This window comes from Pseudomonas fluorescens NCIMB 11764, assembly GCF_000293885.2.
GTDB classification, from domain to species: domain Bacteria; phylum Pseudomonadota; class Gammaproteobacteria; order Pseudomonadales; family Pseudomonadaceae; genus Aquipseudomonas; species Aquipseudomonas fluorescens_B.
The window spans coordinates 5,728,869-5,785,156 of the sequence record NZ_CP010945.1; the positions used below are offsets into that span (position 1 = coordinate 5,728,869).

General features: G+C 59.4%; 57 protein-coding genes (2 of these 57 cut by a window edge). 33 read left to right on the forward strand and 24 right to left on the reverse strand.

From position 1 onward, the window contains the following. The 5 genes from B723_RS26140 to B723_RS26155 form a co-directional block, all read left to right on the forward strand. Positions 1-362, forward strand: the final stretch of a protein-coding gene (locus B723_RS26140) for a urate hydroxylase PuuD (RefSeq protein WP_017339776.1). The gene continues 931 nt to the left of window position 1, outside the view; 362 of the gene's 1,293 nt are visible here — the last part of the coding sequence; its start codon lies off the left edge, out of view; it ends in the stop codon at positions 360-362. Between the two features lie 171 nt (positions 363-533). After that, the gene (locus B723_RS26145; RefSeq protein WP_017339777.1) at positions 534-1,892 is read left to right on the forward strand and encodes a nucleobase:cation symporter-2 family protein; all 1,359 of its coding nucleotides are present in this window, start codon (positions 534-536) and stop codon (positions 1,890-1,892) included. A gap of 156 nt (positions 1,893-2,048) precedes the next feature. After that, positions 2,049-2,834 carry an outer membrane protein OmpK gene (locus B723_RS26150; protein WP_017339778.1) on the forward strand — a complete coding sequence of 262 codons (786 nt, stop codon included), beginning with the start codon at positions 2,049-2,051 and terminating at the stop codon, positions 2,832-2,834. Position 2,835: 1 nt separating this feature from the next. Beyond that, positions 2,836-3,213, forward strand: a complete 378-nt coding sequence (locus B723_RS33190; RefSeq protein WP_144425277.1) for a hypothetical protein — start codon at positions 2,836-2,838, stop codon at positions 3,211-3,213. Beyond that, the gene (locus tag B723_RS26155) at positions 3,210-3,995 is read left to right on the forward strand and encodes an outer membrane protein OmpK (RefSeq protein ID WP_017339779.1); all 786 of its coding nucleotides are present in this window, start codon (positions 3,210-3,212) and stop codon (positions 3,993-3,995) included. Before B723_RS33190 ends, B723_RS26155 begins: the two co-directional genes overlap by 4 nt. 44 nt (positions 3,996-4,039) lie before the next feature. On the opposite strand, the gene B723_RS26160 is transcribed toward B723_RS26155, so the two are convergent. From B723_RS26160 to B723_RS26175, 3 genes are all read right to left on the reverse strand, one after another. Next, a complete protein-coding gene (locus B723_RS26160) occupies positions 4,040-6,883 on the reverse strand; it encodes an RHS repeat-associated core domain-containing protein (protein WP_080995160.1) in 2,844 nt (947 codons plus the stop codon). A gap of 73 nt (positions 6,884-6,956) precedes the next feature. Next, positions 6,957-8,126, reverse strand: a complete 1,170-nt coding sequence (locus B723_RS26170; protein ID WP_017339782.1) for a patatin-like phospholipase family protein — start codon at positions 8,124-8,126, stop codon at positions 6,957-6,959. A 34-nt stretch (positions 8,127-8,160) separates the two neighbouring features. Beyond that, entirely contained in the window at positions 8,161-9,093 is a 933-nt protein-coding gene (locus B723_RS26175) for a lipid A biosynthesis lauroyl acyltransferase (protein WP_017339783.1), read from the reverse strand. A 118-nt stretch (positions 9,094-9,211) separates the two neighbouring features. Here B723_RS26175 and minC point away from each other — a divergent pair, with 118 nt between their 5' ends. From minC to B723_RS26210, 8 genes are all read left to right on the forward strand, one after another. Further along, complete coding sequence (minC, locus tag B723_RS26180) at positions 9,212-9,949, forward strand: septum site-determining protein MinC (protein ID WP_031319033.1); 738 nt, start codon at positions 9,212-9,214, stop codon at positions 9,947-9,949. Positions 9,950-10,150: 201 nt separating this feature from the next. Beyond that, positions 10,151-10,963, forward strand: coding sequence for a septum site-determining protein MinD (minD, locus tag B723_RS26185; RefSeq protein ID WP_017339785.1), 813 nt, complete (start codon positions 10,151-10,153; stop codon positions 10,961-10,963). Then, the gene (minE, locus tag B723_RS26190) at positions 10,963-11,217 is read left to right on the forward strand and encodes a cell division topological specificity factor MinE (protein ID WP_007944431.1); all 255 of its coding nucleotides are present in this window, start codon (positions 10,963-10,965) and stop codon (positions 11,215-11,217) included. Before minD ends, minE begins: the two co-directional genes overlap by 1 nt. Positions 11,218-11,308: 91 nt before the next feature. Next, on the forward strand, positions 11,309-11,944 hold the full coding sequence (locus tag B723_RS26195) for an RluA family pseudouridine synthase (RefSeq protein WP_017339786.1): 636 nt from the start codon (positions 11,309-11,311) through the stop codon (positions 11,942-11,944). Positions 11,945-11,993: 49 nt separating this feature from the next. Next, positions 11,994-13,100: a hypothetical protein gene (locus tag B723_RS26200; protein WP_017339787.1), complete on the forward strand. Its 1,107-nt coding sequence runs from the start codon at positions 11,994-11,996 to the stop codon at positions 13,098-13,100. Positions 13,101-13,175: 75 nt separating this feature from the next. Further along, positions 13,176-14,465, forward strand: a complete 1,290-nt coding sequence (locus tag B723_RS26205; RefSeq protein ID WP_017339788.1) for a M18 family aminopeptidase — start codon at positions 13,176-13,178, stop codon at positions 14,463-14,465. Between the two features lie 266 nt (positions 14,466-14,731). After that, on the forward strand, positions 14,732-14,908 hold the full coding sequence (locus B723_RS33520; protein ID WP_017339789.1) for a hypothetical protein: 177 nt from the start codon (positions 14,732-14,734) through the stop codon (positions 14,906-14,908). A gap of 78 nt (positions 14,909-14,986) precedes the next feature. Beyond that, complete coding sequence (locus B723_RS26210) at positions 14,987-17,143, forward strand: mechanosensitive ion channel family protein (protein ID WP_031319034.1); 2,157 nt, start codon at positions 14,987-14,989, stop codon at positions 17,141-17,143. A gap of 156 nt (positions 17,144-17,299) precedes the next feature. On the opposite strand, the gene B723_RS26215 is transcribed toward B723_RS26210, so the two are convergent. Further along, positions 17,300-18,973, reverse strand: a complete 1,674-nt coding sequence (locus B723_RS26215) for a DEAD/DEAH box helicase (protein ID WP_017339791.1) — start codon at positions 18,971-18,973, stop codon at positions 17,300-17,302. A 420-nt stretch (positions 18,974-19,393) separates the two neighbouring features. Between B723_RS26215 and B723_RS26220 the strand changes: the two genes are divergently transcribed. After that, a complete protein-coding gene (locus B723_RS26220) occupies positions 19,394-20,185 on the forward strand; it encodes a crotonase/enoyl-CoA hydratase family protein (protein ID WP_017339792.1) in 792 nt (263 codons plus the stop codon). Between the two features lie 177 nt (positions 20,186-20,362). Here the strand turns inward: B723_RS26220 and B723_RS26225 are convergent, their stop codons facing one another. Beyond that, positions 20,363-21,118: a spermidine synthase gene (locus B723_RS26225; protein WP_017339793.1), complete on the reverse strand. Its 756-nt coding sequence runs from the start codon at positions 21,116-21,118 to the stop codon at positions 20,363-20,365. Between the two features lie 149 nt (positions 21,119-21,267). On the opposite strand from B723_RS26225, the gene B723_RS26230 reads away from it, so the two are divergent. After that, positions 21,268-22,614 (forward strand): class II 3-deoxy-7-phosphoheptulonate synthase, encoded by a 1,347-nt coding sequence (locus tag B723_RS26230; protein ID WP_017339794.1) that lies wholly within the window; start codon positions 21,268-21,270, stop codon positions 22,612-22,614. 111 nt (positions 22,615-22,725) lie between these two features. Here B723_RS26230 and B723_RS26235 read toward each other — a convergent pair whose 3' ends face one another. Both B723_RS26235 and B723_RS26240 read right to left on the reverse strand, forming a co-directional pair. Then, the gene (locus tag B723_RS26235) at positions 22,726-23,952 is read right to left on the reverse strand and encodes a winged helix-turn-helix domain-containing protein (RefSeq protein ID WP_017339795.1); all 1,227 of its coding nucleotides are present in this window, start codon (positions 23,950-23,952) and stop codon (positions 22,726-22,728) included. A 64-nt stretch (positions 23,953-24,016) separates the two neighbouring features. After that, entirely contained in the window at positions 24,017-24,232 is a 216-nt protein-coding gene (locus B723_RS26240) for a DUF1127 domain-containing protein (RefSeq protein ID WP_017339796.1), read from the reverse strand. Between the two features lie 96 nt (positions 24,233-24,328). Here B723_RS26240 and B723_RS26245 point away from each other — a divergent pair, with 96 nt between their 5' ends. After that, complete coding sequence (locus B723_RS26245) at positions 24,329-25,183, forward strand: LysR substrate-binding domain-containing protein (RefSeq protein ID WP_017339797.1); 855 nt, start codon at positions 24,329-24,331, stop codon at positions 25,181-25,183. On the opposite strand, the gene B723_RS26250 is transcribed toward B723_RS26245, so the two are convergent. Then, on the reverse strand, positions 25,173-25,922 hold the full coding sequence (locus B723_RS26250; protein WP_031319035.1) for a sulfite exporter TauE/SafE family protein: 750 nt from the start codon (positions 25,920-25,922) through the stop codon (positions 25,173-25,175). The genes B723_RS26245 and B723_RS26250 overlap by 11 nt on opposite strands. Positions 25,923-26,033: 111 nt before the next feature. Between B723_RS26250 and B723_RS26255 the strand changes: the two genes are divergently transcribed. From B723_RS26255 to B723_RS26270, 4 genes are all read left to right on the forward strand, one after another. After that, positions 26,034-26,990 (forward strand): LysR family transcriptional regulator, encoded by a 957-nt coding sequence (locus tag B723_RS26255; protein ID WP_017339799.1) that lies wholly within the window; start codon positions 26,034-26,036, stop codon positions 26,988-26,990. 69 nt (positions 26,991-27,059) lie between these two features. After that, a complete protein-coding gene (locus tag B723_RS26260; protein ID WP_031319036.1) occupies positions 27,060-27,521 on the forward strand; it encodes a MarR family winged helix-turn-helix transcriptional regulator in 462 nt (153 codons plus the stop codon). A gap of 365 nt (positions 27,522-27,886) precedes the next feature. Then, positions 27,887-28,306, forward strand: coding sequence for an organic hydroperoxide resistance protein (locus tag B723_RS26265; protein ID WP_017339801.1), 420 nt, complete (start codon positions 27,887-27,889; stop codon positions 28,304-28,306). Between the two features lie 32 nt (positions 28,307-28,338). Beyond that, entirely contained in the window at positions 28,339-29,352 is a 1,014-nt protein-coding gene (locus B723_RS26270) for an alpha/beta hydrolase (protein ID WP_017339802.1), read from the forward strand. Positions 29,353-29,514: 162 nt separating this feature from the next. On the opposite strand, the gene B723_RS26275 is transcribed toward B723_RS26270, so the two are convergent. After that, positions 29,515-30,084 (reverse strand): elongation factor P, encoded by a 570-nt coding sequence (locus B723_RS26275; protein ID WP_007943632.1) that lies wholly within the window; start codon positions 30,082-30,084, stop codon positions 29,515-29,517. 48 nt (positions 30,085-30,132) lie between these two features. Further along, the gene (gene earP, locus B723_RS26280) at positions 30,133-31,275 is read right to left on the reverse strand and encodes an elongation factor P maturation arginine rhamnosyltransferase EarP (RefSeq protein WP_017339803.1); all 1,143 of its coding nucleotides are present in this window, start codon (positions 31,273-31,275) and stop codon (positions 30,133-30,135) included. 124 nt (positions 31,276-31,399) lie between these two features. Between earP and B723_RS26285 the strand changes: the two genes are divergently transcribed. Together B723_RS26285 and B723_RS26290 are read left to right on the forward strand one after the other, a co-directional pair. Beyond that, positions 31,400-31,810 (forward strand): hypothetical protein, encoded by a 411-nt coding sequence (locus B723_RS26285; RefSeq protein WP_017339804.1) that lies wholly within the window; start codon positions 31,400-31,402, stop codon positions 31,808-31,810. A gap of 2 nt (positions 31,811-31,812) precedes the next feature. Beyond that, entirely contained in the window at positions 31,813-32,295 is a 483-nt protein-coding gene (locus tag B723_RS26290; RefSeq protein WP_017339805.1) for a GreA/GreB family elongation factor, read from the forward strand. A gap of 8 nt (positions 32,296-32,303) precedes the next feature. On the opposite strand, the gene cysB is transcribed toward B723_RS26290, so the two are convergent. The 5 genes from cysB to B723_RS26315 form a co-directional block, all read right to left on the reverse strand. Beyond that, positions 32,304-33,278 carry an HTH-type transcriptional regulator CysB gene (cysB, locus tag B723_RS26295; protein ID WP_008148549.1) on the reverse strand — a complete coding sequence of 325 codons (975 nt, stop codon included), beginning with the start codon at positions 33,276-33,278 and terminating at the stop codon, positions 32,304-32,306. Positions 33,279-33,551: 273 nt separating this feature from the next. Next, positions 33,552-34,055, reverse strand: coding sequence for a universal stress protein (locus B723_RS26300; RefSeq protein WP_017339806.1), 504 nt, complete (start codon positions 34,053-34,055; stop codon positions 33,552-33,554). 94 nt (positions 34,056-34,149) lie between these two features. Beyond that, entirely contained in the window at positions 34,150-35,055 is a 906-nt protein-coding gene (locus B723_RS26305; protein ID WP_017339807.1) for a 5'-nucleotidase, read from the reverse strand. Positions 35,056-35,080: 25 nt separating this feature from the next. Continuing rightward, a complete protein-coding gene (locus B723_RS26310) occupies positions 35,081-36,037 on the reverse strand; it encodes a putative 2-dehydropantoate 2-reductase (RefSeq protein WP_017339808.1) in 957 nt (318 codons plus the stop codon). Continuing rightward, positions 36,034-36,420, reverse strand: a complete 387-nt coding sequence (locus B723_RS26315) for a thioredoxin family protein (protein ID WP_031319037.1) — start codon at positions 36,418-36,420, stop codon at positions 36,034-36,036. Before B723_RS26315 ends, B723_RS26310 begins: the two co-directional genes overlap by 4 nt. Between B723_RS26315 and B723_RS26320 the strand changes: the two genes are divergently transcribed. Continuing rightward, positions 36,419-36,862, forward strand: a complete 444-nt coding sequence (locus tag B723_RS26320) for a PilZ domain-containing protein (protein WP_017339810.1) — start codon at positions 36,419-36,421, stop codon at positions 36,860-36,862. The genes B723_RS26315 and B723_RS26320 overlap by 2 nt on opposite strands. Before the next feature lie 161 nt (positions 36,863-37,023). Next, positions 37,024-38,100, forward strand: a complete 1,077-nt coding sequence (locus tag B723_RS26325) for a 3-deoxy-7-phosphoheptulonate synthase (protein WP_017339811.1) — start codon at positions 37,024-37,026, stop codon at positions 38,098-38,100. Between the two features lie 62 nt (positions 38,101-38,162). Here the strand turns inward: B723_RS26325 and B723_RS26330 are convergent, their stop codons facing one another. Then, positions 38,163-38,450, reverse strand: coding sequence for a GNAT family N-acetyltransferase (locus B723_RS26330; RefSeq protein ID WP_008057026.1), 288 nt, complete (start codon positions 38,448-38,450; stop codon positions 38,163-38,165). Between the two features lie 644 nt (positions 38,451-39,094). Here B723_RS26330 and oprI point away from each other — a divergent pair. Next, positions 39,095-39,346, forward strand: a complete 252-nt coding sequence (oprI, locus tag B723_RS26335; RefSeq protein WP_002553018.1) for an outer membrane lipoprotei OprI — start codon at positions 39,095-39,097, stop codon at positions 39,344-39,346. 123 nt (positions 39,347-39,469) lie between these two features. On the opposite strand, the gene B723_RS26340 is transcribed toward oprI, so the two are convergent. The 3 genes from B723_RS26340 to B723_RS26350 all read right to left on the reverse strand — a co-directional run bounded on the left by B723_RS26340 (position 39,470) and on the right by B723_RS26350 (position 41,495). Continuing rightward, positions 39,470-40,441, reverse strand: a complete 972-nt coding sequence (locus B723_RS26340; RefSeq protein ID WP_017339812.1) for a L,D-transpeptidase family protein — start codon at positions 40,439-40,441, stop codon at positions 39,470-39,472. 98 nt (positions 40,442-40,539) lie between these two features. After that, the gene (locus tag B723_RS26345) at positions 40,540-40,833 is read right to left on the reverse strand and encodes a hypothetical protein (protein WP_003226812.1); all 294 of its coding nucleotides are present in this window, start codon (positions 40,831-40,833) and stop codon (positions 40,540-40,542) included. Between the two features lie 56 nt (positions 40,834-40,889). Then, positions 40,890-41,495 carry an arylesterase gene (locus B723_RS26350; RefSeq protein WP_017339813.1) on the reverse strand — a complete coding sequence of 202 codons (606 nt, stop codon included), beginning with the start codon at positions 41,493-41,495 and terminating at the stop codon, positions 40,890-40,892. 10 nt (positions 41,496-41,505) lie between these two features. Here B723_RS26350 and B723_RS26355 point away from each other — a divergent pair, with 10 nt between their 5' ends. The 3 genes from B723_RS26355 to greB are packed head-to-tail and all read left to right on the forward strand — an operon-like array spanning position 41,506 to position 45,225. Further along, on the forward strand, positions 41,506-42,189 hold the full coding sequence (locus B723_RS26355; protein WP_017339814.1) for an ABC transporter ATP-binding protein: 684 nt from the start codon (positions 41,506-41,508) through the stop codon (positions 42,187-42,189). Further along, positions 42,189-44,693, forward strand: a complete 2,505-nt coding sequence (locus B723_RS26360; protein ID WP_017339815.1) for an ABC transporter permease — start codon at positions 42,189-42,191, stop codon at positions 44,691-44,693. Before B723_RS26355 ends, B723_RS26360 begins: the two co-directional genes overlap by 1 nt. A gap of 34 nt (positions 44,694-44,727) precedes the next feature. Further along, the gene (gene greB, locus B723_RS26365; RefSeq protein ID WP_017339816.1) at positions 44,728-45,225 is read left to right on the forward strand and encodes a transcription elongation factor GreB; all 498 of its coding nucleotides are present in this window, start codon (positions 44,728-44,730) and stop codon (positions 45,223-45,225) included. 3 nt (positions 45,226-45,228) lie between these two features. Here the strand turns inward: greB and B723_RS26370 are convergent, their stop codons facing one another. From B723_RS26370 to B723_RS26380, 3 genes are all read right to left on the reverse strand, one after another. After that, a complete protein-coding gene (locus tag B723_RS26370) occupies positions 45,229-45,537 on the reverse strand; it encodes a hypothetical protein (RefSeq protein ID WP_017339817.1) in 309 nt (102 codons plus the stop codon). A 247-nt stretch (positions 45,538-45,784) separates the two neighbouring features. After that, on the reverse strand, positions 45,785-46,219 hold the full coding sequence (locus tag B723_RS26375) for a DoxX family protein (RefSeq protein ID WP_017339818.1): 435 nt from the start codon (positions 46,217-46,219) through the stop codon (positions 45,785-45,787). Between the two features lie 105 nt (positions 46,220-46,324). Then, positions 46,325-47,746: a transglycosylase SLT domain-containing protein gene (locus tag B723_RS26380; RefSeq protein WP_017339819.1), complete on the reverse strand. Its 1,422-nt coding sequence runs from the start codon at positions 47,744-47,746 to the stop codon at positions 46,325-46,327. 234 nt (positions 47,747-47,980) lie between these two features. On the opposite strand from B723_RS26380, the gene B723_RS26385 reads away from it, so the two are divergent. Beyond that, positions 47,981-48,790: a TatD family hydrolase gene (locus B723_RS26385; protein ID WP_017339820.1), complete on the forward strand. Its 810-nt coding sequence runs from the start codon at positions 47,981-47,983 to the stop codon at positions 48,788-48,790. 39 nt (positions 48,791-48,829) lie between these two features. Here B723_RS26385 and B723_RS26390 read toward each other — a convergent pair whose 3' ends face one another. Further along, a complete protein-coding gene (locus tag B723_RS26390) occupies positions 48,830-50,059 on the reverse strand; it encodes an acyl-CoA dehydrogenase (RefSeq protein WP_017339821.1) in 1,230 nt (409 codons plus the stop codon). Between the two features lie 176 nt (positions 50,060-50,235). Between B723_RS26390 and B723_RS26395 the strand changes: the two genes are divergently transcribed. The 3 genes from B723_RS26395 (at position 50,236) to B723_RS26405 (ending at position 52,804) form a co-directional block, all read left to right on the forward strand. Next, positions 50,236-51,165 (forward strand): LysR family transcriptional regulator, encoded by a 930-nt coding sequence (locus tag B723_RS26395; RefSeq protein ID WP_008148497.1) that lies wholly within the window; start codon positions 50,236-50,238, stop codon positions 51,163-51,165. 132 nt (positions 51,166-51,297) lie between these two features. Continuing rightward, complete coding sequence (locus B723_RS26400; protein ID WP_017339822.1) at positions 51,298-51,699, forward strand: MerR family transcriptional regulator; 402 nt, start codon at positions 51,298-51,300, stop codon at positions 51,697-51,699. A 205-nt stretch (positions 51,700-51,904) separates the two neighbouring features. Beyond that, entirely contained in the window at positions 51,905-52,804 is a 900-nt protein-coding gene (locus B723_RS26405; protein WP_017339823.1) for a hydroxymethylglutaryl-CoA lyase, read from the forward strand. 683 nt (positions 52,805-53,487) lie between these two features. Here the strand turns inward: B723_RS26405 and B723_RS26410 are convergent. Then, positions 53,488-55,179: an AMP-binding protein gene (locus B723_RS26410; protein ID WP_017339824.1), complete on the reverse strand. Its 1,692-nt coding sequence runs from the start codon at positions 55,177-55,179 to the stop codon at positions 53,488-53,490. Positions 55,180-55,510: 331 nt separating this feature from the next. Between B723_RS26410 and B723_RS26415 the strand changes: the two genes are divergently transcribed. After that, a protein-coding gene (locus B723_RS26415) for an isovaleryl-CoA dehydrogenase (RefSeq protein ID WP_017339825.1) crosses the window boundary here: on the forward strand, positions 55,511-56,288 show its 5' portion. It continues 386 nt past the right edge of the window; 778 of the gene's 1,164 nt are visible here — the first part of the coding sequence; it begins with the start codon at positions 55,511-55,513; its stop codon lies off the right edge, out of view.

A 56,288-nucleotide genomic window follows, 5' to 3' on the forward strand; every position in this document is an offset into this window, starting at 1 on the left:
CCATCGAGTACCAGCCGTTGCCGGAAACCGCCGTCGGCGCGGGGGCCAAACCCGCAGTCGCGAAACCTGCTGAAGCACCGGTCCAGGCGTCAAACGCCGGCCCGAGTTTCGACAAGGTGCACAGCGTGATCCAGGAACGTTGCTCGGTCTGCCACTCGGCCAAACCGACCAGCCCGCTGTTCAGTGCAGCACCGGCCGGCGTGATGTTCGACACCCCCGAGCAGATCCGCCAGAACGCGGCGCGCATCCAGGCACAAGCCGTCACCAGCCAGATCATGCCACTGGGCAACATCACCCAGATGACCCAGCAGGAACGTGACCTGATCGGCGCGTGGATTGTTCAGGGAGCTCCGACCAACTAAGCGTTGAAAAGCTTCGCGGGCAAGTCGGATCGCCGCTCCGCTCGCTCCTACGGATATGCAGTGTCCCTGTAGGAGCGAGCGGTGCGGCGATCCGACTTGCCCGCGAATGACCGCGCCGCGGTCAACCCTGATGCACAAAATCACAAGAATAAAAAAGATCCGAGGTGTTGCATGTCCGAGCTATCCGAAGCGCGCATCCCCGACGCACCCGCCATTCAGCGTTTGCCCCTTTTGCAACTGATCCTGGTCGGTCTGCAACATGTTTTGCTGATGTACGGCGGCGCCATCGCGGTGCCGCTGATCATCGGGCAGGCCGCAGGCCTGAGTCGTGAAGAAATAGCCTTCCTGATCAATGCCGACCTGCTGGTGGCCGGCATCGCCACCATCGTGCAATCGCTGGGCATCGGCCCGATGGGCATTCGCATGCCGGTGATGATGGGCGCCAGTTTCGCCGCGGTCGGCAGCATGGTCGCCATGGCCGGCATGCCCGGCATCGGTCTGCAGGGGATCTTCGGCGCGACCATTGCCGCCGGCTTCTTCGGCATGATAATCGCGCCGTTCATGTCCAAAGTAGTGCGTTTCTTCCCGCCTCTGGTAACGGGCACCGTCATCACCTCGATCGGTTTGTCGCTGTTCCCCGTGGCCGTCAACTGGGCGGGCGGCGGTGCGAGTGCCGCGCAATTCGGCTCACCGATTTACCTGGCCATCGCCGCACTGGTGCTGGCCACCATCCTGTTGGTGCATCGTTTCATGCGCGGTTTCTGGGTCAATATTTCGGTGTTGATCGGCATGTGCCTCGGCTATGCGATCTGTGGTGTGATCGGCATGGTCGACCTCAGCGGCATGGCACAGGCGCCATGGGTGCAGATCGTCACACCGCTGCATTTCGGTATGCCGAAGTTTGAACTCGCACCGATCCTGTCGATGTGCCTGGTGGTGGTGATCATCTTCGTCGAGTCCACCGGGATGTTCCTCGCACTGGGCAAAATCACCGGCCAGGACGTCTGCCCACGGATGCTGCGTCGCGGCTTGTTGTGTGATGCCGGCGCGTCGTTTTTCGCCGGGTTCTTCAACACCTTCACCCACTCCTCGTTCGCGCAGAACATCGGCCTGGTGCAGATGACCGGCGTGCGCTGCCGCTCGGTGACCATCGTTGCCGGCGGCTTGCTGATCGTGCTGAGCCTGCTGCCCAAGGCAGCGTTCCTCGTGGCCTCGATTCCGCCAGCGGTATTGGGCGGTGCAGCCATTGCGATGTTCGGCATGGTCGCCGCCACCGGAATCAAGATTCTTCAGGAAGCCGACATCGGTGACCGTCGAAACCAGTTGCTGGTGGCGGTGAGCATCGGCATGGGATTGATTCCGGTGGTGCGTCCGGAGTTTTTTGCGCACCTGCCACTGTGGATGAGTCCGATCACTCACAGCGGCATCGCCATGGCGACGTTGAGCGCGCTGGCGCTGAACCTGCTGTTCAACATCCTCGGCGGCCGCGAACGCGCGGCGATCAACGACTGCCACGCGCACCCGCACTGATCGAACTCTGTGGCGAGGGGATTTATCCCCGCTGGGTCGCGAAGCGGCCCCAGCATTCTCTCAAGCAAACCGCATTCGCCTGTTTTACGGCTGCTTCGCAGCCGAACGGGGATAAATCCCCTCGCCACGAACAATAAAAACAAGAGGGAGCAACAGATGATTCGGACACAAAAAAACATGCTGTTGGCCGGCGGCCTGTTGGCCGCGAGCCAAGCCATGGCCGGCGATCTGCTGCTGTGGCAGACCAACAGCCTGAGCTATCTGTATGGCAAGGATTTCGCGGTCAACCCGTCGATCCAGCAGACGATAACTTTCGAACACGCCGACCGCTGGAAGTACGGCGACAACTTCCTGTTCGTCGACAGCACTTACTACAACGGCGAGAAAGACCGGAATAAAGGGGTGCACGCTTATTACGGCGAGTTCAGTCCACGCCTGTCTTTGGGCAAAATCCTCGACCGCCGTTTCGAATTCGGCCCGATCAAGGACGTGTTGCTGGCCATGACCTACGAGAATGGCGAAGACGACACCGAGGCCTATCTGATCGGCCCCGGTTTCGACCTCGCGGTACCGGGTTTCAACTATTTCACCTTAAACTTCTATAACCGCCAGACCGAAGGCTCGCGCCCCGGCGACGATGTCTGGCAGATCACGCCGGCCTGGTCCTACACCCTGCCAGTGGGCAATTCGAGCCTGTTGATCGACGGCTATATCGACTGGGTCGTGGATAACGACCAGAACCCACATGGCACCTACCACGCCAACCTGCACTTGAACCCACAGATCAAATATGACCTGGGGAAGTCCTTGGGCTGGCGGGAGAAACAAGTGTACGTCGGCGTCGAATACAGCTACTGGAAAGACAAATACGGCATCGAAAACAACGCCAACTTCGACACGAATGAGAACACCACCAGCCTGCTGGTGAAGGTGCACTTTTAAGATGACCCGCAACCGTGCTCAAAACCTGTCGTCGGTGCGCTGTTGCGGGGCACTTGAGACCTGGCCAAGGAGTCAGTATTCTCCGCGGCCGCCCGAATCCGCTTTAAAAAAAAGCCCGGATTTAATTCCTGACCAGAAAGCCAACTTATCCCGGCCCTGGACGGTAACAAGGCATTCCAACCCCCCTCTCAATCGACGGCTCTTGAGCCGCCGAACGGGAGTTTTTTTGCTTTTCGAAAGCCTTGGCGCAGCGCTTGCCAACAGCACTGAAGCTAACCGATTGGATGATTTTTTACCGCTACAGAAAAAGGCGCCACACCAGAGCGTCGATCTTAAAAAAACAACGTGGAACACCTACTTTTTGGGAGCAACCGAATGAAACGTACGTGCACTAGCCTGATGCTGGCCGGATCCTTGCTGGCCGGGGGCCAGGCCATGGCCGGCGACTTGCTGCAATGGCAGAACAACAGCCTGACCTACCTGTATGGCAAGGACTTCCAGGTCAACCCGCGCATTCAGCAGACCGTGACTTTCGAACACGCCGATGGATGGAAATACGGGGATAACTTCTTCTTCGTCGACAAGATCTTCTACAACGGCGAAAAGGATTTCAACGTCGGCCCGAACACCTATTACGGTGAGTTCAGCCCGCGTATTTCCCTGGGCAAGGTCCTGGACCAGAAGATAGGGTTCGGTCCGGTCAAAGACGTGCTGCTGGCCATGACCTACGAGTTCGGTGAAGGCGATACCGAGTCCTACCTGATCGGTCCGGGTTTCGACCTGGCCATCCCGGGCTTCGATTACTTCCAGCTGAACTTCTACAACCGTCAGACCGAAGGCCCACGCGCCGGGGATAACGTCTGGCAGATCACTCCAGTGTGGTCCTACACCATTCCTGTTGGCGATTCGAACATCCTGATCGACGGTTTCATGGACTGGGTCGTCGACAACGACTCCAACTCCAAAGGCGATTACCACGCCAACCTGCACTTTAATCCGCAGGTTAAGTACGACTTGGGTAAAGCACTGAACATTGGCGAGAAGCAGTTGTATGTGGGGGTGGAATACGACTACTGGAAAAACAAGTACGGAATTGAAGACAGCCAGTACTTCAAGACTGATCAGAGCACGACGAGTTTTTTGGTGAAGTTTCACTTCTGACATTTACCAGAAACCAACCTGCGCAAATGGGCAGGTTGGTTCATTTATGCGACTGATGCTCTACGGCCCGGCGTCACCTTTACCCAAGCGCCGCCTTCGTCGATATTTCGGCGATAACCACCAAAAAACATGCTGGACATATCACGTTCCTCCAACTGCTGACCTTCTGGCCGAGCAGCATTACCAAAGAACATGCCATTGGAAACCGCGTATTGGCTAGTATCAATCGCGGGGCCGTTTATCCGACCCTGGACAAATTCGGCAATCATCGCGGGCCCTGACATAAACAGCGTCAACTTGAGGCGATTGAACATTCCTTCTTCTGCTGAACTTCGTTTCTGACTCCATCCGAAATTTTCCCTTCCAAACCGAGCCGCAGACTCGTCAGAGTACTCGTAGAGAACCCTATCCAATAGCTGTGCTCCAATTGACGATTCCGGGGTGGCCGCAATAACCGCATTTGAAGTCATCGGCCCCTCTATATGCGCTAAAAAGCCATTTGCAGCATTCAGTGTCCCAATCGGTCCCGCAACAGCAATGTCTACATCCATGTAAACGCCACCTTTTACGTAGGTCGCCGCCAACTCCACAACGTCACTGGCTGCTGCGAGATTTTTGTAGGGGCCATTACTTTCACGCGAGTAAATCCCTTCGATATAGGCAGCGCTCGCATAAACTTCCGCCAAGTCTCTGAACAACTCCTGGGGTGAGGCTATATTTAGGGTATGCCCTTCGCGATAAGCCAATTCACGATCAACTGGATCCACACCCTCTTTCATATCAGCTAACGTATCAAAAATGTACGAGCTCTTATGCGCCCACACGTGCACCTGATATTCCGAGTTCAGATTTTTGAACATTAGTATATTACGTAGAAACAGGGACGGAATATTTCCGCCATCCCAATAGAAATGAGCGATCGTGGGGACTGCATTTTTGCCTAGCGAATCCATCCAATTAATCGGATTATTGAAGGTCATCATAAATACATTAAGACCATCAATAACTCCCGCAGGGTCTGGGCTTACCCACCGCTGCAACCACGGCGCATAATACCGATACCCATAATAATAAAGCCCCGTGGCATCCCGCTCTTTCCCCGAATAACGAATCGTCTTGCACTTGCCTTCAGTCTCGCTGGCACCCGCCCACAACGCCGTCCCGCCAAACGCGTAATAAACCTCCCGACTCAGTACACCGCCCTGGCCATCCAACTCCAGCGTGCTGGAATTCAGATGATTGCTCAGGCAAAAACGCAGTTGATCGTTGCGAACGTCACGAGGCAATTTCGTGACCCAGTGCAAGGCGCGCACCCGACTGCGCCCGGCCCCGACACTGATGACATGCAGCTCTTCGCCCGTCGCCGAATCACGATGAATTTCCAGCCCCGGCAAGTAGCGAACTTCCGCCCGCAACGTACGACTCGCAGCCTGGGTCAGTCGGACCTTTCGCAGTCGATGCCCGGGACTGTCGTAGCAATAACATTCTGTATCGTCAGGGCCGTCGCCACGCCTGACCAGCGTGACCCGGCTTAACTGATTGCGAATGTCCCAACCCATCTTTTGGCCGCGCAACAACGCCAGTTGATTGCCATTGGCGTCGAAGCCGTCGACCAGATTGGCTTTTTCCGCAACACTGCGATTGCTGTCTGGCGAGGTAAACATCTCGAAGGTTTCTGCACCGCTGTGATGGCGGGTTTGCAGATTACCTGCTGCGTCGTAGTTGAAGGTCTGGATGTAATTGCGCAACTGGCTGGGATCCAGCGGCGTGGTTTGCCACGACGGCAACGCTGGGCCGTAGCTCGGCTGACTGACTTCGCTGCCGGTGGCTTCGATCAGTTGGTGAAGGCTGTCGTAGGTGTAGCTACAGACCGGATCGATTCGCTGATTGTTGAAATGACGCGTCAGTTGAGCCTTGTCTTCGATGCTGGTGATGTTGCCCATCGGATCATATGCATAATTAAAATCCTGAAGCGGCTTGCCCTCGACATTGCAAGATTGCAATTGCAGGAGGCGCCCGTCTTCACCTGCGTAACGGGCGGTGGTGGTGACGCCATTTCCAGCGCATTCGCTGACGACCCCGCCCAAGGCGTCGTAGCGGATCTCACTGACCAGCAAACGCGGCTCTTCCAAGGGCCCTGCCAGCTTCAGTCGGGCCTCACGTAATTGCCCTGCCCGGTCGTAAGTGAACGATCTGACGTTATCCATGGCATCAGTCTGACTGCGCATCTCCCCCAAAGGACCGTACAGCTGCGTCGTCTCGAACACCTCGTCTTCCAGTCCGGCATCGGCGAACGCGGACGACCAATCCGGCGGCTCCAGATCGCGCAGGAAACGCATTCGCTCCGACAGCAGCAAACCACCCACACCGTATTCGCAGAGGCGCCGACTGCCGGCCGGGTGGTCATGGCAGATCAGTTGTCCGCATTGGTTATGAACGGCGAACTCGTCATCGGCAGCACCATAGGTGAACCGATCAGATACCCGCGGCAGCTCGTCTGCCATCTGCTCAGTAACAGTTATTGCACGCTGAAGCTGATCGAATTCAGTGTGACGTTGACCGCCGCGACCATCCCAGGACGAGCAAACCGCATCCGCCTGATTAAACAAACTCAGTCGCCAACCGGCATCGACGCTGTCCACCAACAATGGCCGGCCCTGCAAATCGAATCCGGATTGAAGATTGGGTTTGGGTGCTGTTAACCACAGCCGTGGGTCCCAGGCAGCGAATTGCCGCCCGGCAGGATCGAAGTGGTTACGGGTAATGCGCGTATCAATCGATGTGTTCAGCGGATGACGACAATAAGCGACATTTCGCACAGCCAACACGCGCGGGTCCGTCACCGTCACTGTTGGCGTGTGAGCATCGATCCATTGCGCAGCAGCCATCTTGCAACCCTCTGCCGGAGGGCTTCAATCTGATCGTAGAGGCAAGTAAATGTCTACTGTCACAACTGACAGCTCAAGCGACTTCAGGCACCGTTAGCCCAAGAAACCGACTCAACTCATCCCGCTTGGCCAATGCATCCCGCCGCCCCAGATCAATCAACTCGCTGCAATACCCCGCCTCGAACAGCAAGTAACTCAACACCCCCGCCCCGCTGGTCTTGGTCGCCCCCGGCCCGCGCAGGAACAGACGCAACGCCGCCGGTAACTCCTGACGGTGACGCGCAGCAATTTCATCAATCGGCTGGCTCGGCGAAATCACCAACACCTCCACCGGCGCTACGCCGAGCGCACGGGTCGGCGTGCCATCGGGCATCAGGTGACTGAACTGGTTCAGGCGCTGCAGCAACTCGATGTCGCTTTCCAGGCTGTCAATGAACGTACTGTTGAGCATGTGCCCGCCGATCTGCGCGAGCGTCGGTTGCTGGCCGGTGTAGGCGCGTTGCAGCGGTTGCTCGGGGTCAACGCCGCGTGGGTTGCCGCTGACGCCCACCACCAGCACGCGATTGGCGCCCAGGTGCAGGGCCGGGCTGATCGGCGCGGATTGGCGTACCGCGCCGTCGCCGAAATATTCTTCGCCGATTTTCACCGGGGCAAACAGTAATGGGATGGCGGAGCTGGCGAGCAAATGGTCGACGGTCAATTGCGTCGGCACGCCGATTCGCCGATGACGCAACCAGGCGTCGATGGTGCCCCCGCCCTCATAGAACGTCACGGCTTGTCCGGATTCATAGCCAAACGCGGTGACCGCGACGGCCTGCAACTGCTTGTGCGCGATGGCGTCGGCGATGCCGGTCATTTGCAGTTTGTCGTTGAGCAACCCGCGCAGCGGCGAGCTGTTGAGCAAGGCCACCGGCACCTGAGCGCCGATGCCGAGCAAACTGTGGCTGACAAACCGACTGGCCTGATGAATCACCCCCGGCCAATCGCTGCGCAACACCAGGTGACTGCGGAAACCCTGCCAGAAGGCTGTCAGACGCTCAATCGCGCCCCGGAAATCCATCGCGCCGCTGGCCAGACTGACGGCGTTGATCGCCCCGGCCGAGGTGCCGACGATTACCGGGAACGGATTGTCTGCCCCCAGCGGCAGCAGTTCGGCAATCGCCGCCAATACGCCGACCTGATAAGCCGCCCGAGCCCCGCCGCCGGAAAGAATCAACCCTGTAACCGGTTCAGCAGGACTCATCGCAACGCTCCATGGTGCTTGATGGGATAGGGGTTCAACCGCGTTTTGCGTACAGCTTGGGCTCGCCCGGCGGACGGCTCTTGAAGCGGCGATGGGCCCAGAGGTATTGCTCCGGGCAGTCGCGCAGCACGCCTTCGATCCATTGGTTGATCCGCAGGCAATCGGCTTCTTCGGTCTCGCCGGGGAAACCCTCGAGCGGCGCATGGATCACCAGTCGATAACCGCTGCCGTCCGCCAGACGCTCCTGGGTGAACGGCACCACCAGCGCCTTGCCCAGCCGCGCAAATTTGCTGGTGGCGGTGACGGTCGCCGCCTGAATGCCGAACAGTGGCACGAAGATGCTTTGCTTGGCGCCGTAGTCCTGATCCGGTGCGTACCAGATCGCACGGCCGGCCCGCAGCAACTTGAGCATGCCGCGCACGTCTTCGCGCTCCACGGCCAGCGAATCGAGGTTATGCCGTTCGCGGCCACAGCGCTGGATGTAATCGAACAACGGATTCTTGTGCTCGCGGTACATGCCATCGATGGTGTGCTGCTGACCGAGCAACGCCGCGCCGATTTCCAGCGTGGTGAAATGCACCGCCATCAGAATCACGCCCTTGCCGTCGCGCTGGGCTTTCTTCAGATGTTCCAGCCCTTCGACGTGGGCCAGCTTCGCCAGGCGCTCCCGGGACCACCACCAGCTCATGGCCATTTCAAAGAAAGCGATGCCGGTGGAGGCAAAGTTTTCCTTGAGCAGGCGTTTGCGCTCGGCAGCAGACTTTTCCGGGAAGCAAAGTTCCAGATTGCGCCTGGCAATGCGCCGTCGGTCGCCCGCCGCGCGATACATCAATGCGCCGAGGGCGCGGCCGATTGACAGCAACGCCGGATACGGCAATTGAACAATCAGCCACAACAGCCCCAGCCCACACCACAGCGGCCAGAAACGCGGCATAAGAAATGTTTTTCGAAAACGCGGGCGATCCATTAAAGCTTCCGGAAAGACGATGGCCGCGCATTCTACATCGTTCGACCCGGCTTGCGGCTGGCGAGCGTTCTCGTTATAAGTCTCGGCACTTTTAGTGACAAGCCGTTGTATGCCGACCATGAGCCAAACCGACCTGCTAGACCAAGATCCCGTGTTCCAGTTGAAGGGCAGCATGCTCGCCATTACGGTGCTGGAGCTGGCCCGCAACGACCTCGAGAGCCTCGATCGGCAACTGGCCGCCAAGGTCGCCCAGGCGCCTGGCTTCTTCAGCAACGCACCGTTGGTACTGGCGCTGGACAAGCTTCCGGCCAGCGAAGGCGCGGTCGATCTGCCAGGCCTGATGCGCGTCTGTCGCCAGCATGGTCTGCGTACGTTGGCGATCCGCGCCAGCCGCATCGAAGACATCGCTGCCGCCATCGCGGTCGACCTGCCGGTGCTGCCACCGTCCGGCGCCCGCGAGCGGCCGCTGGACCCGCTTGAAGGGGCCGTTGCGAAAAAACCGGAAAAACCGCCGGAACCGACGATCAAACCGACGAAAATCATCACTTCGCCCGTACGCGGCGGCCAGCAGATTTATGCACAGGGTTGCGACCTCGTCGTAATCTCGTCGGTCAGCCCGGGGGCGGAACTTCTCGCCGACGGGAACATCCATGTATACGGCCCGATGCGCGGTCGCGTACTGGCCGGGGTCAAAGGCGACACGAAAGCCAGGATTTTCTGTCAGCAAATGAGCGCTGAACTGGTCTCCATCGCAGGCCACTACAAGGTTTCGGAGGATCTGCGGCGCGACCCTTTATGGGGTGCCGGCGTACAGGTCAGCCTGTCGGGCGATGTGTTGAACATCATTCGGCTTTAACGGATACTGCCGCATTTTCCAAGCATCTCTAAAACGTAGCGAATACGGCTCAAACGAAGTAGGAAAAAGGCCAAAAGCAGTGTTTATCGAAGGTAAGCGCCGTTCTGGACCGGATTCCAGCCAAGGCTGTCCGACTGCAGTAGTTTTTCCAGAGATGTTTTTCAGGGGCTAAATGTCCTTTTTCCTTAGGGGTGAAACACCTTGGCCAAGATTCTCGTGGTTACATCCGGCAAGGGTGGTGTGGGTAAGACCACCACCAGTGCTGCTATCGGTACCGGCCTCGCACTGCGCGGTCACAAAACAGTTATCGTCGACTTCGACGTCGGTTTGCGTAACCTCGACCTGATCATGGGTTGCGAGCGTCGCGTCGTGTACGACTTCGTCAACGTGGTCAACGGCGAAGCCAACCTGCAACAGGCCCTGATCAAAGACAAACGCCTGGAAAACCTCTACGTACTGGCCGCCAGTCAGACCCGCGACAAAGACGCGCTGACCGTCGAAGGCGTGGAAAAAGTCCTGATGGCGTTGAAGGAAGACTTCGAATTCGTGGTCTGCGACTCCCCGGCCGGCATCGAGAAAGGTGCTCACCTGGCCATGTACTTCGCCGATGAAGCGATTGTCGTGACCAACCCGGAAGTCTCCTCGGTTCGTGACTCGGACCGCATGCTGGGCCTGTTGGCCAGCAAGTCGCGTCGCGCTGAAAACGGCGAAGAGCCGATCAAGGAACATTTGCTGCTGACCCGTTACAACCCGCAACGCGTCAGCGACGGCGAAATGCTCGGCGTCGAAGACGTCAAGGAAATTCTCGCCGTGACCCTGCTGGGTGTGATCCCTGAGTCCCAAGCGGTACTCAAGGCGTCCAACTCCGGCGTGCCGGTGATCCTCGACGACCAGAGCGACGCCGGTCAGGCGTACAGCGATGCCGTTGAACGCCTGCTGGGTAAAACCGTGGAGCATCGGTTTCTCGATGTGACGAAGAAAGGATTCTTTGAGCGTCTGTTTGGAGGCCGGTAATGAACATTTTTGACTTCTTTCGTGCTAACAAGAAGCCAAGTACCGCCTCGGTAGCGAAAGAGCGTCTACAGATCATCGTGGCGCATGAACGCGGCCAACGCAGTACGCCGGACTACCTGCCCGCCTTGCAGAAGGAATTGGTCGAGGTGATCCGCAAGTACGTCAATATCGGGTCCGATGACGTGCACGTCGCCTTGGAAAACCAGGGTAGCTGCTCGATTCTGGAACTCAATATCACCCTGCCAGATCGCTGAGTCGATCCGGCAGCAGCCACGGCGACTCAGGCCCCCTCTGCCAATGGAGGGGGCCTGAGTCGCCGTTGGCGTTTGTTACGAGGCTGTTTTAATGCCGCTGTCCAACATCCGTATCATCCATCAGGACGCCGCCGTACTGGTGGTGGATAAACCGACCCTGTTGCTGTCCGTCCCCGGCCGGGCCGATGACAACAAGGATTGCCTGATCACCCGCCTGCAAGAAAACGGCTACCCGGAAGCCCGCATCGTCCATCGCCTGGACTGGGAAACGTCCGGCATCATTCTGCTGGCCCGTGACCCGGACACCCATCGCGAACTGTCTCGGCAATTTCACGACCGCGAAACCGAGAAGGCCTACACAGCCCTGTGCTGGGGTCAACCGGAGCTGGACAGCGGTAGCATCGATCTGCCGTTGCGCTACGATCCGCCGACCAAACCGCGCCACGTGGTGGACCACGAGTTCGGCAAAAACGCCCTGACGTTCTGGCGCGTACTCGAACGTTGCGGCGACTGGTGCCGGGTCGAACTGACACCGATCACCGGCCGCTCCCATCAGTTGCGCGTGCACATGCTCTCAATCGGCCATCCGCTGCTGGGCGACGGCCTCTATGCCCATGAGCAGGCGCTGGCCGCCTGGCCACGGCTGTGCCTGCATGCGAGCATGCTCAGCTTTACTCACCCGCAGAGCGGCGAACGCTTGCGCTTCGAGTGCCCGGCACCGTTTTAAGCGCAGGCTGACAGGCAGTCGCCCGTTTTAGCAAAAGGATTTTATCCCGATGAGTTGTACTGTTTCCCCTGCAGCACCTGTCAAGAAAACCCGACATCAACTGCTTTATCTGATCTACGGCAATCAGGATGTTTACCGACGCGAAGCCAAATTCAGTATTTTGACTGCGCTGTCCCATTCGAAAAACGGCAAGCTTCCGAGCATCAGAATCCTCACCGACCGCCCCGAGGACTACGCCGGCTGGCCGGTTGAAACCGTCATGCTGACCCAGGAAACACTGACCCTGTGGCAGGGTGAAAACGGCTACCACCATCGCCGCAAGGCCTGCGCCATGGCGGAGGGCCTCAAGCTCGCGGAAAAAACCCTGTTCGTCGACACTGACACGCTGTTCACCAGCGACCCGAACCAGATCTTCAATCAGATCAAGCCCGGGCACTACCTGATGGATCGCCTCGAATATTGCTGGCGGGATGTCTGCAAACGCGACGAATACGTGAAGCTCGGCGAATGCCTGCGCACTCACGGCATCACCGCAGACGACGGTTTCAAGCTGTACAACAGCGGACTCTGCGGCCTGACCGACCGCGACGCGCCCCTGCTGGCAGCATCGATCGAATTCATCGACGAATGGACCCGCGACAGCTTCGATATTCACACGATCGAACAAATCGCCCTGTCGTTCGCGATGCGCGACAAGCCGGTGCGCGAAGCGAGAAAGTACATCTACCACTACTTCGCGGAAAAACGCTTTTTCCATGGGATGCAGGCGTTTTTCTTTGCACAGCATGGGGAGGCGTTCAGCCCCGAGCTGGTGGAGTGGTGCCGCGATGTACCACGGGTCAAGCCGTACCCGTCCGCCTGGCAGCGACTGAAAATCAAATGGAAGCTGCGCAACCATAAAGGTGCGCTGAAAAAGATCGGTCGCGACCTGCTATATGGAAGCGCTGCACCCGATCACCCCTACTACACGGCATGCCGACACGAATGGTGGGAATCCGCCTCGCGGGAAATTTTTCGCTGGGACGAAGCCCGTCGGGAGGCACTCTTGGGTACTCATCACAAGGGCTGGCCGAAACAATTGCCCAAACCGGACAAGCCTGAAGACGAGCAGATCATCATGTCCTACCTGAAAAAACGGGTCGCAGCAGCGGGTTGACGACTGTGGCGAACGTCACGCCCAAAGCCCCAAGCCAATACGTTAAACTGGCGCCATTGCTGTCTGGAGCTACTTATGCGCGAAGAGTTGAACCAAGGCCTGATCGATTTCCTCAAGGCCTCCCCTACCCCGTTCCATGCCACCGCCAGCCTTGTTCAGCGTCTGGAAGCGGCGGGTTATCAGCGTCTCGATGAACGCGAGCCCTGGTCCACCGAGGCCAACGGCCGTTACTACGTCACCCGCAATGACTCTTCGATCGTCGCCATCAAGATGGGCCGTCATTCAGCGCTGCACGGCGGCATTCGCCTGGTCGGCGCCCACACCGACAGCCCGTGCCTGCGGGTCAAACCCCAACCGGAACTGCAACGCCAGGGTTTCTGGCAACTGGGCGTCGAAGTCTACGGCGGCGCGCTGCTCGCCCCCTGGTTCGACCGCGACCTTTCCCTTGCCGGCCGCGTGACCTTCCGCCGCGACGGCAAGGTCGAGAGCCAGCTGATCGACTTCAAGGCACCGATTGCGATCATTCCGAACCTGGCCATTCACCTCAATCGTGAAGCCAACATGGGTTGGGCCATCAACGCCCAGACCGAGCTGCCGCCGATCCTTGCGCAGTTTGCCGGCGATGAGCGTGTGGACTTCCGCGCCGTGCTCACCAACCAGCTGGCGCTGGAGCATGGCTTGAACGCCGACGTGGTGCTCGATTACGAGCTGAGTTTCTATGACACCCAAAGCGCGGCGGTCATCGGCCTGCATGGCGATTTCATTGCCGGCGCGCGCCTGGACAACCTGCTGTCGTGCTACGCCGGCCTGCAGGCCTTGCTGACGGCTGAAACCGACGAAACCTGCGTGCTGGTCTGCAATGACCACGAAGAAGTCGGTTCCTGCTCCGCGTGCGGCGCCGACGGCCCGATGCTTGAGCAGACCCTGCGTCGCCTGCTGCCTGATGGTGATGAATTCGTACGCACCATTCAGAAGTCCCTGCTGGTCTCGGCCGACAACGCCCACGGCGTGCACCCCAACTACGCCGACAAGCACGACGCCAACCACGGCCCGAAACTCAACGCCGGCCCGGTGATCAAGGTCAACAGCAACCAGCGTTACGCCACCAACAGCGAAACCGCCGGGTTCTTCCGCCATCTGTGCATGGCCGAGGAAGTGCCGGTGCAAAGCTTCGTGGTACGCAGCGACATGGGCTGTGGCTCGACCATCGGTCCGATCACCGCCAGCCACCTGGGCGTGCGCACCGTGGACATCGGCTTGCCGACGTTCGCCATGCACTCGATCCGCGAGTTGTGCGGCAGCCACGACCTGGCGCACCTGGTGAAAGTGCTGAGCGCGTTTTACGCCTGCCAGGAATTGCCGTAATCACCAAGCAAAGGAAATCTGCAGAGAATCCTCTGTGGCGAGGGAGCTTGCTCCCGCTCGACTGCCAAGCAGTCGCAAAACCGACGAATGCGGTCTGCAAGGAAGAACGCGATGGCTGGTGTTGGGGCTGCTCCGCAGCCCAGCGGGAGCAAGCTCCCTCGCCACAATAATCCCGCGGTTCTCGCGGCTCATTCTGATACACATCACTACCGGCCACCCAAAACCCACCTAGACTTGAAATACCCCCTTAGACAAGGCAGTCGCCCATGATCTCGATGTCTTCATTCCACGCCATGCTGATCCCGATTCTTGCCGGGATGATCCTGCTGGCCATCGGCTTCAATTTCCGTGACAAGAATGTCGGCGTGTTCGCGATGTGGATCGGCATGCTGACCATCCTCGCCACCGTCGTCTTCAAGATCCTCGCCAAACTCAACGAATAAATCCTCGCCCCTCGCTCGCATTGATTTTGGCGGGCTCGTACACTCGGTCGATCTGCTCCTTTCAAGGTTGACCGCCTAGTGTTCGCTCGTCTTTTTGCCCTGCCCTGTCTTTTCCTCGTCTGCCTCATGACGCTGCTGCCGATCACGCCTGCCGAGGCCGCCGGTTTGCCGAGCCTGCTCAACGGCTCCGCGAAAACCCAGCCGGAGGCGCAAGAACCTCTGGGGCAATCACTCGACGAAGTCATCAAGTCGCTGGAGAACGATCAGCAACGCAGCAAGTTGCTGGCCGACCTGAAGAAGCTGCGTGACGCCACCAAAAAAGCCCAACCGACCAAAGAAGAAGGCGTGCTGGGCCTGATCGGCGGAACGCTGGCCAATTTCGAAAAACAGTTCTCCGGCGCCGACAGCCCGCTTACGCGCTGGTCCGAAGAATTCAATCTGGCCAAAGACGAACTGATAGCACTGGCGCTACCGGTCAATGAATGGCTGCCGATCATTTTTGCCTTCGCCATGATCCTGATGATCTGGAGCCTGCTGGCCGCCGCACTGATCTGGCTCGGGCACCGGGTGCGGATGCGCTTCGGCCTGACCGAGGAATTGCCGCAACACCCCAAGGCCCTCGACATGCTGCGGTTTGCCCTGCGCAAACTTGGCCCTTGGCTGATCGCCCTGGTCATCACGGTGTACATGAGTTACGCCTTACCCTCGTCATTGGGCAAAAGCCTGGCCATGGTGCTGGCCTATGCGTTGGTGGTCGGCACGTGTTTTTCGGCGATCTGCGTGATCGCTTTTTCCCTGCTCGACGGTCCGCATCGTCACCGCGCCTTGTACATCCTGCGGCATCAGGCCTTTCGGCCGTTGTGGCTGATCGGCAGTTTCGCCGCGTTCGGTGAAGCCCTGAGCGATCCGCGACTGGTGACCAGCCTGGGCAGCCACCTGGCGCACACCGCCGCCACCATCGCCAATGTGCTGGCCGCGCTGTCTACCGGCCTGTTCATCCTGCGCTTCCGTCGCCCCATCGCCCACCTGATCCGCAACCAGCCGCTGTCCCGGCGCCTGACCCGCCGCGCCCTGAGCGACACCATCGATATTCTCGGGACCTTCTGGTACGTGCCGGCGCTGGTACTGGTGGCCATCTCGCTGTTCGCCACCTTCGTCTCGGCCGGCGACACCAGTACCGCACTGCGTCAGTCGCTGATCTGCACCGTGCTGCTGGTGTTGTGCATGGTCATCAATGGGCTGGTGCGTCGCCATGCGCTGAAACCGCAACGTGGCGTGAAGCGTCATGCGCTGTATTCCGAACGCCTGAAAAGCTTCTTCTATACCCTTGCCCATTTGCTGGTGTGGCTGGCATTCATCGAACTGGGCCTGCGCGTCTGGGGCATGTCGCTGATTGCGTTCACCGAAGGTGAAGGCCATGAAGTCAGCGTGAAACTGTTCAGCCTCGGCGGCACGCTGATTTTTGCCTGGCTGATCTGGATTCTCAGCGACACCGCGGTGCACCACGCCCTCACCCGCTCGCGCAAAGGCCTGGCCAATGCCCGCGCGCAGACAATGATGCCGCTGATCCGCAATGTGCTGTTCGTGGCGATCTTCATCGTGGCGTTGATCGTCGCCCTGGCGAACATGGGCATGAACGTCACGCCACTGCTGGCCGGTGCCGGCGTCATCGGTCTGGCCATCGGTTTCGGTGCACAGTCACTGGTCGCCGACCTGATCACCGGGCTGTTTATCATCATCGAAGATTCCCTGGCCATCGACGACTACGTGGATGTCGGCGGCCACCTCGGCACTGTCGAAGGCCTGACCATTCGCACCGTTCGCCTGCGGGACATCGACGGCATCGTCCACACGATTCCGTTCAGCGAGATCAAAAGCATCAAGAATTACTCCCGGGAGTTCGGCTACGCGATCTTCCGCGTGGCGATCCCCTCGAACATGGACATCGATAACGCAATCAAACTGATGCGCGACGTCGGCCAGAAGATGCGCAACGATCCGCTGCAACGGCGCAACATCTGGTCGCCGTTGGAGATTCAAGGGGTCGAGAGTTTCGAGTCCGGCAACGCGATACTTCGGGCACGATTCAAGACCGCGCCGATCAAGCAGTGGGAAGTCTCCCGCGCCTTCAACCTGTCCCTGAAACGTCACCTGGACGAAGCCGGGCTCGACCTGGCGATGCCGCGCATGACCGTGCAAGTGGTGACGGCGGGTGGCGGCCCGGCAACAGAATAACCGCCGCGACCCGATCGCCTGTAGCAGCTGCCGAGCCTGCGAAGCAAACCTGTAGCGAGGGAGCTTGCTCCCTCACCACAGAGCTAATCTCAGGCATAAAAAATCCCCGAACCAGTCGGGGATTTTTTATGTTCGATCAATCAACCCGAAGGCGGATCAATCTTCGCGATAGCGACGCAGCTTCAACTGCTTACCGGCAACGCGAGTGTCCTTCAGCTTGGTCAGCAGACGCTCCAGACCATCTTCCGGCAGCTCGACGAGGCTGAAGCTGTCACGCACCTGGATGCGACCGATGGCTTCACGCGCCAGACCACCCTCGTTGAGGATGGCGCCCAGCAGGTTCTTGGCAGCGATACCGTCACGCGCACCCAGCGCGGTACGGCAACGGGCACGACCTTCGGCCAATGGAACCGGAGCGCGACGCTCACGATCACCACGGTCCGGACGATCACCGGTACGCTCTGGACGATCGCCGCGCGGTGCGTTGTTCGGCACCAGTGGACGTTCTTTCTCGATTGCAGCCAGGGTCAACGCCTGAGCATTGGTGGCCTTGCGCAGCAGAGCAGCGGCCAATGCACGCGGAGTGCAACCGATATCGGCAGTCAGGCGATCCAGCAGATCACCGTGAGTCGACTCGGCATCGCCAACCAGCGGCGACAGGCTGTTGGTCAGTTTCTTGATGCGCGCATCGAGAACTGCCTGAGCATCCGGCAGGCGGACTTCGGCAACTTTCTGACCGGTTACACGCTCGATCACTTGCAGCATGCGGCGCTCGCGCGGAGTCACCAGCAGCAGTGCACGACCTTCGCGACCGGCACGGCCGGTACGGCCGATACGGTGAACGTAGGACTCAGGGTCGTACGGCATGTCAACGTTGAATACGTGAGTGATGCGCGGAACGTCCAGGCCACGAGCAGCAACGTCGGTCGCCACAACGATGTCCAGACGGCCATCCTTGAGGGAATCGATGACGCGCTCACGTTGGTTCTGGGCAATGTCACCGTTCAGCGCAGCGGCTTTGTAGCCTTTGGCTTCCAGGGCGCTGGCCAGGTCCAGGGTCGCTTGCTTGGTGCGCACGAACATGATCAGGGCGTCGAAGTCTTCGACTTCCAGCAGGCTCAATACAGCCGAGGTCTTCTGGTCAGCGTGAACCAACAGGTGAGCCTGTTCGATCGCGGTAACGGTCTGAGTCTTGGTCTGGATCTTCACGTGTTGCGGATCGCGCAGGTGGCGTTCGGCAATGGCACGGATCGACTGTGGCAGGGTGGCCGAGAACAATACGGTCTGACGGGTCGCTGGCAGAGCCTTGAAGATGACTTCCAGGTCGTCCATGAAGCCCAGCTTGAGCATTTCGTCAGCTTCGTCCAGAACCAGGTGGTTCACGGTCGACAGGACTTTTTCGTCGCGACGCAGGTGGTCGCACAGACGGCCCGGGGTGGCGACAACGATCTGTGCGCCGTTACGGATTGCTTTCAGTTGTGGACCCATAGGCGCGCCGCCGTAAACGGCCACAACGGTTACGCCCGGCATTTGCTTGGCGTAGGTTTCGAAAGCGGTTGCTACTTGCAGCGCCAACTCACGGGTTGGCGCCAGGATCAGGGCTTGCGGCTCGCGCTTGGCAGGATCGATGCAATGCAGGATCGGCAGGGCGAACGCGGCGGTTTTACCCGTACCGGTTTGCGCCTGACCAATCATGTCGTGACCGGCCATGATGATCGGGATCGATTGCTGCTGAATAGCCGAAGGCTCTTCGTAGCCAGTCGCGATGACGGCTGCAAGAATATTCGGATTAAGATTAAAAGCGGCGAAGCCGCCGGTTTCCTGGGTCATGGGTCTGCCTCTAAGTGCATCCGCAAAGACCCATGCTCCAAAGCTGCGCATGCCGTGTAAGACTCAAGAGTCGCCCTGGCTGCTTTGTCGGCGGGGATTTGCGAAAACGAATGAATGAAAAAGATTCGTCAAGGGAGAGTCCGCTGTGCGGACGTGCAGCCGAAGCTGACTTCGGGGAATTGCGCTACCTAAACGCGGCCCGGTTAAAGGCCGGCGCGCACTATACCGGAATTCGCCCAAAAAGGGAGCATTATTTGTCGGAAATCTGACGCATACACCGTTATGTCACAGGCTTTGCAGATAATCGTGCAGCAGTCTATTTTTCAAAGGCCCGGCCCTGCTGGCGATGGCGCTAAAACGGTTCCCCCTTGTGACGCAGTCCTGCAGTCTCAAACCCCTTCCCGCTCGAGGAATTGCGTGATGAATCAACCCGTTACCAGCCGTGTGACCTGCGAACGGCACGGCCATGTCCTGTTGATCGGCCTGGATCGGGTGGCCAAGCGCAACGCCTTCGATCTCGACCTGCTCAATGCCCTCAGCCTGGCCTACGGCGAATTCGAGGCTGACAGCGAGGCGCGGGTGGCGGTGGTGTTCGGCCATGGCGAGCATTTCACTGCCGGGCTCGACCTGGTCAATGCCAGCGCAGCGCTGGCCGAAGGCTGGCAGGTGCCGCCCGGAGGGTGCGATCCGTGGGGGGTGTTTGCAGGTCCGCGCGTCAGCAAACCGGTGATCGTCGCCGCACAAGGTTATTGCCTGACCATCGGTATCGAGCTGATGCTGGCCGCCGATATCAACCTGTGTGCCAGCAACACCCGATTCGCCCAGAAAGAAGTCCAACGCGGGATCTTCCCGTTTGGCGGCGCGACGTTGCGCCTGCATCAGGTTGCAGGCTGGGGCAACGCCATGCGCTGGCTGCTGACCGGCGATGAGTTCGATGCCCATGATGCGCTGCACTTGGGCCTGGTGCAGGAAGTCATGGCCAGCGAGGATTTGTTGCCGCGGGCGATTGAACTGGCTGAGCGGATTGCCCGGCAGGCACCGTTGGGGGTTCAGGCGACGCTGATGTCGGCGCGGCAGGCACGTTATGAAGGGGAAACCGCGGCGGCGCAGGGATTACCGGCGCTGGTGAAGAAGCTGTTGGCGAGTGAGGATGCGAAGGAAGGTGTGCGGTCGATGATCGAGAAGCGGCCCGGCGTGTTCAAAGGCTGCTGACAAGACGGCTTTTGTGGCTAGGGAGCTTCTGTGGTGAGGGGATTTATCCCCGTTGGGCTGCGAAGCAGCCCCAAAACCAGCGCCATGGCCATTCAGGCAGACCACATTCGCCGACTTTGCGACCGCTTCGCGGTCGGACGGGGATAAATCCCCTCGCCACAAGTGATCACACCCGCATCAGCTCGCCGGGCGAATCGCCTTGATCAGCGACTGCAACGAATACCCCAACCGCGGCGCCAGCTCTTCGGTCCGCGCAACCAATCCGTCCATGTCCAGGTCCTGATCCAGTTCCGAAGGCACGATCAGAATCACATTGCCCTCCTTCACCGGCAGCTCCCAGTAATGCCGATGATAAAGCCCGCGCAACAACGCCGCGCCCAAGGGTTTGCCGTCGTCGGTGGCCCATTGATTGATCACCAGCCAACCGCCCGGATTCAGGCGTTTCTGACAGTTTTCCAGAAAACTCCAGGCCAGGTGCCCGACACCCGGCCCGACATCGGTATAGAGGTCGACGAAAATCAGGTCCGCCGGCTCTGCCGTCGCCAGCAATTCCAGTGCATCGCCAACCCGGATGTACAGTCGAGGATCGTCATCCAGCCCAAGGTATTCGATGGCCAGGCGCGGCACGTCGGGGCGCAGTTCGATGGCCTCGACATCTTCCAGCGGCAGGAATTTCAGGCAGGCCTGGGTCAACGTGCCGGCACCGAGGCCGAGGAACAGCGCGCTTTCCGGCTGCCCGTGACACAACGCACCAACAAGCATCGCCCGGGTGTAATCGTATTCGAGCCAGCTCGGGTCGGCGGTGAACACACAGCTCTGTTCGATGGCATCACCGAACTCGAGAAAACGGTAATCGGCCACTTCCAGCACACGAATCACACCGAACTCGTCCTGTACCTCGGCGAGCAGATGCTCGACGCGCTCCTCAGTCATTTCGTCTCCTGATCGTTACCAGGCCCGGCAACGTAGTACACCGCAACATGAGGCGGCAAAAGCGCGATTGTCCGCGAAGCGACGGGAACAGGTCACGCACTAATTTGCTGATAACATGAACACCCGAGCGTAAAACAACCGAGACCGTGATGAGCCAACCCTGGAGCCCTGACAGCTGGCGCGCCCTGCCGATCCAGCAACAACCTGTTTATCCCGACGCGGCGCATTTGCTGCACGTCGAGCAAACCCTGGCCAGCTATCCGCCGCTGGTGTTTGCCGGTGAAGCCCGGGAATTGCGCCGTCAGTTTGCCGAAGTGACACAGGGTCGCGCATTTCTGTTGCAGGGCGGCGACTGCGCCGAAAGCTTCGCCGAGTTCTCCGCCGCGAAAATCCGCGACACCTTCAAAGTGCTGCTGCAAATGGCGATCGTCATGACCTTCGCGGCCGGTTGCCCGGTGGTCAAGGTCGGGCGCATGGCCGGCCAGTTCGCCAAGCCGCGCTCGGCCAACGACGAAACCATCGACGGCGTGACCCTGCCGGCCTACCGGGGCGATATCGTCAACGGCATCGGTTTCGACGAAAAAAGCCGCGTTCCGGATCCGGAGCGGCTACTCCAGTCATACCACCAGTCCACCGCCACCCTGAACCTGCTGCGCGCCTTTGCCCAGGGCGGTTTTGCCGACCTGCATCAAGTTCACAAGTGGAACCTGGACTTCATCGCCAACTCGGCGCTGGCGGAAAAATACAGCCACCTCGCCGACCGCATCGATGAAACCCTGGCCTTCATGCGCGCCTGTGGCATGGACAGTTCGCCGCAATTGCGCGAAACCAGTTTCTTCACCGCCCACGAAGCGCTGCTGCTGAACTACGAAGAAGCCTTCGTGCGTCGCGACAGCCTGACCAACGATTACTACGACTGCTCGGCGCACATGCTGTGGATCGGCGACCGTACCCGCCAACTGGACGGTGCGCACGTCGAATTCCTGCGTGGAGTGAACAACCCGATCGGGGTCAAGGTCGGCCCGAGCATGAACCCGGAAGACCTGATCCGCCTGATCGACGTGCTCAACCCGGACAACGATCCAGGCCGCTTGAACCTGATCGCGCGAATGGGCGCAAACAAGGTCGGCGATCACTTGCCGGCACTGATCCGCGCAGTGCAACGTGAAGGCAAACAGGTGCTCTGGAGTTCCGACCCGATGCACGGCAACACCATCAAGGCCAGCAGCGGCTACAAGACCCGCGACTTTGCGCAGATTCTTGGCGAGGTGAAGCAGTTCTTCCAGGTTCACGAAGCGGAAGGCAGTTATGCCGGTGGCATCCATATCGAGATGACCGGGCAGAATGTCACCGAGTGCATTGGTGGTGCGCGGCCGATTACCGAGGACGGGTTGTCGGACCGGTATCACACCCATTGTGATCCGCGAATGAATGCTGATCAGTCACTGGAGCTGGCGTTTTTGATTGCCGAAACTTTGAAGCAGGTTCGACGGTAGTTTTTGATCGCCTGATGTACCGCTATCGCTAGCAGGCTAGCTCCCACATGGTTTTGTGTACGACACAGATCCATTGTGGGAGCCAGCCTGCTGGCGATTAGCCCAGATTAGTCACCCATCTATCTGTGCCAATGCCACCCGCAACCGCGCCGCACTCGCCCGCGGACAATTCAACTGAACCCGCTCCAACCCCAACCAATCCGCCATCTGCCGCAAATTGACCGCCAACGCCAGCATCCCCTCCTCGTCCAACCCCGCTTCTTCCTCATGCACGGCATGCACTGCGAGCCGCCCCAATGCCCGTTCCGCGCGCAAATCCACCCGTGCGGCAATCCGCTCGTTGTGTAAAAAAGGCAGCACGTAATAGCCGTAGACCCGCTTGTCCGGCGGCGTGTAGATCTCCAACCGATAGCGAAAATCGAACAAGCGCTCGGTGCGACTGCGCTCCCAGATGAGCGAGTCGAACGGTGAAAGCAAGGCGCTGGCTTCGACCTTGCGCGGCACTTTGGGCTCCGGCAGGCAAAATGCCGGTTGCCGCCAACCCTGAACCTCGCAAGTCAGCAATTGCCCCGTTTCCACCAATTCTGCCAAGCGTGGGCGCGCATCACCGGGGCTCAGGCGAAAGTAGTCGCGCAAGTCCTTCTCCGTCGCCACCCCCAAGGCATTCGCGGCATGCAGCAACAGCCCGCGCTGGGCCTCGTCCTCCGAGAGCAACGGCTGCTGCAGAATCGCGGAGGGAATGACCCGCTCCGGCAAATCATAAAGCCGCTCGAATCCACGTCGTCCAGCCACGGTCACCTCACCGGCGGCGAACAACCACTCCAGCGCATGCTTTTCCGCGCTCCAGTCCCACCAAGGTCCTGCCCGCTCCTGGCGCGTCGACAGACTCCCGGCACCCAGCGCGCCGAGCTCCTGAACCGAGGCCAGCACACGGCGAATGGTGTCCTGCTGCTCACGCCCGAATCGCGCCAGTTGCTGATAGATATCTTCACCCCGGGTCGCCCGCCGCATGCGCCAGCGCATCAACGGGTACATCGACAGGGGCAGCAACGAGGCTTCATGGCCCCAGTATTCGAACAACGTGCGTCGACGGCCCGAACTCCAGGCAGCCTGGTCGAGCAAGTCGGATGAGTAGTTGCCGAGGCGGGAAAACAAGGGAAGGTAGTGCGAACGCACCAACGCATTGACCGAATCGATCTGCAAAATGCCCAGCCGCTCGATCAGGCGATTGAGCTGGACCGCTTTGATCGTCGCCGGCGGCTGGCGCCCATTGAACCCTTGGGCGGCCAGCGCCAGGCGTCGAGCCTGTTTGATGGAAAAGGACAGCGTTGCGGGCATGAACATCTCCTTGTCTGCTCGCAACCTACCTTACCGGGAGACGGTTTGTGTAGTTGTGGGTTACTCATTTGTGCATCGGGTCATCCCAGAATGGGCGGATGGTTTCGTGCTCGACATCCGCGCGACTGAGCCCTATGTCCTTCAGTGCTTCGTCGCTCATGCCCGCCAACAACTCGCGTTCACGGTGCAATTCGTACCAGCGACTGATTTTGTGCAACAGATCTGTCACCACATGGATGGAATGTTTTTCTACTTCGACATAGCCTTTTTGACCTTTCATCTTGTTGCCCTCCGTTTGGGATGGCTCAAGTGTCGCGCCGGAGCTAAGATCAATCCAACGAATGTTTCTGATGCAATACATCTCGGAGATTGATCAATGTCCGCCTTCCCAAGTATCGATACCGAAGTGCTGCGCACCTTCGTTGCCATCGCCGATCAGGGCGGCTTTACCCGCGCCGGCGAGCTGGTGAATCGCACGCAGTCCGCCGTGAGTATGCAGATGAAACGGCTGGAAGAGGATGTGTTGCAGCGCCAGTTGTTTCAGCGCGACGGCCGTCAGGTGCGCCTCACCGCTGAAGGCCAGGTGTTGCTGGGCTACGCGCGGCGCATCCTCAAGCTGCACAGCGAAGTGTTCAACACGTTGCGCGAACCGCACATGGTCGGCATGGTACGCATCGGCACACCCGACGATTACGTGATGCGTTTTTTGCCGGGCATCCTGCGGCGATTTGCCCAGTCGTATCCGCTGATCCAGATCGAAGTCCACTGTGAATCATCAAAACAATTGCTGCTGCGCCAGGACCTGGACCTGTCCATCGTCACCCGTGAGCCGGGCAACGAGATCGGGCAACTGCTGCGCAAGGAACGTTTTGTCTGGGCCGAAGCGCAATGCTTCAGTGCCCATGAGCAAACGCCGCTGCCGCTGGCGATGTTCAACAGCGATTGCTTCTGCCGTTTATGGGCCTGCAATGCCCTCGATGCCATGGGCCGCGATTATCGCGTGGCCTACAACAGTTCAAGCCTGTCGGCGATCATGGCGGTGGTGAGTGCCGGCCTTGCCGTGACCGCACAACTGGAAAGCCTGATCACCCCCGACATGCGCATTCTCGGTGAAGCCGAAGATCTGCCGATTTTGCCCGAGGCGAGCATCATGCTGTTGCGCAACCTGCACAACCCGTCGCCGATTACCGAGTGCCTGGCCGAACACATCGTCGAAGGGTTCAAACTTTAAAGGCGAGCATCACCGCACACAGCACCAGGAAGCCACAGAACAGCGCGCGCAGCAGCCGCTCCGGTATGGTGTGGGCGATCTTCACGCCCCAACTGATGCTCAGCAGACCGCCGATGGCCAACGGCACACCGATCATCCAGTCCACTTGATGATGCACGGCATAAGTCACCAGCGTGACGCCCGTGCTGGGTAACGCCAGTGCCAGCGACAAGCCTTGGGCAACCACCTGGCTGGTGCCGAACAGGCTGGTCAGCACGGGCGTTGCCACTACCGCCCCACCCACACCGAACAATCCACCCATGGTCCCGGAAGCCGCGCCGAGCACGCCCAGCCATGGCCATGAGTAATTCATCTGCGAACTGACCGACACATTGGCGTAGAACATTCGCACCAGGTTGTAGGCCGACAGTGCGATCAGGAATGCGACAAATCCTACGCGCATGGTTTCCGCATCGATGCCCACCGCCCAGATCGACCCGATCCACGCAAAGCAAAAACCCATCGACGCCAGCGGCAGCGCGTGACGCAACTCGATTTTATTGCGCTGGTGATAGCGCCACAGCGCCAGCATCACATTCGGCACCACCATGACCAGCGCAGTGCCTTGGGCAATCTGCTGATCGAGCCCGAACAACACCCCCAGCAACGGAATGGCGATCAGCCCTCCGCCAATCCCAAACAACCCGCCCAGGGTTCCCAGGGCGGCACCGAATACCAGATACATCAAAAATTCAATCACGGCCAATGTCCTCTCATCTCAGGCGATCCATCCTACGCAGTCGGCGCTGGCGGGGAAACGCATAGCAACGCACAATGGCTGTGCCAACTTTGCATAAGCACTGACTACGCCATGAACCCCAATCAGTTAACCGAACAGCTGGGCCTGTTCCTCGATGTACTGGAAACCGGCAGTTTCTCCGGCGCATCCCGCCGTTATCCGCTGACACCGTCGGCCGTGGCGCGGCGCATCGACAGCCTGGAAAACGCCGTCGGCAGCCAGTTGTTTATCCGCAGTACCCATGCCGTGCGCGCGACGCCGGCCGGGTTGGCATTCGCCGAACGGGCGCGGCGGATTGTGGCCGAACTGCAACTGGCGCGGGCCGAAGCGGTGTCCCTGAGCAGTGCGCCGGAAGGCCTGATACGGATCGACGCCCCCGCCGCGTTCGGCCGGCGGCACCTGGCGCCGGTGATCGCTGATTTTCTGGTGCTCTACCCCGGTCTCGATGTGCAACTGCACTTGATCGACAGTTTTGTCGACATGCAGGGTTTGAACCTGGGCAAGGTTGATCTGGTGCTGCGTACCGGGCAAATGGCCGACACCCGACTGGTAGCCACACCGCTGGCGAGCATGGTGCGCATCGCCTGCGCCAGCCCCGACTATCTGAAGCGTCGCGGCGTACCGACCGACCCGGCGCAGTTGATTGAACACGACGGCCTCGACTGGGATGGCCTCGCCCCACCCTTCGCCTGGCGTTTCGAGCGGGATGGGCAAATGCAAACGCACCGCCCGTCGCGCATCCGCATGAGCGCCAACAATGCCGAGGCGCTGGCCTGCGGGGCATTGGCCGGGTTGGGTGTCGCGCATCTGCCGACCTGGCTGACCAGCGAATATTTGTTGCGTGGTGAGCTACTGCCCCTGTTTTGCGAAAATGGTCTGCCACCTTCGGACACCACCGGCATCTATGCCTTGCGCCTGGAGCAGCAGCCCAATTCCCGCAGTCGTTTGTTGCTGGAATACCTGAAAACCCGCTTCAGTCCGATTCCGCCATGGGACCTGGCGCTGCAAACCGACCTGGACCGGCACTAGTCCAGAATTGTCTGGCGCATTAAAGATTCGCCCGCTAGATTTATGACGATCACTGATCAAGGCTTCGAAATGAACACCGAGCGCAACACCTCCGATAACTGCGACGCCCTGCTGCTGGATAATCAGGCCTGCTTCGCCCTGCATTCCACCTCGCTGCTGATGACCAAGGTCTACAAGCCGCTGTTGCAAGCGCTGGGCCTGACCTATCCGCAATACCTGGCGATGATGGTGTTGTGGGAACAGGACGGTTTGACCGTAGGCGAAATCAGCACGCGCCTGCTGACCGATCCTGGCTCACTGACGCCACTGCTCAAACGCCTGGAAGCCGAAGGCTTGCTCAGCCGCACCCGCAGCCGCGAAGACGAGCGAGTTGTGATTGTCGAACTCACCGAACAGGGTCGCGCCTTGCGGGACAAGGCTCGCGGAGTTCCCCAGTGCATCCTCGGCGCCAGCGGGATGACGCTGGAGAGACTGCAGAAACTGCAGGCAGAGCTGCAAGTGCTGCGGAGCAATCTGCAAGACAGCCTGTAATCTTCAAACCATCACACATCCACTGTGGGAGCGGACTTGCTCGCGAATGCGGTGTGCCATTCAGCACATGTGTTGACTGACACACCGCATTCGCGAGCAAGCCCGCTCCCACATGTTTTTGTGGTGACCTCGGGACTCCGCTTCATCTGCCCCTCGCCTCGAAAAAATTTACTGCCCGAAAATCCTGCCTGAACCGCTCTAATTCCATAGTCTTGCCGGCAATCACTCCCGGGCCTCACCACGCTTGCCAAACTTTTTTCAAAATTTATCTTGCGCGCAAGATATTAGCGCGATACATTCATCTCGCACTTACTTAGCGCGCAAACATTTAGCGCAAACAAACAAATCCAAACGAGGCGTACACCATGCAAACTCTCTACACCGCAATCGCAACTTCCACTGGTGGCCGTGACGGTCGTGCGGTTTCCAGCGATAACATCCTCGACGTCAAACTCGCTACCCCGAAAGAACTCGGCGGTGCTGGCGGCGCAGCCACCAACCCTGAACAACTGTTCGCCGCCGGTTACTCGGCCTGCTTCATCGGCGCGCTGAAATTCGTCGCCAGCCAGACCAAACGCAGCATCCCGGCCGACGCATCGATCACCGCCCATGTCGGTATCGGCCAGATTCCTGGTGGTTTCGGTCTGGACATCGATCTGCACGTCAGCCTGCCAGGTCTTGAACAAGCCGATGCGCAATCCCTGGTCGATGCTGCCCACCAGGTCTGCCCGTACTCCAACGCCACCCGTGGCAACGTCGATGTGCGCCTGCACGTTACCGTCTAACTGCTGATTCCTAGACCGAACAGGAAACGAACATGAACACTTTCAGCAAAGTCTTGACCGGTACCCTTCTCGCCCTGTCCATCCACAGTGCATTCGCGGGCGACGGGGTTGAGCACAACACCCAGGCGTTCCTCGATGTTCTGAATGCCGGCACCGGCAAACCGATGGAACAGCTTTCCCCGAAAGATGCCCGGGCCATTTTGGTCGGCGCGCAAGCCGGGGTGAAATTGACGCTGCCAAAAGCGGATGTCAGCCAGAAGACCATTCAAGTCGACGGCCAACCCATCAGCCTGACCATCGTCCGTCCGGCCGGGGTCAAAGGCGAGCTGCCGGTGTTCATGTTCTTCCACGGCGGCGGCTGGGTGCTGGGGGATTTCCCGACCCACGAACGCCTGGTTCGGGATCTGGTCACGGGTTCGGGGGCGGCGGCGGTGTTCGTCAATTACACCCCTTCGCCGGAAGCGCATTACCCGGTGGCGATCAACCAGGCTTATGCCGCGACCCAGTGGGTGGCTGAGCACGGTAAAGAAATCAATGTCGACGGCAAGCGCCTGGCAGTGGCCGGCAACAGCGTCGGCGGCAACATGGCGGCCGTGGTTGCGCTGATGGCCAAAGACAAAGGCACCCCGGCGATCAGGTTCCAGGTGCTGCTGTGGCCGGTGACGGACGCAAACTTTGAAACGGCGTCTTACAACCAGTTTGCCGAGGGGCACTTCCTCACCAAGAACATGATGAAGTGGTTCTGGGACAACTACACCACTGACGCCAAGCAACGTAACGAGATCTACGCTTCGCCACTGCGCGCGACCACTGCCCAGCTCAAAGGCTTGCCACCTGCGCTGGTGCAAACAGCCGGCGCCGATGTGCTGCGCGATGAAGGTGAGGCCTACGCCCGCAAACTCGACGAGGCCGGCGTGCCGGTGACGGCGGTTCGCTACAACGGCATGATTCACGACTACGGCTTGTTGAATGTGGTGAGCCAGGTGCCTGCGGTGCGTTCGGCGATGTTGCAAGCGTCTGAAGAGCTCAAGCAACACCTGAAATAAAGCAAAAAGCAAAAGATCGCAGCCTCGTTTCACTCGGCAGCTCCTGCAAGGGAATACAAAACTCATGCAGGAGCTGCCGAAGGCTGCGATCGTTTGATCTTGATATTCGGCCACAAAAAAGCCCGACTCAATGGTCGGGCTTTTTCATTCCTGAAGCGGTGCTTATTTAGCACGGCCTTTGTAGGAACCGCCTTCGCGGGTATCGATCTCGATCATGTCGCCGATTTCGATGAAGTCAGCAACCGACAGCTCGGTACCGTTCTTCAGTTTGGCAGGCTTCATCACCTTGCCGGAAGTGTCGCCGCGAGCGGAACCTTCGGTGTAGTCAACCTGACGCACGATAGTGGTCGGCAGTTCTACGGAAACCAGACGCTCTTCGAAGAAGATCGCTTCGCAAACATCGGTCATGCCTTCTTCAACGAAAGGCAGAACGGCTTCGATGTCTTCAGCGTTCAGCTCGTACATGGTGTAGTCGGTGGTGTCCATGAACGTGTAGGTGTCGCCGCTGATGAAGGACAGGGTCGCTTCTTTGCGGTCGAGGATTACGTCGTCCAGTTTGTCGTCGGCGCTGTAAACGATCTCGGTCTTGTAACCGGTCAGCAGGTTTTTCAGCTTGGTCTTCATGATCGCGCTGTTACGACCAGACTTGGTGAATTCAGCTTTCTGAACCAGCCAAGGATCGTTTTCGAGACGGATCACGGTACCGGGTTTCAGTTCTTTACCAGTTTTCATTGCGAATATCCGAATTTGGATGGGATTTACAAAAATCTAGGCCGCGTATCATATCCAATTTAGGTAAAACTGTACCAGCGCCGCGGCAAGATCTGCCTGCAAGGCTTGTTCCAGACACCACGCTTCGGCATGTTTTTGCAGTTCCGGCCAGTGTTCACGGGTTGTCAGCCAGTGACCCGACATATCATGCCCGGCATTCCACGCACGCCAAAGACCGCTGATCGCCTCGCGGGCAGGCGCAGACAGGCCTTTTGTGTACAGCGTCAGGAACGCTTCGAGCTTGTCCAGGTGAATGTCTTCGTCCTGCCGATAGATGTGCCAGAGCAGTGGCCGGCCCGCCCACTGAGCGCGGACAAACGAATCTTCGCCGCGCACAGCATTGAAATCGCAGCACCAGAGCAGGTGATCGTATTGCTCCTGTCGGACGAACGGCAGCACTTGCACGGTCAAGGCCTCGCGCACATGCACGGCGCCCGCCGCCAATCCCTCGACACCGAGCCAACGCTCGACATCACCCAGAATCCGCCCTTCGGGCACCAACAGATGCGTCGGTGTCGAATCGGCAGCCATCACATCCAGCCAGCTCGCCAGGCCGCTATTCTCATAGGCGAACAGCGAGATCAGCTGTGCACCTGGCGCGCGATCAATCCCTAACCCTTGCAGGAATTTTCGCTGAGCCTCGGGGCTTTGCTGAAATTGCCAGCGTCGCTCGAGCAATCCGCTTTCACGCAGCAAGCCACCGGTGCCCTTCTGGAAACCCGGAAAGAAAAAGTACTTCTGCACACTTTTGTATTTTACCGACGGCAAACCGTGGCAGCCGATAACCCAGTCTTCAGCACTCAGGTAATCAAGGTTCATCCACAACGGCGGCTTTTCCCGCGCGGCCATGGCGTCCATGTAGCCGCTCGGCAGCTGGCAGGCGAATGCGGCGATCACCACATCGGCGGCGTCGGTGGGTAACCAGTCGGCTGGCCATTGCCGGACTTCGACACCGTCCTGCCATTGCTGCGCGACATGGATGTCGATCTGCGGACAGAGTCGCTCGAAGGCCCGCAAGTCGTCCACCCACAAACGCACCGCCAGCGAATGCTCGGTGACCAGTTGTCGGGCCAGGCGCCAGGTCACGCCGATGTCGCCAAAGTTGTCGACCACGGCGCAAAAAACATCCCAGCGGGTTTTCAATTGAGGCATTCCAGGCTCCCGTTGGCAAAGGCGCCGATTGTCCGCATAAATTACTCCGTGCAGAAGAGCCGACGGCGATTAATCTTCATGCGACAATCGCCACTCGCCCGCGACCACCCGCCAGGAGGCAGTCATGCCCTACCGCCCCAACCCGCGCCGCCGCTTGCCGATTCAGCTCAATGCCCTGCAACTGACCGGCAGCATTGCCCTCGGATTGTGGCTGGGATTCCTGGCTATTGCGCTGACCTGCTGGCTCGCTTCCCGACTGTTGTTCAACGAGCAATTGGCGCCGGTCGCGCAAGCGATAGAGCAACTGGCGAAACCACCTGTGGTCGCGCAACCGGTTCCGGACATTCCACCCCAGAGCCCGCTGTTCGACCAATACGAAGAGAACCTGCGCAAGAACGAACAGCAGCAACGACTGGATCAGGCCCGCAGCACCCGCCGCAATCTGGCCAATCCGAAATGCCAGTTCTGGCTGCAGCAGGACCAGACCGCGCCAAGCGAAAAAAGCCGCGCCAACGTTCTGCAATTCTGCGATTGACCATGAATAAACAAGCCGTCCACCAATTGATTCTCGACAAGCTGCGAGTCGATCTCGACATTGCCGAACGTGCCGCGCAAACCGCGTACGAAACGGCGACCCACGAAGAAAACATCGCCGAAAACAAGTACGACACCTTGGGACTGGAGGCGTCATACCTGGCGGCCGGGCAGGCGAAACGGGTCGAGGAAATCAGGCAATCGCTGGCGCTGTGCCAGAGCCTGACGCTACGGCCTTACGACGATCAACGCGGTATCGAAGTCGGCGCCCTGCTGGGTCTGGAAGACGAAAAGGGTCGTGAACAATGGCTGTTTCTGGCCCCCGACGCGGCAGGCTTGAAGGTCGATCTTGTCGGGCAATGGATTACCGTCATCACCCCTCGCTCACCGCTGGGCAAAAGCCTGCTGGGCAAGTTCGAAGGGGACGAGGTGGAGATTCTGGTGGCGGGCGCTCGGCAACAGTTTTCTGTCACCGAGGTGGTGTAAACCGTAGATTAATGAACGGGCAGTTCGACGCCGTCGAACAGCTCTTCCAGTTCCTGCTTGTTGTGGCACTGAATGGCTTTGGCCATGACTTCGCGGGTCAGGTGCGGGGCGAATTTCTCGATGAAGTCGCACATGAAGCCACGCAGGAAGGTACCGCGACGGAAACCGATTTTGGTGATGCTGGACTCGAACAGATCGCTGGCATCGAGCATCACCAGATCGCTGTCGAGCTTTGCATCAACCGCCATTTTCGCCACGATGCCCACACCCAGCCCCAGGCGAACGTAGGTCTTGATCACGTCGGCGTCGGCGGCGGTGAACACCACTTTCGGCGTCAGGCCGCGATGGCTGAAGGCTTCGTCGAGTTTCGAACGACCGGTGAAACCGAACACGTACGTCACGATCGGGTATTCGGCCAGTGCTTCAAGGGTCAGCTTCGACAGCTTGGTCAGCGGGTGGCCCTGAGGCACGACCACGCAACGGTTCCAGCGGTAGCACGGCATCATTACCAGGTCACCGAACAGCTCGAGGGCTTCGGTGGCGATGGCGAAATCGACGGTGCCGTCAGCGGCCATTTCGGCGATCTGCATCGGCGAACCCTGGTGCATGTGCAGCGCAACGTCCGGGTATTGCTTGATGAAATTGCTGATCACCGGCGGCAACGCGTAACGCGCCTGGGTGTGCGTGGTAGCGATCGACAGGGTGCCTTTCTTCTCGTTGGAGAACTCCTGGGCGATCTGCTTGATGCTTTCAACCTTGCGCAGGATCTCGCCGGCGGTGGTGATGATGCGCTCGCCGGCTGGGGTGACGCGGGTCAGGTGCTTGCCGCTGCGAGCAAAGACCTCGACGCCCAATTCGTCTTCCAGCAGACGGATCTGCTTGCTGATACCCGGTTGCGAGGTGTAAAGGCTTTGGGCTGTAGCGGAAACGTTGAGGTCGTGGTGCGCCACTTCCCAGATGTAGCGCAGTTGTTGAAGCTTCATATGAATCCCTCAAAGCAGGTAGACGCCACGGGCATCAGCGACGGTATATAACTATATTAATGGCTTGAAGAATAAATCTAGAACTTTTTTATCAGAACGCCACTATTCGTGTTCTGTGTCCTGTCTCGTAAATACGTTTCTCTTTTGACGAGTGGCTGTTGCTGCCAGGCAAGGCGCCGCGATGACTCATAGCCCGCTATGGCGAGGAGCGGCAACGCAGCATGGCAGAAACAGACGCCGTCAAAAAAGAAACAGTCTTTGCGAGGCAGGACACTAACGATCCCCTTGGCGACGGCGTTCCACCAGCGGCACCAGATAGACCGGGACCCGAGCCAACTGCAACACCCGCGCTGCGGTCCTGCCCAAAGGCGTTTCCGCGCCAGCACCATGGCTATGACTACCTACGATCAACAAATCCACGGAGAGTTTCTGCGCCTGGTCGAGAATCACCTGCGACGGATCGCCCTGAAGCACCCGCACCGCCTGAATCCGGTCCAGATCGTGCGCCCCCTCGTCCCCCAACTCCTCACGAAAACTGTCGAGCACCCGTTGCTCGATATTGGCAATGACGGTGTTCAGGCCCTGACTGTGAAACTCGTTCAACGCCTGTTCATCGAGGTAACTCTGAAGCACCGATTCGGCAAACAAACCCATCGGCTCAACCGCGTGCACCACATACAAGTCAGCATCGAATGTTCGAGCCAGCTCCAGGGCATGCTGCATCACTAAGGGCGCGTACAGGCCGAGGTCAGTGGCATACAGCATCGAACGAATCATATGACCTCCTCGAGTGCCAACATGGCGGAGATTGATTCAGCTTAGCAGTGCCTTGGCGAGTACGACGTCTCGCGTAACGCGTTGAACGGCGGGGTTAAACCTTTTGCTCGTTGCTTATGCCATGGGGCACATGGCCAGTAGCGACCACCTCACGAGCCAACTCGCAATGGCCGGCCTGATCGTCGAAAAACACGTCGGCGGCAAAGGCTTCGAGGAAAGCGGACTTGGTCAGGCCGCCGAGGAACAACGACTCATCCAGGCGAATGTCCCACTCGCGCAACGTGCGGATCACCCGCTCATGGGCCGGCGCCGAACGGGCGGTGACCAGCGCGGTGCGGATCGGACAGGCGTCCTCCGGGAACTCACGCTGCAACAGATTGAGCGCCGCGAGAAAGCCTTTGAACGGCCCACCGCGCAGTGGCTCGCGGGCACTTTCGCGCTCGCTGGCCTGAAACGCCTCCAGGCCGCCCGCCTGATAAACACGCTCCGACTCGTCGGAAAACAGCACCGCGTCACCGTCGAAGGCAATGCGCAATTCATCGCTCGCGGCACGGCTGGCACCGCCCGACAGAATGGTCGCCGCAGCGAAGCCGGCATCCAGCGCACTGCGCACGTCTTCGGCGTGGGTCGACAGAAACAGGTCGCAACCAAACGCTTTGAGATACGGGTACGGGCTGCGCCCACCGACAAATGCCGCACGGGAGATCGCCAGTCCGTAATGGTGAATAGAATTGAACACCCGCAGCCCGGTGTCGGCGCTGTTGCGCGACACCAGGATCACTTCGACCCTGGCGCGGCCGAGGCGGGTATTGAGGCTGAGGAGTTTTTCCACCAACGGGAAGGCATCACCGGGCTCGAGGATTTCGTCTTCGTGTTCGATCTGATATTGCCGATAGGCCTCGACACCGCTCGACAGGTAAACCTTGTGGCTTTCGCTCAGGTCGAACAACGCGCGCGAAGAAATCGCCAGCACCAGTTTGTCGTCAATCGTCTTTGCCATGCCCTTCCCCCTCGGGTTGATCGACTCAGGTATTCCGTCGATCGATAAAACTCAAACTGCGATACAACGCTTCTATTCGCGGCAGTTCGCAACCGGCGGCCTTGGCTGCCGCCAGTGGCCGGGCGTAAATGGCCGCCAGCTCCAACGGTCGCTTGTGCAGAAAATCGTGGTACATGCTCGGCCAGTAGTCCGGCATTTTTTCGGTCATCATGAACAGATAGTCCGCGTAACCCGCCGGCATGTCGTGACCACAGGCCTTGGCGCCCTGAACCACTTCGGCCATCAAGGCCTTGATCAGTTCCCGGCTGTCGGCATCGGTCATCAACGGTGTGGTGCCCGCGCCAAGCAGCACCGACAGGCCGTTGTAAGGGATATTCCAGACCAGTTTCTGCCAGCGCGCCTGATGCAGGTTCGGCATGGCCTGGGAGTCGATGCCGGCGCTGCGGAACAACCCGGCGCCTTCCTCGACAATTGCCATTCGCGCCTGTTCATCGGTGGCGGGGCCACTGTGGTAGCCGACGTTCACCGCGCCGAGGGCCTGATGAGTGATCGCACCCGGGCCCGTGCGATGGACGCAGATCAGGCAGAGTCCGCCGAGCAGGTGCAGGGAATCCGGGAGCAAGGCTCGCAGACTGTCTTCGACATCCAGGCCGTTTTGCAGCAACAGCACCCTGGCGTTCGGTGCCGCCGCTTGAATGATCGCCGGCGCCAGACCGGCATTGCTGGTGGTCTTCGCGCCCACCAGCAGCCAGTCGCAGGGCGGCATGTCTTCGGCCGACGAATAGGCCTGAACCGGATTCAAGGTCAGCGCACCGTGCACCGCGCTGTCGAGTTGCAACCCGCGTTCGGCCACCGCCGAGAATTCGCTGCGCAACAGAAAATGCACGTCGAAACCGGCACGCGCGAGCATCAACCCGTAGAAACCACCGATTGCACCGGTTCCGATAATACCGATGGTCGGCCTGGCAACTGCACCCGTCATGGCAACTCCTCTGCTGTTCTGGTCAGCGCCTGCCCCACGGCCGCATTGAGCTCGGTGCTGGTCAGGCGCGATTTTATTGCTCCGAAAAACTCACCGTCGCGCACCACAAACAGCGCCGGCAAATGAAAGACCTGATAACGCTCGACCACCCCGCCATTGTCCCCGGCATCGATCCAGCACAAACGATCGACCTGCAGATCGAGCCTTGGCAATTGCTCACGGGCAAAACGGCAGCTGGCACAGCCGACGCTGGTGAATATAACCAGCGACACCCCGCTCATCGCCAGCAACCGTTGGTCGGCGTCGAAATCGGTCAGTTCCGATTCGGCCACTATACTGGGGGAAACAATGTCAGATGGCCGACACATGGAGTCCGTGCTCATGGGACGTTTTATTCCTCATCCTGACGATGTGCCCGTCGAATTAACGTTGCTCAAACCTGAGTGTATTTCACGGCAACAGCTGCACACTATCAGCCTCGGGGGCATGGCTTGCAATTATCACCGCGCCTGGCGTCACGGCACGGCGCTGGAAGTTCGCATCCCGACCTTGAACCCCGATTTGCGTTTTCTGGGCTACGTCGCCTGGTGCCTGCGACGCAAACACGGTTATCTGGTGGGCATTGCCTTTGTTGACGAGCAGATGATGTTCAGTGCCCGAATGGGCGAACAGGTGTGCCAGATCGAACGTTACTGTCGCCTGCATGACGCCCACGACGACCTGCAGGAAACCCAGGCGCTGGCCCTCGAATGGGTCCAGCAGCACGCCGACGAGTTCTCCCACGATACGGTTCGCAAGGCATTTGCACAGGCGGTGATGGATTAAGGGACGTTATCAATTCGTTGCGAATGCCCCTAAAACCGCTGTCTGCCCATTGTCGAGCCACGGTGTAACGCGCTAAGGTTCCGCTCCCGACGCGCTTAATTTGCTGTGCTCCGCCGCGCGGGTTCGCTGGCGGCCGGCACCCGTGACCTGACGAGTAAACGATGGCTGATTTACCGATCAACGACCTAAACGTCGCCTCCAACGAGACGCTGATCACTCCCGATCAGCTCAAGCGTGATATCCCTCTGAGCGACGCTGCCCTGCGCACCGTCACCAAGGGTCGCGAAGTCATTCGCAACATCCTGGATGGCACCGACCACCGCCTGTTCGTCGTCATCGGGCCGTGCTCGATCCACGACATCAAGGCTGCCCACGAATACGCCGAGCGCCTGAAGGTATTGGCGGCGGAAGTGTCCGATACCTTGTATCTGGTCATGCGCGTGTATTTCGAGAAGCCACGCACCACCGTCGGCTGGAAAGGCTTGATCAACGACCCGTACCTGGACGACTCCTTCAAGATTCAGGACGGTTTGCACATCGGTCGTCAGCTGCTGCTGGACCTGGCCGAGATGGGCCTGCCGACCGCTACCGAAGCCCTCGACCCGATCTCCCCGCAGTACCTGCAGGACCTGATCAGCTGGTCGGCCATCGGAGCGCGCACCACCGAATCCCAGACTCACCGTGAAATGGCCTCCGGCCTGTCTTCGGCCGTCGGCTTCAAGAACGGCACCGACGGCGGCCTGACGGTGGCGATCAACGCCCTGCAATCGGTTTCCAGCCCGCACCGTTTCCTGGGCATCAACCAGGAAGGTGGCGTGTCGATCGTCACCACCAAGGGCAATGCCTATGGCCACGTGGTGCTGCGCGGCGGCAACGGCAAACCGAACTACGATTCGGTCAGCGTCGCACTGTGCGAGCAAGCGCTGAACAAAGCGAAGATCAAACCGAACATCATGGTCGACTGCAGCCACGCCAACTCCAACAAGGACCCGGCACTGCAACCGCTGGTGATGGAAAACGTCGCCAACCAGATCCTCGAAGGCAACCAGTCGATCATCGGGTTGATGGTCGAAAGTCACCTGAACTGGGGCTGCCAGGCCATCCCGAAAGACCTCGCCGACCTGCAATATGGCGTGTCGATCACCGATGCCTGCATCGACTGGTCCGCTACCGAAAACACCTTGCGCAGCATGCATGCCAAGCTCAAGGACGTGCTGCCGAAACGCGCCCGCACCTGATCACTTTTCAGCGCATAAAAAAACGCCGGGCTATAAACCCGGCGTTTTTTTATGCGTTCGTTTTACTGGCTCAGCTTGGCCGCATGCCGCTGGTGACGCTCCATGTAGCGCTCCACGTAGGAACACGAAGGAATGACGGTGTAGCCCATTTCCTCGGCGTATTCCAGCGCTTTCTCGGTCAAGGCTGCCGCAATACCGCGACCACGCAAGGCATTGGGCACGAACGTGCGATAGATATCCAGGGTCTGTTTCCCGAGATCCATATAGGTCAGGTAGGCACGATGACCGTCCACATTGGTCTCGAACTGATGACCAGCCTGGTCATGGTGGATGGACAACGCCTCACTCATCACTACTCCTCGCGGGTCTTTGATTCCGACCCCTACCTTACCGATGTTTTTCCGGCGAAGGAACATCTACGCCACCCCGTGCCTGAATGGACACCGAGAAGAACAGCACCGATCTCGCGCAACCGAGCACGTATCAAATAGTAGGCACCATTGGCAGAAAATGCTCAAGGTACGCTCGTCATCATGCAAGGTTGGGTCGGTGCTGCTCCGGGGTTACGCAGGGGCGTGCTCGACCGAAGATCCCGGGTGGTCGATCGCCTGAACATTGCCGGATGTTGAGACTTAAGACGAGCGCCCTTCTTTTAAGTCACCTCAACTAGGAGAAAGATATGAGAGGTGCACCGCAAATCCCGAACAAAAGTGTAGACGAATCCATGTAGACAGACTTTAGCCAAGACCGTGAAAACACTCGCGGCTGCTGGGAACTTTTTTGTGCCAACTCGCTCAGCGCGGGCTTTGCAGCTGGATATTTTTTAATCAAATGCAAGTAAAAGTTGCTCGAAAAAGAATCAACGCCTACAATTTTTTTTGCTTCTTGCTTTACGTCAGTTTACTTACGACAAGTAATGGGTAGTATGTACGCCGGCTATTTCCTCACTCTGAGGAGACAGCTACTTAATAGAAAGTCCTTGAAGGGGAACACGATGAACAACGTTCTGAAATTCTCTGCTCTGGCTCTGGCCGCAGTTCTGGCTACCGGTTGCAGCAGCGTATCGAAAGAAACCGAAGCACGTCTGACCGCTACTGAAGACGCAGCTGCTCGCTCCCAGGCTCGTGCAGACGAAGCTTACCGTAAAGCTGATGAAGCTCTGGCTGCTGCTCAAAAAGCACAACAGACTGCTGACGAAGCTAACGAGCGTGCTCTGCGCATGCTGGACAAAGCTAGCCGCAAGTAATAGTCCTTCGGGATTATTATCAAGCCGACCCATTTTTGGGTCGGCTTTTTTATGGCCGGTCGTTTTGTACCCGCCATAAAAAACCCGCCGACGCAGCCTGCATCGGCGGGTTCTGTTCAAGCCTTACTGCAGCGGGTCGAGCGGTGCACTCGTCACCATCGGCGCCGAGGTATTCGGCACTCCGATTTCCACCGGCAGACCATCTTCGGCAGCAACCACGTCGCGGACCACATCCCAGTTCATGCGCAGGTTGTTGGTGATGTCCTCACGCTTGAGCATCGCGTTGATCACCGCAGTGTGTTTGTCGACCACAGAAGGGTTGCCCTTGTCGTCCAGCGGCGTGTGCGCTTCCAGATAGACCTTGCCGCCACTGACACCGAACTTGTACGGGTCGCTGATAATGCGCACCGACGTACCGACCGGCACCATGCTCGCCATTTCCAGCACGTTGTTGTTGAACATGCGGAAGCAACCGTGGCTGGTGCGCATGCCAATCCCGAACTTCTTGTTCGAGCCGTGGATCAGGTAACCCGGCGTACCCAGGTTGAACTTGAACGGCCCCAGCGGGTTGTCCGGGCCGGCCGGCACGACGTTTGGCAACGGATCACCGTCTGCAAGGTGCTCGGCCTTGATCGAGGCTGGAGGCGTCCAGGTCGGGTTCGGCGTCTTGGCCGTGATGGTGGTGTGAGCGATCGGTGAACCCCAACCCTCGCGACCGATACCCAGCGGGAAGGTGTAGACCACATTCCGGCCTTTCGGATAGTAGTAGAGGCGATATTCAGCCAGGTTGATGACGATACCTTCACGCGGTCCTGGCGGCAGGATGAAACGCGTCGGCAACACGATTTCGGTACCGGCGCCCGGCAGCCATGCATCGACGCCAGGGTTGGCCGCGACCATTTCCGAATAACCCAGATCGTAAGTGGTGCCAAGGTCGGCGAAGGTGTCTTCGTATTTGGCCTTGATGACCTGAACCTGGCCGACGATGTCTTCACCGGGCGGTGGCAGGGGCAACTCCAATGCTGCTACGGGACCTGCCACACAAAGGGCGGCAAGAGACAGGCAGCGGGTGACGGCAGGAAAGCGCGGCAACATCCGTTAAATCCTTCGCAGGGTCAGGGGATAAAAACGGGATTGTACACCGGCGCCCGTAAATTCGGGGAGTCGGCCGATAGCACGCTATCTTTATTGCCTCAAAGCTCGAAGCGCAGCTCTGGCCAGATCGGCGAAGTGCCGCGTTTCTGCGATTCCAGGATCGCCCGGCACAGCGAGCACAGGCGCTGGTCCTGGAAAACGCGGCGGTCGACGCTCGACCAGCGCGGCTGCGCCGGAAGCAGACTGCCACACAGGGTTCGATCGGCCGAGCCACCCAGCTCCAGTTGACGGGTCACCAGATGTACCCGCACTTCCTGGCAGGCGAACAGATCCAGCTGTTCGTCAGGCTCGATCAGTTGGTAGGCAAAAAGTGACCAGGCGGGACGCGGCATCGGGGGCTCCAAATCGGGGGCGCCACCTTAGCCGAAACGCCGCCGCTAGAAAAGCGTCAAAGCAGCGGTTTCAGTGTCGGCCAGACATTTTCCAGCAACTTGTCCTGAGCCCCCGCAGCGGGGTGCAGGCCGTCGGCCTGCATCAGGTCTGGATGACCGCCCACGCCGTCGAGAAAAAATGGCACCAGCGGGATTTTTTTCTCGGTGGCGACGTTGCTGTATACCTCGGCGAAGGCCTTGGTGTAGCGCGCGCCGTAGTTGGGTGGCAGTTGCATGCCGAGCAGCAGCACCTTCGCCCCACTGGCGCGGGAGCTGTCGATCATCGCTGCAAGGTTTTGTTGCAATTGCGTTGGCAGCATTCCGCGCAGGCCGTCGTTGCCGCCCAACTCGAGGATTACCAGCTCCGGTTTATGCTCTGCAAGCAGCGCAGGCAGGCGCGCCTGGCCTCCGGCACTGGTGTCGCCGCTGATGGATGCGTTGACCACCTTATCATCGAAACCTTCGCGCTTGAGCCGTTGCTCAAGCAACGACACCCACCCAACGCGGGTATCCAGTCCGAAACCGGCGCTGATACTATCGCCAACGATCAGGACTGTACCCGCCGCTGCGTTCTGGGCCATGCACATCAGGGCCAGGCCAGCACTCAAAAACCACACACGCATCGGATTCTCCATGGGCGCAAGCATTCTCACCGCGAAGAACCTCAGCAAAGTGGTTCCCAGCGCGGAAGGTGAACTGACTATCCTGCACGAACTCAGCCTGGAACTGAACAAGGGCGACAGCCTGGCCATCGTCGGCGCGTCCGGTTCAGGCAAATCCACCCTTCTCGGCCTGCTCGCCGGCCTCGACCTGCCGAGCAGCGGCGAAGTCACCCTCGCCGGCCAAAGCCTGAGCAATCTCGATGAAGACCAGCGGGCGCGAATTCGCGCCGAACACGTGGGCTTTGTCTTTCAATCATTCCAGCTGCTCGACAGTCTCAACGCCCTGGAAAACGTCATGCTGCCACTGGAACTCGATGGCCGCAAAGACGCTCGCGAGCGCGCCACCGAATTGCTGCGAAGGGTTGGTCTCGGCCAGCGCCTGACCCACTCGCCACGCCAGCTCTCCGGTGGGGAACAGCAGCGCGTGGCGATTGCCCGTGCGTTTGCCGCCGAGCCCGATGTGTTGTTCGCCGACGAACCCACCGGCAACCTCGACAGCCATACCGGCGAGCGCATCAGCGACTTGCTGTTTGAATTGAACAAGGAGCGCGGCACGACCCTGGTGCTGGTGACTCACGATGAACGCCTGGCACATCGCTGCCGGCGCCTGATCCGACTTGAAGCCGGCCTGCTGGTCGCCCCTCTGGAGCCTTGATGGCACGCTTGCCGCTGTTGCGCCTGTTCAGTCTCGCCATTCGCCAATTGCTGCGCGACGCTCGCGCCGGCGAATTGCGGGTGTTGTTCTTCGCTTTGCTGGTGGCGGTGGCGGCGAGTACCGCCATCGGTTACTTCGGCGCTCGCCTGAATGGCGCCATGATGCTGCGTGCCACCGAATTCCTTGGCGCCGATCTGCTGCTTGAGGGCAGTTCACCGGCGCGGCCCGAACAGATCAGAAGCGGGACTGAGCTGGGCCTTGAACATGCGCAAGTGGTGGAGTTCTCCAGCGTCATCGCCACCGACAACGGCATTCAGCTGTCCAGCATCAAAGCCGCAGACGAGGTCTATCCCCTGCGCGGCGAACTGAAAAGCGCCCCCGCCCCCTTTGCTCCGGAAGAGACCGGGGGCGGACCGAAACCCGGCGAGGCCTGGGTCGAGGCACGATTGCTGACCGCCCTGGATCTGAAGATCGGCGACAGCATCGACGTCGGCATGCGCACTCTCAAACTCGCGCGAGTGCTGACTTACGAACCGGATCGCGCCGGCAATTTCTACAGCCTGACGCCGCGCGTGCTGATCAACCTCAGCGACCTCGCCGCCACCGGCGTGGTGCAACCCGGCAGCCGTGTCAGTTACCGCGAACTCTGGCGCGGCAAAGCCGAAGCGCTGGAAACCTATCGCCAACTGATCAAACCCGGCCTCGCTGCCAACCAGCGCATCCAGGATGCCCGCGATGGCAACCGGCAGATTGGCGGCGCGCTGGGTAAAGCCGAACGTTACTTGAACATGGCGAGCCTGGTGGCGGTCCTGCTGTCCGGGGTGGCGGTGGCGCTGTCGGCAACGCGTTTCGCCACCCGCCGCTTCGATGCGAGCGCGCTATTGCGCTGCCTGGGGCTGTCCCGCCGGGAAACCATGGTCCTGTTCAGTTTGCAGCTGACGGTGCTCGGACTGTTGGCCAGCATCAGCGGCGCGTTGATCGGCTGGCTGGCGCAGCTTGGCCTGTTCGCGCTGTTGCATGATTTGTTGCCCACCGACGTTCCACCGGGCGGCCTGTTTCCGGCCATCGCCGGGATCGGCACCGGGCTGGTGGCGCTGGCCGGTTTTGCCTTGCCGCCCCTCGCGGCGCTGGGCCGGGTTCCGCCATTGCGGGTATTGCGCCGCGACATGCTGCCGATTCCTTCCAGCACCTGGATGGTCTACGGCGTGGCCTTGGGCGCTCTCGGGCTGATCATGTGGCGCCTGAGCCTCGACCTGCTGCTAACCTTCGCCCTGCTCGGCGGTGGCGTGATTGCGGCGCTGGTATTGGGCGGCTTGCTGTTGCTGCTGCTGAAAAGCCTGCGCCGGATGCTCGCGCGTGCTTCGTTGCCGTGGCGTCTCGGGCTGGGCCAATTGCTGCGTCATCCACTGGCTGCCGCCGGACAATCCCTGGCCTTCGGTTTGATTCTGCTGTCCATGGCGTTGATCGCCTTGCTGCGCGGTGAGTTACTCGACACCTGGCAAAACCAGTTGCCGAAAAATGCGCCGAACTATTTCGCGCTGAACATCCTGCCGGCAGACAAACAGGCCTTCACCGATCGCCTGATCGAACTGTCAGCCCAATCGGCGCCGCTGTACCCGGTGGTGCCGGGACGGTTGATCAGCATCAACGGCGAGCCGGTGCAGGAGATCGTCAGCAAGGACTCGGCCGGAGATCGGGCAATCCAGCGCGACCTGAGCCTGACCTGGGCGGCGGACCTGCCGACGGGCAACAAGCTCACCGCGGGAAACTGGTGGAGCGAACAGCCTGCGGATGACATTCCCGGCGTGTCGGTAGAAGGCAAAGTGGCCGAAAGCCTGAAACTCAAGCTGGGCGATCACATGGTGTTCACCGTCGGTGGGGTCAATCGCGAAGCGAAAGTCACCAGCCTGCGGGAGATCAACTGGGACAACTTCCAGCCGAACTTCTTCATGATCTTCCAACCTGGGACATTGAAGGATTTACCAGCGACTTACTTGACCAGCTTCTATCTGGCAGCCGGTCATGACCAGCAGATTGTCGACCTGTCCCGCGCCTTTCCGGCGGTGACCATCCTGCAAGTCGAAGCGTTGCTTGCGCAACTGCGCAGCATCCTCGCCCAGGTCACTCTGGCGGTGGAATACGTGCTGTTGTTCGTGTTGGCGGCGGGGATGGCGGTGTTGTTCTCGGGCCTGCAAGCGACGCTGGATGAACGCATCCGTCAAGGCGCCTTGTTGCGAGCGCTGGGGGCTGAGCGACAGTTGCTGGTCAAGGCCCGGCGAATCGAGTTCGGCCTGCTCGGCGCGGTCAGCGGATTGCTGGCAGCGCTGGGTTCGGAACTGGTGAGCCTGGTGCTGTACCGTTACGCGTTCGACCTGCCCTGGCATCCGCATCCATGGCTGTTGGTACTGCCATTGATCGGTGCTGCGCTGATCGGCGGTGCCGGCGTGTTCGGTACCCGTCGAGCCTTGAACGCCAGCCCCCTGACAGTGTTGCGCGAGGGTTGATAGACTCAAGCCTCCTCAATCACAAGAAGTTGCCATGAGCCGTTATCGCCCTCCTCGCACAGCTGGCACCGCGCTGATCACCCCGGAAGGTGAAGCGCGGATGCGGGCCGAGTTCCATGAGCTCTGGCATGTGCGCCGACCGCAGGTCACGCAATCGGTCAGCGAGGCCGCAGCGCAGGGCGATCGCTCCGAAAATGCCGAATACACCTACGGCAAAAAGATGCTGCGCGAGATCGACAGCCGCGTGCGTTTTCTGACCAAACGCCTGGAAGCACTCAAGGTGGTCAGCGAAAAGCCCAGCGATCCGAACAAGGTTTACTTCGGCGCCTGGGTCACGATCGAGGACGAGGACGGCAAGGAGTCGCGTTATCGCATCGTCGGCCCGGATGAGCTGGACTTGAAACTGGGCCTGATCAGTATCGACTCGCCGTTGGCACGCGCCCTGATCGGCAAGGCACTGGACGCCGAAGTTCGAGTCCAGACGCCGACCGGTGAGCAATGCGTGTACATCGTGGCGATTGAATACCCCTAGGCCTCAGCGGCGGGTGATCAACCCTTGTCGGGCCACGCGGGTCAGTTGCTTGATCATTTCAGGCGCGTCTTCGAGACTGGGTGACTGAATCACCGCCAGGTCGAAGCTGTCGCTGGCAAATCGGGCCAGTGACTCACTGTCTTCGACAAACTGGATCAGGAACGCTGCAGGCCCGCCGGTGCGACGCGGCCAGCCATCCAGATAACGCAAGAGCGTCGGCTGATGTTTGCCGCCAAGCAGGATTTTTGGATTGCGCTGGGTAAGGTGTGCCGTGATCGGCGCGGGGCGTACAACGGGGTTTAGTGCATTCATCGTGTCGTGTCTCTGCCTCAAAAGTCTGCATGGCAGGTGAGAGGCAACACCGAACCAGCGCTTTAGCGGTATTTCGAAGCCTGTTTCAGGCTTCTATCGGCAACTGAATGAGTCACCTGGCGCCCCGCAAGTAGCTGTTTAAATCGGCGCATGAGCAGCATCCTAGAGAAGCTGACTGGACAGTGTCAAGAATGACGCACAACAAAAAGGCCCGCGCAATGCGGGCCTTTTTGTTGAGCCAGAGCGGTCAGCCAGCGATGGCGCGGTCGGCCGACAGTTTGCCGGCGCCTTCGATCAGCACGGCGATGCTGCCACCGAGCAGGGCCAGGGCGAATTCATAACCGTTGTTGGCCATGAACAAACCGTTAGGAAGGTGCACCGAGAAGATCGCCACCAGCGAGAGGAAAGCCAGGCCGAGGGCCGCTGGACGGACCAGCAAGCCGATGATCAAGGCAAGACCGCCGAAGAACTCAGTACCACCCGCCAGCGTCGCCATCAGGTAGCCCGGTGTCAGGCCGATACTCTCCATGTACTGCGCGGTGCCGGCCAGACCGTAACCACCGAACGCCCCAAAAAGCTTCTGCGCGCCGTGGGCTGCGAAGATGATGCCGACGAAGATCCGCAAAACAGTCAGGCCGTAGCCAGCGCGGGTAAACAGTACCTTGTTGATCAGTGAGCTCATGCTGTGTCATCCATTGTGAGTTTGTGTGTTGGTTGGCCGCCATATTAATCAATAAATCGAATGTTAAAAGCGCAATTTTTTCGTCATAACAATCAGTTTAGTCGATTATTTCCGTGAGGCCACTTTCTGCCCCTGGGGCTCCAACGACTCCCGTTCCCGATCGAACGCCAGGTAATACTTGTTCACGCTATTAACATAGCTGACGGGACCCATTCCCACCTGCTCCATGGCGATCCGCTCGACCTGGAAGAACCACTGATTGGGATTCAAACCACGCCGCCGCGCCTCGGCGCGCATGCCCTGAACCCGCTCCGGCCCGATGTTGTAGGCCGCCAGCACAAACGCCATGCGCTCACGCTCGTTGAGTTTGGGGCTGGCAAAAAACTTGCGGCGGATCATCGCCAGGTACTTGGCACCGGCCTGCACATTGGCATCGAGATTCTGAATGTTGCCGACCCCCACCCGCTGGGCCGCCGACGGGGTGATCTGCATCAGGCCGGTGGGGCCGCTACCGCTGCGGGCATTGGGTTGGAGCGCGGATTCCTTGAATGCCAGTGCCGCCAGGTTCAGCCAGTCCATGCCTTGAGCATCGGCGTGCTTCTGCAGTACCGGCCGGAGTTTTTCCAGGCGCTGGCGATCAGCCTTGGCCAATGGATAGTGCACTTGATACAAGCGACGATAGATCCTCAGGAAAGCCACATCCTGGTCCGATGGCTTTTTGTACCCAATGAGGAAGCGGTCGATGCTTGCCCGCAGCATCGACGCATCGCGGCGCACAAACCAGAACTCTTCCCCTGGCTCGCTGATCAGCACCTGCCGATCAAAGCGCAGCTTGGGCAGGATCTTGCCCCAGCGCTCGGCAATCGGTTGCTCGACAATGGTCAGGTGAAAGATGCCGCCCTGAACCATTTCAAGCACGTCTTCAACCGCCAGGCTCGGATCGACCCACTCGATTTTCACTGGCGCCAGCTTGTGCAGGGCGAGTTTTTGATTGATCTGACTGATCGCTTCCCCGGCGGCACTGCCGGTGGGCAATGCCAGGGTTTTACCGGAAAGTTGCTCAAGGTGGGTGTAGCGCTTCTCGCCTTTGATGCCGACCAGCACCAGCGGGATGTTGCTGGCAATAGGCTCACTGGCGCTGACGGCGTAACCCGGTTGCAGATCGAGCAATTCCCCCGGCGCAACCAGATCGCCCTCCCCGCGCTGTAATGCGCCAAGCAGTTGATCCTTGGCTTTGGGGATAATCTTGAGGGTGACTTCCTGACCGTCGCGGGCGTGGCCATTGAGGTATTGCTCGAAAGCACGCAACCGATGGTATTCGACGCCGATGGACTGGCCCTGGACTTCGCCGGAGCTGTTGCGGCTCTGGTTGACGAGCACCTTCAGCACCCGACTGCTGCGGATTTCCTGCAGATCGCGCACCTTGACCGCCGGCACGGCTTGCAGCGGGCCGGCCAGACGCGCAACCGCGGGCATCGGCAACAGCAGAGAACCACACAGCAGTATCAAAATCGAGGGACGTGTCATCCACTCTCCGGAAAGAATACTGGGCCGATTTCAAAAATCTCCATGAAACCGAACGACAGAAACAGAGCGCCTTGAGCGCTGGCAAAGTGCGAAAGACTGGCACAGTGATGGCACGCTGACCACCCCGGCTTGCCTCGCGGCATCAAAAGACAGCTTTAACTCGTTGTAGTTCTTGGTTTTCTTATAAATCTACAGCTCTGATATGCTTTCCAGCCTTTGGTCCGAGGTAGCACCATGCAACTCATCGATATCGGCGTCAACCTGACCAACCCCAGTTTTGCCGGCAAGCACCAGGCTGTACTCGACCGCGCGTATGCCGCCGGGGTCTGCCAATTGGTGCTCACCGGCACCAGTGTCGAGGGCAGTGAACAGGCGCTGGAGCTGTGCCAGCAACTGGATGACACGGCGCAACGGCTGTTCGCCACCGCCGGCATTCATCCGCACTCGGCCAGCGACTGGAACGCCGACAGCGCCCAGCGTCTGCGCAGTTTGCTCAAAGAGCCAAACGTGGTGGCCGTAGGTGAATGCGGCCTGGATTTCAATCGCGATTTCTCCCCGCGCCCGCAACAGGAAAAAGTCCTGGAACAACACCTGGAAATGGCGATCGAGCTTCAACTGCCAGTATTCCTCCACGAGCGCGACGCCAGTCAGCGTCTTCTGGAAATTCTTCGGGATTATCGAGATCAGTTGCCGGCCGCCGTGGTGCATTGCTTCACCGGCGAGAAGAAAGCGCTGTTCAGCTACCTCGACCTGGACTTGCACATCGGCATCACCGGCTGGATCTGCGACGAGCGTCGCGGCACGCATCTGCATCCGCTGGTGAAAGAAATCAAGCGCGGGCGGTTGATGCTGGAGAGTGATGCGCCGTATCTGTTGCCGCGCAGCTTGCGGCCCAAGCCGAAGAATGGCCGTAACGAACCGGCGTATCTGACTGAAGTGTTGCGGGAAGTGGCATTGCATCGCGGGGAAAGCGAGGAAGAACTGGCGGCTCACAGCACCGCGTGTGCGCGAGCCTTTTTCGGGCTGCCTTTAATAGCAGGATGACGTATCGCGGGCCTGAAGCAGGCCCGCGATACAGCGGTCTTAGTGACTGCTGCGCATCATTTCCTTTGGCACGTACTTGCCGATCTCGAACTTGCCGATCGCCGCGCGGTGCACTTCGTCCGGGCCGTCGGCCAGGCGCAGGGTGCGCTGCATCGCGTACATGTAGGCCAGCGGGAAATCGTTGGAAACCCCTGCCCCGCCATGGATCTGGATCGCCCGGTCGATAACGCGCAAAGCCACATTCGGTGCGACCACCTTGATCTGCGCGATTTCGCTCTTCGCCACTTTGTTGCCGACGGTGTCCATCATGTACGCCGCTTTCAGGGTCAGCAGGCGAGCCATGTCGATTTCCATCCGCGAGTCGGCGATCTTGTCGATGTTACCGCCCAGACGCGCCAACGGTTTGCCGAACGCGGTGCGGTTCACCGCGCGTTTGCACATCAGTTCCAGTGCACGCTCGGCCATGCCGATCGAACGCATGCAGTGGTGGATCCGGCCAGGGCCAAGGCGACCCTGTGCGATTTCAAAGCCGCGTCCTTCACCCAACAGAACGTTTTCGTACGGCACCCGGACGTTTTCGAACAGCACCTCGGCGTGGCCGTGTGGTGCATCGTCGTAACCGAACACCGGCAGCGGACGGACGATCTTCACGCCAGGGGCATCCACCGGCACCAGAATCATCGAATGCTGGGCGTGGCGCGGCGCGTCGGGATTGCTCAGGCCCATGAAAATAAGAATCTTGCAGCGTGGATCGCAGGCACCCGAGGTCCACCATTTCTTGCCGTTGATCACCCACTCGTCACCGTCACGCACGGCGCGGGCGGCCATGTTGGTGGCGTCGGAGGAAGCCACGTCCGGCTCGGTCATGGCGAACGCCGAGCGGATCTCACCGCGCAGCAACGGTTCGAGCCAGCGTTGCTTCTGTTCTTCGTTGGCGTAACGCACCAGCACTTCCATGTTGCCGGTGTCGGGTGCCGAGCAGTTGAACGGCTCGGGGCCCAGCAGCGAGCGGCCCATGATTTCTGCCAATGGCGCGTATTCGAGGTTGGTCAGGCCGGCGCCGAGTTCGGACTCAGGCAGAAACAAATTCCACAGGCCTTCGGCCTTGGCCTTGAGTTTGAGTTCTTCCATGATCGCAGTCGGCTGCCAACGGTCGCCCTCGGCAACCTGGCGTTCGAACACGGCTTCGGCGGGATAAACGTAGGTGTCCATGAACGCGGTCACGCGCTCACGCAGTTCTTGCACCTTGGGCGAATAAGCGAAATCCATGAGCAGCTACCTTCTTGAGGGAGGTTGTTTAGGTCATGCAATCGATGCTAGAACAGCTACGAAAATTTACCTAGCCTATTCTCGGCGTGTATTAACATTCATCACCGATATATGATCGGGTGATTGCCGAGGCCCACGGCCTCATCAAAACGCCCCAACAATAAGAGTGCAGCGCAATGAATCTGAGCAAGGTCGACCTCAACCTTTTCATCGTCTTCGACGCGATCTACACCGAAGCCAACCTGACCCGCGCCGGGCAGATTGTCGGCATTACTCAGCCTGCGGTCTCGAACGCTCTGGCCCGCTTGCGCGAGACGTTCAACGATCCGTTGTTCGTGCGTACGGCCCAAGGCATGGTGCCGACGCCGATGGCGCAAAACATCATTGGTCCGGTGCGCAACGCCCTCTCGCTGCTGCGGGTGTCGGTGCAGGAAAGCCGCATTTTCAACCCGTTGCAGGCAGTCAAGACGTACCGCATCAGCATGACCGACCTCACCGAAGCGGTGATCCTGCCGCCGCTGTTCCAGCGCCTTCGTCGCCTGGCGCCAACGGTCATCATCGAAAGCTTTCTGTCCAAGCGCCGTGAGACCACCAAGGAACTGGCGGCCGGGCGTCTCGACTTTGCGGTGGACGCGCCGCTCAACACCGACCCGCAGGTGCGTCACGTCAAGCTGATGGAAGATCGCTACGTGTGTGCCATGCGCAAGGGCCATCCGCTGGCGGGCAAGGAGAAATTCACCCTCGATGATTACCTGTCGCTGACCCACATCCATATTTCCAGCCGCCGCAGCGGTCTCGGCCATGTAGACCTCGCGCTCGGTAAAATGGGCATTCAGCGCAAGATCGCCTTGCGTTCCCAGCACTACCTGATGGCGTCGCAGGTGTTGCAGCAGACCGACATGGTCATGACCGTTCCGGAACGCTTCGCCCGTCGTCATGATTTGTATTCAGTGAACCTGCCGGTCAACGATGTACCACCAGTGGAAACCCACCTTTACTGGCACGAAAGCACCGACCAGGACCCGGCCAACCGCTGGATGCGCGAGCAGATGATCGAGCTGTGCCAGCAGGTGACGGCGCATGAGAAGAAGCTCGATAAGGTGTAAGGCAATGCACCGAGTTATCGCTAAATCGCAGGCAATTCGAAGAGGCCAGGGGTAACACCACAGAACCTCGCCCCTTGACGTATACGTCAACCTGCCTTTAGCTTAGCGCCATGACCTTTTTCGAGCGCTTCCATGAGCAGCCAGACCTACAGCATCTCCGACCTCGCCCGCGAACTCGACATCACCACGCGGGCCATTCGATTTTATGAAGAGCAAGGCCTGCTCAGCCCCGAGCGCCGTGGCCAGGAACGCATCTATTCGCCCCGGGACAAGGTCAGCCTGAAGCTGATTCTGAGGGGCAAGCGCATAGGCTTCTCCCTGGCCGAATGCCGTGAGCTGATCGAACTTTACGACCCCACCGGCGGCAACCAGAAGCAGCTGCAAACCATGCTCAACAAAATCGCCGAACGCCGCGAACAATTGGAACAGCAGATGCTCGACATCGAGCAGATGAAGCTGGAACTGGACACGGCGCAGGAGCGCTGCACCCAGGCTCTGGAAGAAACGATGAAAAGCCAGTCGGTGGTTCAGTAGGTCAACACATTCCTCTGTGGGAGCTAGCCTTTGTGGCGAGGGGATTTATCCCCGTTCGACTGCGAAGCAGGCGTCAACTTATTCATGCAGTTGGACTTTGAAGGGCGGGGCCGCTTCGCGACCCAACGGGGATAAATCCCCTCGCCACAAACCCGCTCCCACGGGTCAGTGCCAACATTCAGACAATCAGCACAGGTCGATTCCCATGTCTCTTCCAACCCACGTACGCCTGGTCGAAGTCGGCCCCCGCGACGGTCTGCAAAACGAAGCCCAACCGATCAGCGTTGCCGACAAGGTGCAACTGGTCGACGCGCTGACCGCTGCTGGCCTCAGCTATATAGAAGTCGGCAGTTTCGTCTCGCCCAAATGGGTGCCGCAGATGGCCGGCTCCGCCGACGTCTTCGCGCAGATCCAGCGCAAACCGGGCGTGACCTACGGCGCCCTCGCCCCCAACCTGCGCGGGTTCGAAGATGCGGTCGCCGCCGGGGTCAAGGAAGTCGCGGTGTTCGCCGCGGCCTCCGAAGCCTTCTCCCAGCGCAACATCAACTGCTCGATCAATGAAAGCCTGGAGCGCTTTGCGCCGATCATGGAGGCTGCCAAACAACACGGCGTCAGCGTGCGCGGCTACGTGTCGTGTGTGCTGGGTTGCCCGTATGAAGGTCACGTCGCACCGGAGCAGGTTGCCCGGGTCGCCCGCGAGCTCTACGCCATGGGCTGCTACGAAATCTCCCTGGGCGACACCATCGGCACCGGCACGGCAGGTGCGACGCGCAAGATGTTCGACGTGGTGTCCGCCGACGTGCCGCGGGAAAAACTCGCCGGGCACTTCCACGACACCTACGGCCAGGCCATGGCCAATATCTACGCCAGCCTGCTCGAAGGTATCGCGGTGTTCGACAGCTCGATCGCCGGTCTCGGCGGCTGCCCATACGCCAAGGGCGCCAGCGGTAACGTTGCCACCGAAGACGTGGTTTATCTGTTGAATGGCTTGGGCATCGACACCGGTATTGATCTGGACGCCTTGATTGTGGCTGGCCAGCAGATTTGTACAGTACTGGGCCGTCCGACCGGTTCACGCGTGGCCAAGGCTCGTAGCGCGCAATAAGTGCGCGGATGTGTCCAGGTGTTACCGCCATGTCGAAATGTGGGGGCTCAACCGAGTAACACGGAAACAAATTGTCGGGTTTTGACTGAGTGAAAAATCCGACAAAAACTTAAACCGTTGATTTTAAAGGTTTTTTAAAAGTTGGCACGGCTTCTGCTATCTCTATGGCATAACAAGAATAAAAAGCAGCAAACCAATAAAAATAAGACGAAACGACTCTGACATAACAAGAACAACACGGCAGAGACGCAGCTAACAGATTTTTTTGGAGAAGGTGTGCTTTTCAGGGTGCTTTTCGGAGTAACCCGCAACCGGGCAGAGAACAATAAAACTACCTTCAGGTAGCTCCCGAACTGGTTGGATCGCTCAGCGAAAAAGCAGATCAGCGCTCAAAAAAATACGTTTGCTCTTGATCCCGGATGGGGATCGATAAAAACAGCGGTAAAGGGTCACGGTTACCAAAAACAAAAACAGACCGCCCCTCAATAATAAAAAAAGAGCACACGCAACGAAAATTAAAGGGGAGCTTCGGCTCCCCTTTGTGCTTTCTGCGATTCAGGTTTTCCCCCAATCAAAATGTGGAGCGGGCTTGCTCGCGAATGCGATGCATCAGTCGACACATTCATTGACTGACACACCGCCTTCGCGAGCAAGCCCGCCCCCACATTGGTTTGTGATCAACCCTACTTGATGCGCAACTCCTCGATACTGATCTCGCGCATCCGGAATTTCTGGATCTTGCCAGTCACCGTCATCGGAAACTCCTCGACGAACTTGAAGTAACGCGGCGTCTTGAAGTGCGCGATGCGTTCCTTGCACCAGGCTTGCAGCTCCTGCTCCGTGGCGCTGTGGCCCGGGTGGAACTTGATCCAGGCGACAATCTCTTCGCCATAGCGCGAACACGGAATGCCGATCACTTGCACGTCCGCCACCGCCGGGTGGGTAAAGAAGAACTCTTCCAGCTCCCGCGGGTAAATATTCTCACCGCCGCGGATGATCATGTCCTTGTTGCGTCCGGCAATGCACACGTAGCCTTCTTCATTCATGCTCGCCAGATCACCGGTGTGCATCCAGCCGGCCTGATCGATGGCTTCGGCGGTACCTTGCGGGTTATTCCAGTAGCCGAGCATCACGCTGTAGCCACGGGTGCAGAGTTCGCCGATGGTGCCGCGCGGCACCAGGTTACCCGCCTCGTCGATGATTTTGCTTTCAAGCTGCGGCTGGGTGCGACCGACCGTGGTGACTCGCAATTCCAGCTCGTCTGAAGGACCGGTCTGCAAAGACACCGGACTTGTTTCCGTCATGCCGTAGGCAATTTGCACTTCGCTCATGTGCATTTCATTGATGACCCGGCGCATCACTTCGATCGGACAGGTCGCGCCGGCCATGATTCCGGTGCGCAGGGTCGACAGGTCGAACTCGGCTCGCTGCGGCTGATCGAGCATTGCGATAAACATGGTCGGCACGCCATAGAGTGCGGTGGCTTTCTCCTCGGCGACAGTGGTCAGGGTCAGCAACGGATCGAACGCATCATTGGGGTAGATCATGGTGCTGCCGTGGGTGATGCAGCCGAGGTTGCCCATGACCATGCCGAAGCAGTGATACAGCGGCACCGGGATCACCAGCCGATCCTGGTCGGTCAGGCCGAGGCTTTCGCCGACCATGTAACCGTTGTTGAGGATGTTGTAGTGGCTGAGGGTCGCGCCCTTGGGGAAACCGGTGGTGCCGGAGGTGTACTGGATGTTCACCGGTTGATCGAAGTGCAGGCTGTCCTGACGCTCGCGCAACTGTTCGGCGGACACGCTGGCCGCGAGATCGGCCAGTTGCGACCAGGGCAGGAAACCCGATGGCGGTTGCGCATCCAGGCTGATGACCCCGCGCAGGTCAGGCAGGCGTTCACTTCGTAACTGTCCGATGGATTGCTCAGCCAGCTCGGGCACCAGCCCTTGCAGCATGCCGTGATAGTTGGAGGTCTTGAAAGAGCCCGCACAGACCAGCCATTGGCAACCCGATTGCTTCAACACGTATTCGAGTTCAGAGCTGCGATACGCCGGGTTGATGTTGACCAGAATCACGCCGAGCTTCGCGCTGGCGAACTGGCTGATGCACCACTGCGCGCAATTCGGTGCCCAGATGCCGAGGCGATCTCCCGCTTGCAGGCCCAGCGCCAGCAATGCCCTGGCATGCAGGTCCACCGCGTCGGACAGTTGCTGCCAGGTGAAACGCAGCTGTTGATGACGCACGACCAGCGCCTCTCCAGCCGAGTACTTCGCGACGGTGCTATCGAACGCCTGACCGATGGTCATCGCCAGCAAGGCTTTGTCCTGAGCACCACGGGTGTAGCTGCGTTGCGGGCTTGCACTGGGTTGATCCATGACGACCCCTATTGTCTTTATTGTAGGAGCGAGGCTTGTGTGGCGAGGGAGCTTGCTCCCGTTCGGCTGCGCAGCAGTCGTGAAATCATCAGCCAGCGTGCTTTCTGCTACACCTGACTTGCCGATTTGCGACCGCTTCGCGCTCGGAAGGGAGCAAGCTCCCTCGCCACAGAATGCGACGCTGGTCTTTTCAGAACTGCCTCTACTCTCGCTCAAGTTGACGTTAACGTAAAGGGTGATTGACAGCCATTCGTCACAGGCTTACGTTAACGTAAAGGTGAGAGCTGCATCACGGCCCTCCCCGCCCTACAAAAAAGCCAAAAGGTGACCCATGAGCTACCCATCCCTGAACTTTGCCCTCGGTGAAACCATCGACATGCTGCGCGATCAGGTTCAGTCCTTCGTCGCCAAAGAGATCGCCCCGCGCGCCGCTCAGATCGACATCGACAACCTGTTCCCCGCCGACCTGTGGCGCAAATTCGGTGACATGGGCCTGCTCGGCGTTACCGTGCCGGAAGAGTACGGCGGTGCTGGCCTGGGGTACCTGGCCCACGTGGTCATCATGGAAGAAATCAGCCGGGGCTCGGCGTCGGTTGCCCTGTCCTACGGCGCGCACTCCAACCTCTGCGTCAACCAGATCAACCGCAACGGCAATCACGAACAGAAAAGCAAATACCTGCCGAAGCTCATCAGCGGCGAGCACATCGGCGCCCTGGCCATGAGCGAACCGAATGCCGGCTCCGACGTGGTGTCGATGAAACTGCGCGCCGACAAACGTGGCGATCACTACGTGCTCAACGGCAGCAAAACCTGGATCACCAACGGTCCGGACGCCAACACCTACGTGATCTACGCCAAGACCGACCTGGAAAAAGGTCCGCACGGTATCACCGCCTTCATCGTCGAACGCGACTGGAAAGGTTTCAGCCGCAGCAACAAATTCGACAAGCTGGGCATGCGCGGTTCGAACACCTGCGAACTGTTCTTCGATGACGTCGAGGTGCCGGAAGAAAACATTCTCGGCGTACTCAATGGCGGCGTGAAAGTGCTGATGAGCGGCCTCGATTACGAACGCGTTGTCCTTTCGGGCGGCCCGACCGGGATCATGC

Bases quoted from the DNA above. Each gene is read 5' to 3' on its own strand.
- B723_RS26145 (WP_017339777.1), top strand. From the start codon at position 534: ATGTCCGAGCTATCCGAAGCGCGCATCCCCGACGCACCCGCCATTCAG.
- B723_RS26150 (WP_017339778.1), top strand. From the start codon at position 2,049: ATGATTCGGACACAAAAAAACATGCTGTTGGCCGGCGGCCTGTTGGCC.
- B723_RS33190 (WP_144425277.1), top strand. From the start codon at position 2,836: ATGACCCGCAACCGTGCTCAAAACCTGTCGTCGGTGCGCTGTTGCGGG.
- B723_RS26155 (WP_017339779.1), top strand. From the start codon at position 3,210: ATGAAACGTACGTGCACTAGCCTGATGCTGGCCGGATCCTTGCTGGCC.
- B723_RS26160 (WP_080995160.1), bottom strand. From the start codon at position 6,883: ATGGCTGCTGCGCAATGGATCGATGCTCACACGCCAACAGTGACGGTG.
- B723_RS26170 (WP_017339782.1), bottom strand. From the start codon at position 8,126: ATGAGTCCTGCTGAACCGGTTACAGGGTTGATTCTTTCCGGCGGCGGG.
- B723_RS26175 (WP_017339783.1), bottom strand. From the start codon at position 9,093: ATGGATCGCCCGCGTTTTCGAAAAACATTTCTTATGCCGCGTTTCTGG.
- minC (WP_031319033.1), top strand. From the start codon at position 9,212: ATGAGCCAAACCGACCTGCTAGACCAAGATCCCGTGTTCCAGTTGAAG.
- minE (WP_007944431.1), top strand. From the start codon at position 10,963: ATGAACATTTTTGACTTCTTTCGTGCTAACAAGAAGCCAAGTACCGCC.
- B723_RS26195 (WP_017339786.1), top strand. From the start codon at position 11,309: ATGCCGCTGTCCAACATCCGTATCATCCATCAGGACGCCGCCGTACTG.
- B723_RS26200 (WP_017339787.1), top strand. From the start codon at position 11,994: ATGAGTTGTACTGTTTCCCCTGCAGCACCTGTCAAGAAAACCCGACAT.
- B723_RS26205 (WP_017339788.1), top strand. From the start codon at position 13,176: ATGCGCGAAGAGTTGAACCAAGGCCTGATCGATTTCCTCAAGGCCTCC.
- B723_RS33520 (WP_017339789.1), top strand. From the start codon at position 14,732: ATGATCTCGATGTCTTCATTCCACGCCATGCTGATCCCGATTCTTGCC.
- B723_RS26215 (WP_017339791.1), bottom strand. From the start codon at position 18,973: ATGACCCAGGAAACCGGCGGCTTCGCCGCTTTTAATCTTAATCCGAAT.
- B723_RS26220 (WP_017339792.1), top strand. From the start codon at position 19,394: ATGAATCAACCCGTTACCAGCCGTGTGACCTGCGAACGGCACGGCCAT.
- B723_RS26225 (WP_017339793.1), bottom strand. From the start codon at position 21,118: ATGACTGAGGAGCGCGTCGAGCATCTGCTCGCCGAGGTACAGGACGAG.
- B723_RS26230 (WP_017339794.1), top strand. From the start codon at position 21,268: ATGAGCCAACCCTGGAGCCCTGACAGCTGGCGCGCCCTGCCGATCCAG.
- B723_RS26235 (WP_017339795.1), bottom strand. From the start codon at position 23,952: ATGCCCGCAACGCTGTCCTTTTCCATCAAACAGGCTCGACGCCTGGCG.
- B723_RS26240 (WP_017339796.1), bottom strand. From the start codon at position 24,232: ATGAAAGGTCAAAAAGGCTATGTCGAAGTAGAAAAACATTCCATCCAT.
- B723_RS26245 (WP_017339797.1), top strand. From the start codon at position 24,329: ATGTCCGCCTTCCCAAGTATCGATACCGAAGTGCTGCGCACCTTCGTT.
- B723_RS26255 (WP_017339799.1), top strand. From the start codon at position 26,034: ATGAACCCCAATCAGTTAACCGAACAGCTGGGCCTGTTCCTCGATGTA.
- B723_RS26260 (WP_031319036.1), top strand. From the start codon at position 27,060: ATGAACACCGAGCGCAACACCTCCGATAACTGCGACGCCCTGCTGCTG.
- B723_RS26265 (WP_017339801.1), top strand. From the start codon at position 27,887: ATGCAAACTCTCTACACCGCAATCGCAACTTCCACTGGTGGCCGTGAC.
- B723_RS26270 (WP_017339802.1), top strand. From the start codon at position 28,339: ATGAACACTTTCAGCAAAGTCTTGACCGGTACCCTTCTCGCCCTGTCC.
- B723_RS26275 (WP_007943632.1), bottom strand. From the start codon at position 30,084: ATGAAAACTGGTAAAGAACTGAAACCCGGTACCGTGATCCGTCTCGAA.
- earP (WP_017339803.1), bottom strand. From the start codon at position 31,275: ATGCCTCAATTGAAAACCCGCTGGGATGTTTTTTGCGCCGTGGTCGAC.
- B723_RS26285 (WP_017339804.1), top strand. From the start codon at position 31,400: ATGCCCTACCGCCCCAACCCGCGCCGCCGCTTGCCGATTCAGCTCAAT.
- B723_RS26290 (WP_017339805.1), top strand. From the start codon at position 31,813: ATGAATAAACAAGCCGTCCACCAATTGATTCTCGACAAGCTGCGAGTC.
- cysB (WP_008148549.1), bottom strand. From the start codon at position 33,278: ATGAAGCTTCAACAACTGCGCTACATCTGGGAAGTGGCGCACCACGAC.
- B723_RS26300 (WP_017339806.1), bottom strand. From the start codon at position 34,055: ATGATTCGTTCGATGCTGTATGCCACTGACCTCGGCCTGTACGCGCCC.
- B723_RS26305 (WP_017339807.1), bottom strand. From the start codon at position 35,055: ATGGCAAAGACGATTGACGACAAACTGGTGCTGGCGATTTCTTCGCGC.
- B723_RS26310 (WP_017339808.1), bottom strand. From the start codon at position 36,037: ATGACGGGTGCAGTTGCCAGGCCGACCATCGGTATTATCGGAACCGGT.
- B723_RS26320 (WP_017339810.1), top strand. From the start codon at position 36,419: ATGGGACGTTTTATTCCTCATCCTGACGATGTGCCCGTCGAATTAACG.
- B723_RS26315 (WP_031319037.1), bottom strand. From the start codon at position 36,420: ATGAGCACGGACTCCATGTGTCGGCCATCTGACATTGTTTCCCCCAGT.
- B723_RS26325 (WP_017339811.1), top strand. From the start codon at position 37,024: ATGGCTGATTTACCGATCAACGACCTAAACGTCGCCTCCAACGAGACG.
- B723_RS26330 (WP_008057026.1), bottom strand. From the start codon at position 38,450: ATGAGTGAGGCGTTGTCCATCCACCATGACCAGGCTGGTCATCAGTTC.
- oprI (WP_002553018.1), top strand. From the start codon at position 39,095: ATGAACAACGTTCTGAAATTCTCTGCTCTGGCTCTGGCCGCAGTTCTG.
- B723_RS26340 (WP_017339812.1), bottom strand. From the start codon at position 40,441: ATGTTGCCGCGCTTTCCTGCCGTCACCCGCTGCCTGTCTCTTGCCGCC.
- B723_RS26345 (WP_003226812.1), bottom strand. From the start codon at position 40,833: ATGCCGCGTCCCGCCTGGTCACTTTTTGCCTACCAACTGATCGAGCCT.
- B723_RS26350 (WP_017339813.1), bottom strand. From the start codon at position 41,495: ATGCGTGTGTGGTTTTTGAGTGCTGGCCTGGCCCTGATGTGCATGGCC.
- B723_RS26355 (WP_017339814.1), top strand. From the start codon at position 41,506: ATGGGCGCAAGCATTCTCACCGCGAAGAACCTCAGCAAAGTGGTTCCC.
- B723_RS26360 (WP_017339815.1), top strand. From the start codon at position 42,189: ATGGCACGCTTGCCGCTGTTGCGCCTGTTCAGTCTCGCCATTCGCCAA.
- greB (WP_017339816.1), top strand. From the start codon at position 44,728: ATGAGCCGTTATCGCCCTCCTCGCACAGCTGGCACCGCGCTGATCACC.
- B723_RS26370 (WP_017339817.1), bottom strand. From the start codon at position 45,537: ATGAATGCACTAAACCCCGTTGTACGCCCCGCGCCGATCACGGCACAC.
- B723_RS26375 (WP_017339818.1), bottom strand. From the start codon at position 46,219: ATGAGCTCACTGATCAACAAGGTACTGTTTACCCGCGCTGGCTACGGC.
- B723_RS26380 (WP_017339819.1), bottom strand. From the start codon at position 47,746: ATGACACGTCCCTCGATTTTGATACTGCTGTGTGGTTCTCTGCTGTTG.
- B723_RS26385 (WP_017339820.1), top strand. From the start codon at position 47,981: ATGCAACTCATCGATATCGGCGTCAACCTGACCAACCCCAGTTTTGCC.
- B723_RS26390 (WP_017339821.1), bottom strand. From the start codon at position 50,059: ATGGATTTCGCTTATTCGCCCAAGGTGCAAGAACTGCGTGAGCGCGTG.
- B723_RS26395 (WP_008148497.1), top strand. From the start codon at position 50,236: ATGAATCTGAGCAAGGTCGACCTCAACCTTTTCATCGTCTTCGACGCG.
- B723_RS26400 (WP_017339822.1), top strand. From the start codon at position 51,298: ATGAGCAGCCAGACCTACAGCATCTCCGACCTCGCCCGCGAACTCGAC.
- B723_RS26405 (WP_017339823.1), top strand. From the start codon at position 51,905: ATGTCTCTTCCAACCCACGTACGCCTGGTCGAAGTCGGCCCCCGCGAC.
- B723_RS26410 (WP_017339824.1), bottom strand. From the start codon at position 55,179: ATGGATCAACCCAGTGCAAGCCCGCAACGCAGCTACACCCGTGGTGCT.